At 71.9% G+C, this 57671-nt stretch carries 41 protein-coding genes (2 of these 41 cut by a window edge); 14 read left to right on the top strand and 27 right to left on the bottom strand.

Translation table 11 applies throughout. The features are described 5' to 3' along the window. From G011_RS0110535 to G011_RS0110520, 4 genes are all read right to left on the bottom strand, one after another. Positions 1–1215, bottom strand: partial view of a type I restriction endonuclease subunit R gene (locus G011_RS0110535; protein WP_019608434.1) — the start only. Its footprint begins 1935 nt before the window's first position; only the first 1215 of its 3150 coding nucleotides appear in the window; it begins with the start codon at positions 1213–1215; the stop codon falls past the left edge of the window. Further along, a complete protein-coding gene (locus G011_RS31060) occupies positions 1212–2537 on the bottom strand; it encodes a restriction endonuclease subunit S (protein ID WP_081642948.1) in 1326 nt (441 codons plus the stop codon). Before G011_RS31060 ends, G011_RS0110535 begins: the two co-directional genes overlap by 4 nt. Next, positions 2534–4543, bottom strand: a complete 2010-nt coding sequence (locus tag G011_RS0110525; protein ID WP_019608432.1) for a class I SAM-dependent DNA methyltransferase — start codon at positions 4541–4543, stop codon at positions 2534–2536. The genes G011_RS31060 and G011_RS0110525 overlap by 4 nt, the downstream gene beginning before the upstream one ends. A gap of 68 nt (positions 4544–4611) precedes the next feature. Beyond that, positions 4612–6699 (bottom strand): N-6 DNA methylase, encoded by a 2088-nt coding sequence (locus G011_RS0110520; protein WP_019608431.1) that lies wholly within the window; start codon positions 6697–6699, stop codon positions 4612–4614. 106 nt (positions 6700–6805) lie between these two features. Here G011_RS0110520 and G011_RS0110515 point away from each other — a divergent pair, with 106 nt between their 5' ends. Both G011_RS0110515 and G011_RS0110510 read left to right on the top strand, forming a co-directional pair. Beyond that, positions 6806–10234: a hypothetical protein gene (locus G011_RS0110515; protein WP_231391415.1), complete on the top strand. Its 3429-nt coding sequence runs from the start codon at positions 6806–6808 to the stop codon at positions 10232–10234. Then, complete coding sequence (locus G011_RS0110510) at positions 10231–14928, top strand: DEAD/DEAH box helicase (protein ID WP_019608429.1); 4698 nt, start codon at positions 10231–10233, stop codon at positions 14926–14928. Before G011_RS0110515 ends, G011_RS0110510 begins: the two co-directional genes overlap by 4 nt. 58 nt (positions 14929–14986) lie before the next feature. Here the strand turns inward: G011_RS0110510 and G011_RS0110505 are convergent, their stop codons facing one another. After that, positions 14987–15397 (bottom strand): hypothetical protein, encoded by a 411-nt coding sequence (locus G011_RS0110505; protein WP_019608428.1) that lies wholly within the window; start codon positions 15395–15397, stop codon positions 14987–14989. 614 nt (positions 15398–16011) lie between these two features. Here G011_RS0110505 and G011_RS0110500 point away from each other — a divergent pair. Continuing rightward, positions 16012–16980 carry a hypothetical protein gene (locus G011_RS0110500; protein WP_019608427.1) on the top strand — a complete coding sequence of 323 codons (969 nt, stop codon included), beginning with the start codon at positions 16012–16014 and terminating at the stop codon, positions 16978–16980. On the opposite strand, the gene G011_RS0110495 is transcribed toward G011_RS0110500, so the two are convergent. The 3 genes from G011_RS0110495 to G011_RS0110485 all read right to left on the bottom strand — a co-directional run bounded on the left by G011_RS0110495 (position 16929) and on the right by G011_RS0110485 (position 19554). Then, positions 16929–17549, bottom strand: coding sequence for a hypothetical protein (locus tag G011_RS0110495; protein ID WP_019608426.1), 621 nt, complete (start codon positions 17547–17549; stop codon positions 16929–16931). The two genes, G011_RS0110500 and G011_RS0110495, sit on opposite strands and share 52 nt — an antisense overlap. Before the next feature lie 213 nt (positions 17550–17762). Continuing rightward, positions 17763–18779, bottom strand: coding sequence for an SEC-C metal-binding domain-containing protein (locus G011_RS0110490; RefSeq protein WP_019608425.1), 1017 nt, complete (start codon positions 18777–18779; stop codon positions 17763–17765). 67 nt (positions 18780–18846) lie between these two features. After that, positions 18847–19554: an MgtC/SapB family protein gene (locus G011_RS0110485; RefSeq protein WP_019608424.1), complete on the bottom strand. Its 708-nt coding sequence runs from the start codon at positions 19552–19554 to the stop codon at positions 18847–18849. Between the two features lie 264 nt (positions 19555–19818). Between G011_RS0110485 and G011_RS0110480 the strand changes: the two genes are divergently transcribed. After that, a complete protein-coding gene (locus G011_RS0110480) occupies positions 19819–22107 on the top strand; it encodes an N-6 DNA methylase (protein ID WP_019608423.1) in 2289 nt (762 codons plus the stop codon). Positions 22108–22278: 171 nt separating this feature from the next. Here the strand turns inward: G011_RS0110480 and G011_RS0110475 are convergent, their stop codons facing one another. From G011_RS0110475 to G011_RS0110440, 8 genes are all read right to left on the bottom strand, one after another. Beyond that, entirely contained in the window at positions 22279–23682 is a 1404-nt protein-coding gene (locus G011_RS0110475) for a metallophosphoesterase family protein (protein WP_019608422.1), read from the bottom strand. Between the two features lie 97 nt (positions 23683–23779). Then, complete coding sequence (locus tag G011_RS0110470) at positions 23780–25429, bottom strand: hypothetical protein (protein ID WP_019608421.1); 1650 nt, start codon at positions 25427–25429, stop codon at positions 23780–23782. A 141-nt stretch (positions 25430–25570) separates the two neighbouring features. Next, complete coding sequence (locus G011_RS0110465; protein WP_019608420.1) at positions 25571–26014, bottom strand: YchJ family metal-binding protein; 444 nt, start codon at positions 26012–26014, stop codon at positions 25571–25573. A gap of 190 nt (positions 26015–26204) precedes the next feature. Further along, positions 26205–27167, bottom strand: coding sequence for a serine hydrolase (locus G011_RS0110460; protein ID WP_019608419.1), 963 nt, complete (start codon positions 27165–27167; stop codon positions 26205–26207). Between the two features lie 282 nt (positions 27168–27449). Next, positions 27450–29312 carry a protein kinase family protein gene (locus G011_RS0110455; RefSeq protein WP_026338197.1) on the bottom strand — a complete coding sequence of 621 codons (1863 nt, stop codon included), beginning with the start codon at positions 29310–29312 and terminating at the stop codon, positions 27450–27452. A 15-nt stretch (positions 29313–29327) separates the two neighbouring features. Further along, positions 29328–31418, bottom strand: a complete 2091-nt coding sequence (locus G011_RS0110450; protein WP_026338196.1) for a serine/threonine-protein kinase — start codon at positions 31416–31418, stop codon at positions 29328–29330. 22 nt (positions 31419–31440) lie between these two features. Beyond that, entirely contained in the window at positions 31441–33555 is a 2115-nt protein-coding gene (locus G011_RS0110445; protein WP_019608418.1) for a WD40 repeat domain-containing serine/threonine protein kinase, read from the bottom strand. Between the two features lie 360 nt (positions 33556–33915). Further along, positions 33916–34761, bottom strand: coding sequence for an alpha/beta hydrolase (locus G011_RS0110440; RefSeq protein ID WP_019608417.1), 846 nt, complete (start codon positions 34759–34761; stop codon positions 33916–33918). A gap of 437 nt (positions 34762–35198) precedes the next feature. On the opposite strand from G011_RS0110440, the gene G011_RS0110435 reads away from it, so the two are divergent. Both G011_RS0110435 and G011_RS0110430 read left to right on the top strand, forming a co-directional pair. After that, a complete protein-coding gene (locus G011_RS0110435; RefSeq protein WP_019608416.1) occupies positions 35199–35867 on the top strand; it encodes a hypothetical protein in 669 nt (222 codons plus the stop codon). 65 nt (positions 35868–35932) lie between these two features. Further along, entirely contained in the window at positions 35933–37033 is a 1101-nt protein-coding gene (locus G011_RS0110430) for an ImmA/IrrE family metallo-endopeptidase (RefSeq protein WP_019608415.1), read from the top strand. Positions 37034–37062: 29 nt separating this feature from the next. Here G011_RS0110430 and G011_RS0110425 read toward each other — a convergent pair whose 3' ends face one another. Next, entirely contained in the window at positions 37063–38109 is a 1047-nt protein-coding gene (locus G011_RS0110425) for a glucose 1-dehydrogenase (protein ID WP_019608414.1), read from the bottom strand. A 346-nt stretch (positions 38110–38455) separates the two neighbouring features. On the opposite strand from G011_RS0110425, the gene G011_RS0110420 reads away from it, so the two are divergent. The 3 genes from G011_RS0110420 (at position 38456) to G011_RS0110410 (ending at position 42155) form a co-directional block, all read left to right on the top strand. After that, on the top strand, positions 38456–39856 hold the full coding sequence (locus G011_RS0110420; RefSeq protein ID WP_019608413.1) for an acyl-CoA synthetase: 1401 nt from the start codon (positions 38456–38458) through the stop codon (positions 39854–39856). A gap of 320 nt (positions 39857–40176) precedes the next feature. Further along, positions 40177–40596, top strand: a complete 420-nt coding sequence (locus G011_RS0110415) for a Fur family transcriptional regulator (RefSeq protein WP_013153727.1) — start codon at positions 40177–40179, stop codon at positions 40594–40596. Positions 40597–40655: 59 nt separating this feature from the next. Then, positions 40656–42155, top strand: coding sequence for a catalase (locus tag G011_RS0110410; protein ID WP_013153728.1), 1500 nt, complete (start codon positions 40656–40658; stop codon positions 42153–42155). Between the two features lie 184 nt (positions 42156–42339). On the opposite strand, the gene G011_RS0110405 is transcribed toward G011_RS0110410, so the two are convergent. Further along, the gene (locus tag G011_RS0110405) at positions 42340–42717 is read right to left on the bottom strand and encodes an ankyrin repeat domain-containing protein (protein WP_019608412.1); all 378 of its coding nucleotides are present in this window, start codon (positions 42715–42717) and stop codon (positions 42340–42342) included. A 230-nt stretch (positions 42718–42947) separates the two neighbouring features. Between G011_RS0110405 and G011_RS0110395 the strand changes: the two genes are divergently transcribed. Continuing rightward, a complete protein-coding gene (locus tag G011_RS0110395) occupies positions 42948–43736 on the top strand; it encodes an SAM-dependent methyltransferase (RefSeq protein WP_019608411.1) in 789 nt (262 codons plus the stop codon). A 386-nt stretch (positions 43737–44122) separates the two neighbouring features. After that, positions 44123–44557: a hypothetical protein gene (locus G011_RS0110390; protein WP_019608410.1), complete on the top strand. Its 435-nt coding sequence runs from the start codon at positions 44123–44125 to the stop codon at positions 44555–44557. Between the two features lie 103 nt (positions 44558–44660). On the opposite strand, the gene G011_RS0110385 is transcribed toward G011_RS0110390, so the two are convergent. Continuing rightward, the gene (locus G011_RS0110385; protein WP_019608409.1) at positions 44661–45662 is read right to left on the bottom strand and encodes a glycoside hydrolase family 11 protein; all 1002 of its coding nucleotides are present in this window, start codon (positions 45660–45662) and stop codon (positions 44661–44663) included. A 392-nt stretch (positions 45663–46054) separates the two neighbouring features. Between G011_RS0110385 and G011_RS0110380 the strand changes: the two genes are divergently transcribed. After that, complete coding sequence (locus G011_RS0110380) at positions 46055–46348, top strand: SelT/SelW/SelH family protein (RefSeq protein ID WP_019608408.1); 294 nt, start codon at positions 46055–46057, stop codon at positions 46346–46348. 99 nt (positions 46349–46447) lie between these two features. Here the strand turns inward: G011_RS0110380 and G011_RS0110375 are convergent, their stop codons facing one another. After that, positions 46448–47623 (bottom strand): FUSC family protein, encoded by a 1176-nt coding sequence (locus G011_RS0110375; protein WP_019608407.1) that lies wholly within the window; start codon positions 47621–47623, stop codon positions 46448–46450. A gap of 232 nt (positions 47624–47855) precedes the next feature. On the opposite strand from G011_RS0110375, the gene G011_RS0110370 reads away from it, so the two are divergent. Next, on the top strand, positions 47856–48452 hold the full coding sequence (locus tag G011_RS0110370; protein WP_019608406.1) for an HD domain-containing protein: 597 nt from the start codon (positions 47856–47858) through the stop codon (positions 48450–48452). 229 nt (positions 48453–48681) lie between these two features. Next, the gene (locus G011_RS0110365; RefSeq protein WP_019608405.1) at positions 48682–49623 is read left to right on the top strand and encodes a VOC family protein; all 942 of its coding nucleotides are present in this window, start codon (positions 48682–48684) and stop codon (positions 49621–49623) included. Between the two features lie 49 nt (positions 49624–49672). Here G011_RS0110365 and G011_RS0110360 read toward each other — a convergent pair whose 3' ends face one another. From G011_RS0110360 to G011_RS32380, 7 genes are all read right to left on the bottom strand, one after another. Then, positions 49673–50032, bottom strand: a complete 360-nt coding sequence (locus tag G011_RS0110360) for an MmcQ/YjbR family DNA-binding protein (protein ID WP_019608404.1) — start codon at positions 50030–50032, stop codon at positions 49673–49675. Between the two features lie 113 nt (positions 50033–50145). Further along, entirely contained in the window at positions 50146–50694 is a 549-nt protein-coding gene (locus G011_RS0110355; RefSeq protein ID WP_019608403.1) for a CG0192-related protein, read from the bottom strand. A gap of 288 nt (positions 50695–50982) precedes the next feature. Continuing rightward, positions 50983–52956: a caspase, EACC1-associated type gene (locus G011_RS0110350; RefSeq protein WP_019608402.1), complete on the bottom strand. Its 1974-nt coding sequence runs from the start codon at positions 52954–52956 to the stop codon at positions 50983–50985. Next, entirely contained in the window at positions 52953–53333 is a 381-nt protein-coding gene (locus G011_RS0110345; protein WP_019608401.1) for an effector-associated constant component EACC1, read from the bottom strand. The genes G011_RS0110350 and G011_RS0110345 overlap by 4 nt, the downstream gene beginning before the upstream one ends. Before the next feature lie 320 nt (positions 53334–53653). Then, the gene (locus G011_RS0110340; RefSeq protein WP_019608400.1) at positions 53654–54478 is read right to left on the bottom strand and encodes a peptidoglycan recognition family protein; all 825 of its coding nucleotides are present in this window, start codon (positions 54476–54478) and stop codon (positions 53654–53656) included. Positions 54479–54790: 312 nt separating this feature from the next. Then, positions 54791–55837 carry a zinc-binding dehydrogenase gene (locus G011_RS0110335; protein WP_019608399.1) on the bottom strand — a complete coding sequence of 349 codons (1047 nt, stop codon included), beginning with the start codon at positions 55835–55837 and terminating at the stop codon, positions 54791–54793. A 91-nt stretch (positions 55838–55928) separates the two neighbouring features. Then, positions 55929–57671 carry the 3' portion of a hypothetical protein gene (locus G011_RS32380; RefSeq protein ID WP_019608398.1) on the bottom strand. Its footprint extends 888 nt past the window's final position, so only the last 1743 of its 2631 coding nucleotides appear in the window; its start codon lies beyond the right edge, outside the window; its stop codon occupies positions 55929–55931.

Genomic DNA, 57671 nt, shown 5'->3' with positions numbered 1-57671 from the left:
CAGCGCATCGGCGAGCTGGGCGGACTTGGACCCGCCCTTGCCCCCGATGGGGCGGACCAGGCCCTTGACCTGGGAGAATCCTCCGACGACGTCCTGCAACTGCTGGTCCAGGACGGAGCGGTCGGTGATGACGATGGTCTTGTCGAAGACCGGGGTGTCGGGCTCCACCCCCTTGGCCACCGCGGCCGGATCCATCAGGGCCGGGTCGGCGGGGGTGTGCAGTGACGACAACCGGTGCACGAGCCAGGCGATGGTGTTGGACTTGCCGGAACCGGCCGAGTGCATGACCAGGTAGTTGTGTCCGGCACCGTGCCGGGCGGCGTGGTCGACCAGGCTGCGCACGGCGTGCCACTGGTGGAATCGGGGGAAGATGACGTTCTCGCGCCTGCGGCCCCGCTCGTCCTTGTCGCGGGTGACGTGGACGAAGCGCTCCAGGAGGTCGAGCCAATTGTCGACGTCCCAGACCGTCTCCCAGAGGTAGGCGGTCCGGTATCCGGGCCCGTCGGCGGCCGGTAGGGGGTTACCGGCTCCGCCGCTGCTTCCAGGACCTTCGGAGCCGGTGTTGAACGGTAGGAACCAGGTGTCCTCGCCCGCGAGCCTGGTGGTGAGGAAGACCAAGTCGGGGTCGACCGCGAAGTGGACGAGGGCACGTTCGGCGAAGAGGAGTTCGCGGGGGTCGCGGTCGTGGACGTACTGTCGCTTGGCGTGCTCGACGTTCTGCCCGGTGAGCGGGTTCTTGAGTTCGGCGGTGGCGACGGGGAGGCCGTTGACGAACAACGCCAGGTCGAGGGACTTGCCCGCGCTACCGGGCTTCGTGCCATAGCGCAGCTGCCGGGTGACGCTGAGGCGGTTCTTGCGGTAGTTCGTGAGGGCGTGCTCGGCGAGGGTGAGCGAGGGCTTGAAGTAGGCGAGTTTGAAGTTCAGCCCCTCCACCCTGACGTGCTTACGCAGGATCTGGAGGGTGCCCTCGTCGTGGATCCGCTTGGCGAGGGTCTGGAGGAACGTCTGCTGCGCCCGCTCCTGGCTTCCCCCGCAGCGGGTGACCAGTTGGTTCCACTCCTTGATCTGGGTGGCCCCGAGGAAGGTGAAGAGCTGGGCGGTGTCCAGGCCGAGCTCTGGACGGTAGCCGTCGTTGTCGCCCCGCACCCAACCGTTCGCCAGCATCGAGGCGACGATGTTGTCCTCGAAGGTTCTCTCGTCGTAGACGGGGCTCATGACACATCAGCTCCTCGCGCGGTGGTGACGTCGATCTGACCGGTGACGGCAGCGGTGATGAGGGCCCGCTTGCGTTCTTCGAGAAGGGTGATCTGGGACTCCAGTGCGGCTCGAAGGCGTGAGGCTCCCTCCAAATCTCTGTTCACATCAATGACCGCTGACCTCTGCTCTCCCAAAGCGGGTAGGGGAATGGGGAACGACTTCACTTTGCTACTGCTCGTCGAGGCCAGGTTGGTGCTCTTGACCCCTGTCGCCTCGAAATAGCATCGCCCATGCACCGAACGAGTCAGCAAGGCCAGGTACTCGGCATCCAACCGGCTCGGATCCGGCCTCAGAGCGAATACGTGGTTCTGGTGCAGCGCCCCGGGAATCTCCCCCCGCCAGACCGTCCCTCGACCCAGCTTGTCGATGTCTCCTCCCTCGGTCATGAGCACGTCACCGGGGAGCAACGTGGAACGGTCCGCCACCGACTTCGGGACGGTAATACTTGTAACGGATTCCAAATCCAGGCGATCCGCCTTCACGTTCGCCACACGGAGATAGGGCCTAGTGACATCGCCTTCGGAAGGCTTACGTGACGCATCGACCGTGACGCCACCCTGAACCTGGCACACATATCCGAGCCGCACCAGGGGCACTTCCTCGCGCGGCAATGGGAGCCAAGGCCACGGAAACTCACCGGTCGCATCGCTGACGATCCCAGAAATTAGGCGTTCTGACAGCAGGCTTGACGCACGCTCTTCGAATAGCTCTAGCTGACGGCGTCGCGTCGCAATAATGCGAACAATGCGCCGCACTTCAATATCGAGAAAGTCAGCAATGCGTCGCTGCTCCTCCACCGAGGGAAGGGGAACAGGAATCCTCTTAATATCCCACTGGAAGAGATGAGGCACACCCATCCCATCCTTCATGGAGCCAATATATCCTTGAACCAAGCTAGAATTTATGACATGCCGCAGGAACCTCCCATCAACTCCAAATGGTCGAATTACTGCAATTGACCCGTTCACTGTTGCCGCCCGCGGAAGATGGCGAACAACATTGCAAATACCCAGGGTATTCCCATCTTTAGCCAGAAGCACATCCCCCACCGCGAGCTTAAGCGCCGGAGATTCCTCGTAGCGAAACTCCGAGATGTAATTGACTTTATCGAAGTCAATATCTTCCGTCTTGATGTTTGGAGTCGCCAGGAATGCATAACCTTCAGGTTGATACTCTCTGGCAGTGAGCGCCTTCCATCCGATTCTCGCATTTACGGTAGCCACACGATCAATCCTGGACAGAGTCCATGAATCAGGGATCTGCCAAATTTCATGGGTCATTCCGTCACCTCTCCCAGGAGTCGCTGAATCTCGCCCTCAAACCCCTTAAGCTCAGCGTCGATCTCCTCCAACGGACGAGGAGGCGTGTATACGTAGAAGTGCCGGGTGAAGGGAATCTCGTATCCCTTCCTCGTCTTGCTCTCGTCCACCCATGCATCGGGAACGTGCGGCAGGACCTCACGCTTCATGTAAGCGTCGATGTCCTCGTCCAGCGGGATGTTCTCGAAGTCGCGCAGCTCCGGATCCGGCTCGGTCTCGCCCTTTTTGACCTGAACCTCGCCCTCGGGATCGCGCACCGACACCACCGACCACACCGCCTTGTCCACCGGCGCTGGCGGCTTGGAGACCCCGCCCTCGGCCAGAGCCTTCCGGATCCGGTCGGCGAACTCGGTCCTGACGAACCCGGGTTCGGTGCCCACCAGTGTCCGCAGGGCGTCGAGGAGCGCCTCCTTCTGCCCGTACTCGGCGGTGGCCTTGCCCTTGTCCAAAATGGCGGACAACTCGCCGAGCGCCTCCTCAGTGACTTCGAAGCGCAGCTTCAACGGCCGTTCCACGGTGATGCGCTGATAGCCGAAGTCCTCGTTCCGGAACACCTTGATCTTGCCGTGCAGCGGGTGTTCCGAGTCGCTCGCGATGCTCAGTCCGTCGGTGTACAGCTGGGTCAACTCGGCGATCTGCTCGTCGCTGATCTGCTTGCGCTTGTCTCCGAGCGACTTGCGCATCTTCACCCAGTGCTCCCGGGCGTCGACGAGCATGACCTTGCCCTCGTGGGCCCGGTCCTTGCGGTTGCTCAGGATCCAGAAGTAGGTGGAGATCCCGGTGTTGTAGAAGAGCTGGTCCGGGAGTGCCACGATGGCCTCCAACCAGTCGTTCTCCAGGATCCACCGGCGGATCTCGGACTCACCGGATCCGGCGCCGCCGCTGAACAGCGGGGATCCGTTGAAGACGATCGCGATACGGCTGCCCTCGGTCTTCTCCCCGTCGGAGCCGACCTCGACCGGTTTCATCTTGGAGATCATGTGCTGGAGGAACAGCAGGGAACCGTCGTTGATGCGGGGAAGCCCTGCCTCGAATCGTCCGGCCCTGCCGAGGTTGTGCTCGGCCTCGACCTCCTTCTTGACCTTCTTCCACTCCACACCGAACGGCGGGTTGGCCAGCATGTAGTCGAACTTGCGGTACCGGTGCTTGTCGTCGCTGAAGGAGTTCCCGAACTTGATGTTGTCCGGCTTCTGGCCCTTGATCATCAGGTCCGATCGGCAGATCGCCCACGACTCGGCGTTCAGTTCCTGCCCGAACACGACGACGGTGGCGTCCGGATTGAGCTTCGTGATGTGGTCGTGTGCCTCGGTGAGCATGCCGCCCGTGCCGCAGGCGGGGTCCAGGATCTGCCTGATCGCACCGGGGACCCTGAGCGCTGCCTCGTCCGGGACCAACAGCAGGTTGGACATGAGCTTGATGACCTCGCGCGGCGTGAAGTGCTCACCGGCCGTCTCGTTCGAGGCCTCGGAGAACTTGCGGATGAGCTCCTCGAACACGTAGCCCATCTGCATGTTGGACACCCGGTTCGGGCTCAGGTCCAGGTCCGCGAACCTGCCCACCACCTGGTAGAGCAGTTCGGCCTCGTGCAGGCGCTGGATCTGGCGGGGGAACTCGTACTTGTCCAGGACCTCGTAGGCGTTGCTGGAGAACGCGTTGATGAAGTGCGTGAGGTTGTTCGCGGCCTGCGAGGGGTCCCCTGCGATGCTCTCCAGTGTCAGGGGGCTGGTGTTGTAGAAGCTGTGTTTGGCGGCCCGCAGGACGAACTCGTGGTGGACGGGCTTATCCTTCCACTTCTCATGCGCGGCCAGCACGTCCTTCTTGGTCGGCTCCAAGACGCAGTCCAGGCGGCGCAACACGACGAACGGCAGGATCGCCTTGCCGTACTCGGACTGCTTGTAGTCGCCGCGTAGCAGGTCCGCGACCGACCAGATGAAGCCGACCAGCTCCTGGTGCGTACTGTCGTTCACCGATGTCCTTCCAAAGGTTACCGAGGGGCGAGGGGTGTAACAGGGGTCGTTCGTCAAGTCTGGCTGATTCAGCGCGTACCCGTGCCGTCCTCCGGGAGAGCGGGGTGAGACGGCGCCAGCAGTCCCGCGCGCAGCCCGCTGGAGAGCCGCTCCCCCAGCTCTCCGGCGGCCTCGCGGGCGCGGTCGAGCTGGGTGTGGAACTCGTGGAGCTCACGGAACGCGGCGCCGTAGCGCCGCTGCTCCTCCAGGGACAGCAGCGGCACGCCCAACCTCCTCAGGTCCACACGGACGATGGTGGACCCGAACCCGGCCCTGCGCAGGTTGTCCTCGTCCTCCAGGAAACCGGCCAGGAACCAGGGGTCGAGGTGCGCCGGGTCGGGTCTGAGCAGGTGCAGGTTATCCCCTAGGAGCGCTCCCGCGTCCCCGTCCGCGGCCACCCGGGCCCGGGACGATCCGCGCCTGGCCAACGCCGCGGGGACGACCACGTCCCCGGGGCGGATCTCCACCCGCTCCCGCGCGGTCTCCCCCGCACCGGACACGGCCAGGCTCCCGCTCGGCCCTCCTCCGCCGAGTACGTCGGACAGGGTCAGCATCCGGGCCGGGGTCCCACTGTTCACCGTCTCAGCCGAGGCCGGGCCCGTCCCGGCCGAGGGCACCCGGTACACGACCAGCGCGCCGGAACGCGCGAGGTCGGCGACGGTGGTCATCCGCCACTCCCCCGCCTCCCGCGCGGACCACTTCTCCCCGGGCACGGAGGAGCTCGTGTCCTCCAGTGCCCGCAGGAGTCTTCGGCGCTCCCTGCCCGTCCACATGAGCACCTCCCGTGCGCTCACCTCGGGGGCCGCCACGGGCAGGTGGCGCTGTGGCGTCAGGTCCACGCTGTCGTCCAGCAGTTCGATCGCCGGGACCACACGGCAGAACCCGGGCACGTCCTCGACCTCGTCCGGCGCGTCGAGGAAGCCCCGCCAGGCGTCCACGACACCGCGGCTCAGCTTCTCCCACTCGACGGGGCGGCGCTCCGTCTCGTCAGGGTCCCGGCCGTCCTCCCCGTCCTCGCCACCGGCCGCGGAGTCGACGAACAGCACGCGGGGTTCAGCGGCAGCCGCCGGATCGATCTGCCGCAATACCCACAGGTGCAGTCCCACGTGCACGGGAGCCGCGGCGCCCACAGGCAGGCCGATGACGGCCCGCAGCGCGCCCCGCCGCAGCAGTTCCCGGCGGATGCGCCGTCCCGAGGGCCTGGAGGCCGCGGCCGGGGGCATGAGCACCACGGTCCGGCCGCCGGGGAGGGTGTGGGCCAGGCAGTGCTGGATCCAGGCCAGCTCGGACTCGGCGCGGGGCGGCACCCCGTAGGCCCAGCGCTCGTCGTAGGCGAGCTGCCCGACGCTCCAGTCCTTCTGGTTGAAGGGCGGGTTGCACAGCACCGCCTCGAAGAGGCGCCCCGTGTAGGCGTCGCCGGTCAGGGAATCGCCCTCGACGACCTCGCCGGGCACGTCTCCGGCCAGCAGCCCCAGCCTCGCGCGGGCCAGGTGCGCCATGGCGGTCACGACCTCTTGGCCGTGGACTCCGGCCGCACCCTCCTCCGCCGCCGCGCGGAGCAGGGTTCCGCTGCCACAGGCGGGGTCGAAGACCTCGGCTCCGCGTACACCGGCGAGTTCGGCCATGAGGCGGGACAGTGACCCAGGTGTGATGTGCGCCTTGCCACCCAGGGCGCGCAAGTAGGCGTCATGCAGGTAATCGGAGAGTTCTCGGGCTCCTTCCGGGGTCGCGGCCTCCTCGCGCAGCGTGCGAATGAGGTCGGCGCCGCCGGGCTGCGCGGCCAGCCGTTCCTCCGCCGTTCCGACGGCAGCGCCGCCGTCCCGAGACAGATGGAGCAGGGCCTCCTGGACACCGGCGACAACCTCCCCCAGGGCGCCTACGCCTCCGGCGGTCGCGCGCACCTGTTCCCAGACGCGCTCGTGGGGCGCCCGCTCGGGCAGGCGCCCGCCGCGATCGAGCCACTCCTCCACTTGGAGCCGGTCGAACAGGGCGCGGCTTCCCACGCCGCCGACCGGCTGGGGGAAGTCTCGGTGGCGTCGGCGCCAGTTGCTGACCGTGGTCCGACTCACCTGTGCGATCCGGGCGATGTCAGCCGAGGTCACGTTCTGGGTCTCCACCGCTGGGGCCCTCCTTTCCGAGGATGGGAACAGTACACCACAACAGAATGCGGGTTGACAATGTTTTCACTCATTCTCTAAGTTGACAGCATCGGCGACGCCCGCCGTGACCTCGTACCCCCTGGAGTCGGCCATGTCCATGCCCATGCCGCTGCCCTTCGAGCAGGACGAGCCTCAGGCTGGTCCGCGCAGGGTCACGTCCTCCGAGTTGCTCGACATCCGCGAAGCCGAGTGGCGCCCGCTCCTGGACGGCGTCTCCCTCGTCTCCGAGGCTCCCATCAGCCAGAGAGAGCTGAAGCAGGCCGCCAAGGCCCTGGGAACGGTCTTCACCAGCTGGCTCAACGCCGACATGCAGCCCCGGCTGCACCACTGGCCCGCGTGCACGGCGGCCGTCACGGTCGGTATCGCCACGGCCCACTACTCCGGCGGCAGACTGTGGCCCGACCTGTGGCAGCACACCGGCGTACCCCCCGCCCGGCAGGTCAACACCGTCTGGGGCAACGGGTTCCTGCGCTCCCTGGATGTGCTGGGGCTGGAACCGTTCACCGCGGACACCCAGTACAGGTACGTCGGCCCCATCGTCATGCACTCGGGCATCCCCACCTACTGCCTGCGCGACGTGTTCACCCTCATCCTGCGGCGGGTCCACGCCGACCCCGGCCTGGACGCCCACGGACTGCACCAGTGGGCCCTGGGCGGGCAGTTCCGGCTCAGGGACCTGGACAAGCCCGCGCAGCGGTTCCTGGCCTCCGGGCGCGACTACGCCCTGGAGACCATCGAACGCTGTATGCACCTGCTCGAACTCCTCCAGGACGACGCCACCGCGACCTGTCGGGAGGCCGGTCTTCCCGAGCGCTTCCACGGACCCGCCGCACAGGCCCTGGAACTCGCCGGTGTCGAGGGCACGCTGCCCGCGTGGGACCGTTCCTCCCCCACCCGGAGGCGGGCCCTTCGCCCCAGCCTTCGCCTGGACCCCTACGTGCACGGCGTCCACGTCCAACTTCCCGTTGACGAGCACGGGGAGGACGTGCGCTGGAACATCGTCACCGACGAGGAGAGCCACAGCGTCCGGCAGCGCTGGGCGGGCGGGGAACAGACCGTGTTCACCCTCTCCCGGCCGACGCGCGGCGTGTCAGTGTCCCCGCACGGCACGGACGCCTGGCAGAAGCTGACCCTGATCGACCCCGACGATCCGCTCCTGCTCTTCACCGAGGACGGCGCGCTGGTCAGCACCGGTCTGGCCCTGCCTCCCGGATCGGTCTGGGCCCTGTACCCCGGGGACCGCACGTTGGAACGCTCCTCGGGCGTCGGGGTCGACGAGATCGGGGACGCCCCCTACGGATGGCAGGGGTGGGAACTGGTCCGGCTGCACACGGAGCGCGGTTCCTGGATCGGTCTGGACGCGAGCCCTCCGCACCGGGTCCAGGGGCGCCCCCGCCCTGAGGTGGAGCTGGCCGTACCCGTCGCCGGGGTCACCACCGTGCACGGAGCCCCGGGGTACGCGGCCCCGCCCACGGTCCTGCTGCCCGAGGACGCCGGCTCGGCGACGGCCTGGGACGTGGACGTCCTGTCCGCCGACACCGGCCGCACACTGGCCCGGACCCCTGCAACCGGAGGCGGACGCGTGCGGCCCTTCGCGCAGCTCGCCTCTCCGGTCGTCGGTTCCTTCACTGTTCGGGTGCGCGGCCCGCTGGGCCGGGGCACACAGCTCCAGGTAGCCGTGGCGGAAGGGCTGGCGGTCACGCACGGTCCTCGCGTCCGGGTACTGGAACCGCGAGGGTTGGCCCCGGCTCGTTCGGAGCTGACCGCTCCGGAGGGTGTACGGGCCGAACCGGCCGTGCACGAGTTCGCTCCGGAGCAGACCTCCCATACGGCCACCGTCAGCGCGGGCACCTCCCAGCTGCCCGTCACGATCCGCCCTCCGCACCTGCGCGTCCTGGCCACCGGTGGGCACACCCCGCACTGGAGCGCCGAACCGCTGCGGCTGGACACCGAGACGCTGTCCGAGGCCGGGGACCTGCTGGTCCGGCTCCCCGAGGGTGAGAGTCCCGAGCTCCTGGGCGAACTGTGCGTGCGTGACGGCACGAAGGTGCTGCAGTGGGTACGGGCCCGCCAGGACGCCTCGGGGCGCACCGCGCGCTACCCGCTCGCCCAGATCACCGACACCGCCGCCGGACACGCGAGTCTGAACCTGGCGGTGGGTTACGCCGCCCGGGTCGTGCCCGTGGCCGCCGTCCGTCCGCGCCGTCTGGCCTCCGGCGCCCGCCACCAGGACGGGGACATCCGTTTGGAGGCCTTCCTGGGGGTGCCGGACGTGAGCGCGGCGGTGTACACACTGCACGCTCCCTGGCGTCTCCCGGAGGTGCTCTCGGTCTCCCCCGAGGGCCGGATCGCGCTGCCGGAGGACGGGCGCGTCGCGGGACCGCTGCTCGTGCTCCTGGACGTGGACGACCCCTGGGCGGTCTCCGACTGGCCCAGGTGGCCCGAGCCCGGCACCGCGAACCTGCTGCCCTGTACCGTCCCCGGACGCCCGCACGGCACGGACCCGCAGGAGGAGGTCCTGTGCCAGGCCTTCGCGAGCGGAGACCTGATCGGGGCCGTCGGTCAGGACAGCGCCGCCAACACCGCCCGGCTCTGGCGGCTCCTGGGCACGGCGGACCTGCTGCACCGCTCGGGGCTGCCGGAGGAGGCGGTGCTCGGGGCCCGCAAGGCCCTGGCAGCGCGTCCCCTGGACGCGCTGCTGACTCACCCGGACGCGGACCTGTCGCCCCAGCAGAGCGTGCACGCCCTGGTCCTCTCCGGACTCGCCGCCGCACCGCTCGGCGCGGGAGGCGATCCGGAGTGGGCGGCCGGTCTGTGGAGCCGCCTGCCCGTGGCGGCCTGTCTCGCGGGCGGTGGTGTCCTGGCCCGGTGCGACCTCGACGCCCCGGAGCCCGGGCACGCCGAGTTCCTGGAACAGATGGAGCAGCGCTGCGGGCGCGGTGCCAGGGAGATCCTGGAGCACGGCACCGATCCCTACGGCGGCACGGGGCGGTTCGACGCGGCCACCCAGAGCATGACCGCACTGTCACAGGAGCAGTTCGAGGCGCTGTGGCGGGCCGCACGAGTGGTCCCCCGGGCCCTGCTGGACGGAGACTCGCGCACCAACGCGGCCCTGGGCCTGTTCACCGTCCGCGACACGCCGGACCTTCGCCTGGTCCGCAAGCACGGCGCCGATATCGTCCACCCCGTCCTGCGCGGCCTCTCCCGGTTGGAGCAGCACTACCAGAGCACCGCGACGGCACTGGTCCGGTCGCGCTACACCCCCGCCGCCCGACCGTGGCTCAACCTGCCCGCCGTCTCCCTGGCCATGGCCGTCACCGCGCGTCTGTGCGCCCGCGGCTTCCCCCTGTTCACCTCCCTCGCCCGAGCCCAGCGCAGGACCTGGGAGTGCCTGGCCAAGGCCGCGCCCGACCTGGTGGCCACCGACATCGTCCTGGCCGAACTCACCCTCTCCGGTGCCGAGCGCACCCCCAACCGCGAGGAGCAGCCGTGACCCGGCGACTCGACCCGATCGACGTCAGCGCACAGATCAGCACCACTTACCGGCGCTACCTGCGATCGCTGCTGCCGGTGCGCGACCCCGTGCTCGCCTCGGCGTTGGACGAGCGGATCGCCTCCAGCGAGCTGCTGGCCAAGGGTCCGCTGCTGGAGGCCACCCCGCCCTACGAGACCGGCCGCACCCCCGCGGAGCTCGTTCGCGAAGGGGTTCTCTCACGCGGGTTCCTCTCGCGGAGCGGGCCCGACATCGACCTGGAACGGCCTCTGTACGTGCACCAGGAGGAGGCGATCCGCAAGGCTCGGGCGGGGCGCAACCTGGTCGTGGCCACCGGTACGGGTTCGGGCAAGACCGAGAGCTTCCTGGTCCCGATCCTCAACGAGCTGGAGCGCCAGCACGAGAGAGGCGAACTGGGCCCGGGAGTGCGGGCCGTGCTGCTCTACCCGATGAACGCGCTGGCCAACGACCAGCTCAAGCGACTGCGGAAACTACTGGCCGTCAGCCCCCACATCACCTTCGGCCGTTACACGGGTGAGACGAAGGAGAGTGAGGCCAAGGCGCTGGAGGCCTACCAGGCCCTGCACCACGGTGAGAGGGTCCTGCCCAACGAGCTGCTGAGTCGGGAGCGGATGCGCCAGAGTCCACCGCACCTGCTGCTGACCAACTACGCGATGCTCGAGTACCTGCTGCTGCGTCCAGCCGACCTGGACCTGTTCGAGGGAGCGCACGCCGGGCACTGGAAGTTCATCGCTCTGGACGAGGCGCACGTCTACGACGGTGCCAAGGCCGCCGAGATCGCCATGCTGTTGCGGCGCCTGCGCGACCGGGTCGCCCCCGACCGTCAGCTCCAGTGCATCGCCACCAGCGCCACCGTGGGCGATGACCCGCACAAGGTCATGGACTTCGCCACGAAACTGTTCCACGCGCCCTTCGAGTGGGACGATGCCGACCCCGACCGGCAGGACCTCGTGACCGCCACCCGGCGCGACACCGTCACCGAGAACACGTGGGGGCCTCTCCCCGTCCTGGAGTACCAGGCTCTGGCCGAGGCCGAGGATCCGGCCAGGGCCCTGGCCGCCGTGGCCAGACGCCACGTGATCGGCGGCGCGGACGCCTCCGCCCTCCTGGCCGGCGAACGCAGGATCCAGTACCTGCGGGTGCTCATGGCCAAGGACGGACCGCGCCCCCTGGAGGAACTGGCCGAGGAGCTCTTCACCGCGGTCCCCGGCGTCGAGGATGGCCAGGGGACACGAACCCCTGTCGAACGGACGCGGGCTCTGGCCTCGCTGGTGGCACTGGGCAGCAGGGTGTGCGACGACCGCGGGAACCCGTTGCTGTCGGCCCGTTACCACCTGTTCACCCGGGCCACGGACGGGGCCTTCACCTGCCTGGGCGAGCAGGGACCGCACGTGTCGCTGGCCCGGCACGAGGAGTGCGAGACCTGCGCGGCGCCCGCGTTCGAGCTGGGCGCCTGCAAACGCTGCGGCGACGTCTACGTGATGGGCACCCAGGTCCCCGACGGCCAGGGGCGGCGTCTGGTGCCCCAGCGCTCTCCCAGAGAGGCCGCCGAGTGGTTCTACCTGGGCACCGCACCCACCACCGTGGACGATGACGACGACACCCTGGAGGCGCCCGGCGATCACAAGGCCGAACCGCGCTTCCTGTGCACCGGCTGCGGCACGGTCTGCATCGAGGCGAACGGCCCCTGCGCGGTGTCGTGTCCGGCCCGCGCGATGCGCCCGGTGCGGGTGATCAAGAGCAAGAGCCGCAACCCCGACACCGCCCCATGCCTGCGCTGCGGTGCCCGGGGTTCCGAGACCCTGCGCCGCTTCCAGAGCGGTAATGACGCGGCCGCCGCGGTCGTGGCCACCGCGCTCTACCAGGCTCTGCCAGAGGACCCCGATGAGAAGGTGGCCGATCGGCCCGGCGGCGGGCGCAAACTCCTCACCTTCAGCGACAGCCGGCAGTCCGCGGCGTTCTTCGCCCCCTACCTGCGGAGTACCTACGAGGTGTTCCAGCGGCGCAGGCTCATCCTGGAGGCGATGGCCGACATCCACGACTCCGATCCCGACGAGCACATCGGGGTGGAGGATCTCGTCGACGCCACCGCGAAGGCGGCCAAGCGCGCCGGGTTCTTCGACCGCAAGGCCTCCAGGTACGAGCGGATCAACACCGTGTCCCCCTGGGTGCTGAGCGAGATGGTCACCACTGACGACCGCCAGTCCCTGGAGGGACGTGGACTGCTGCGCGTGGGCCTGCTGCGGCCCGAAGGCGTGCGAATCCCGCCTGCTTTCACCCAGCGCCTGGGGCTCGGCGAGGACGAGGTGTGGAACCTGTTCGGTGAGCTCGTACGGACCCTGCGCCAGCAGGGAGCGCTGACCATGCCCGAGGAGGTGGCCCCCGACGACGAGGTGTTCGCTCCCCGGCGCGGTCCCATCTTCGCGCGTCTAGAGGGTAGTGACCGCCCCCGCAAGGTCCTGAGCTGGCTGCCCACCAAGGGAGTCAACCGCAGGCTCGACTACATGCGTCGCCTTCTGGAACGGCTGGACGTGGACGAGGACCCCGCCAAGGTCCTGGAAGCGGTGTGGAAGACCCTGGCCAAAGCCGAGGACGGCTGGCTGGTCACCTCCCAGGAGCGGGGACTGGGCTCAGTCCTCCAGGTCAGCCACCGGGACCTGACAGTCGAGCTGGTCGAGCCCGGCAACGCCCCCTACCAGTGCGACGGCTGCCTGCGTCTGCACCCGGTGTCGGTGCGCGATGTGTGCCCCACCCTCAACTGCACGGGAAGCCTGGTGCTCTACGAGGTCCCCGAACCCGACAAGGACGAGGACCACTACCGGCAGCTGTACCGCACCCTCAACCCGGTCGCGCTGACCGCGCAGGAGCACACCGCCCAGTGGTCGAGCGAGAGGGCCGCCGAGATCCAACAGGACTTCGTCAAGGGCCGGGTCAACGCCCTGTCCTGCTCCACCACCTTCGAGCTGGGGGTGGACGTGGGCGAACTCCAGTCGGTGTTCATGCGCAACATGCCGCCGACCACCGCCAACTACGTGCAGCGGGCCGGACGGGCCGGACGGCGGGCCGACTCCGCCGCGCTGGTGGTCACCTACGCCCAGCGCCGCTCCCACGACATGTTCCGCTACCAGGAGCCGGAGAGGATGATCGCCGGGGAGGTGCGGGCTCCCTACGTGCCACTGGCCAACGAGCGCATCGACCGCAGGCACGCCCACTCGGTGGCGCTGGCGGCGTTCTTCCGGGAATGGCACCGGGAGACCGGCGAGTCCTGGAACACCGTCGGTGAGTTCTTCCGTCCGGAGAGAGAGGGCTCCCCCGCCCCCTACACCAGGGTCGCGGACTTCCTTTCCCCCGTCCCGGGCCACGTGACCTCCGCGCTGGAGCGCATCCTGCCTGAGGAGGTCGCCCGAAAACTGGATCTGGAGGGCGGAGCGTGGGTGTCCCACCTGCGCGAGATGCTGCGGATCCTGGGCGAGGAGGTCACAGCCGACGTCGCCGACTTCGAACAGCGGCGGCTGGAGGCGTTCGAGGCCCGCAACAGCTCCCTGGCAGCACGTTTCGAGCGCACCATCAACACCGTGACCGGGCGTTCGCTGTTGGGGTTCCTGGCCACACGCAACGTGCTGCCCAAGTACGGGTTCCCCATCGACACCGTGGAGTTGCGTACCCACCACTCCGGTGAGCCGGTCGGCCGCAGCCTGGAGCTGGCCCGCGACCTGTCCTCGGCGATCTACGAGTACGCCCCCGGCAGCTCGGTGGTCGCGGGCGGCAAGCGGTGGACGTCGGCGGGGGTGTACCGACTGCCCGGGAAGGAGCTGTTGGTCAACTACTACCGGGTGTGTGAGGGGTGCGGGCACTACGCGGAGTCCCGGGACGAGTTGGACCAGGTGTGCCCGTCGTGTTCAACCGCGTACAAGGGCGCGCCCACCAAGTACTGCGTCCCCCAGTTCGGGTTCGTCGCCAGTGCGAAGGTCGAACCCGCGGGATCGGTGCCACCCAGGATCTCCTGGCACGGGTTCACCCACGTCGTGAACCTGGCCGCCGAGCCAGAGGACCACCCCTGGAGCCTTACCGGTGGCGAGGTGCTGTGCCGGGCGGGGAGCCGAGGGGAACTGGTTGCCGTCGCCGACGGACCGAGCGGGCTCGGGTTCCTCATCTGCGACCGGTGCGGCTGGGGACAGGGGGTGGCCAGTGGTCGAAAGCCCAAGAAGCACCCCCACCCGCTCAAGGGCACTGACTGCGACGGTCCGACCCGTCGCCTGTCCCTGGCCCACCGCTACGAGACCGACATCATGGAGGTCTCCTTCGGAGGCGCCCTGGACATGGGCCGCGCGAACGACCCGGTTCGCTATTCGCTGCTGTTCGCACTGTTGGAGGGGGCTTCGTCGGCCCTGGACATCAGCCGCGACGACATCGGCGGCACGCTGTTCCGGCGTGTGGGCGGGACCATGAACCCGGTGCTGTTCGACACGGTGCCCGGCGGGGCGGGAGGCCCGGTCAGGATCGCCGCCAACTTCCCGCAGGTACTGGAGGCCGCCCACGACCGGGTGGCCGGGTGTGACTGCGGTGTGGAGACGTCCTGCTACAGCTGCCTGCGCAACTACCGTAACCAGCACTTCCACGACCGGCTGCGACGTGACGCGGCGCTGCGGGCGCTGGAGAGACTACTGGGATGACCGGTATGGCCCCGGGGTCGAGGAGACCCCCGACCCCGGGCGCGTCACGTCCGCGTTCTCAGGCGACGGCCACGGCGACGGCGAGCTGAGCGACCGCGGCGACCCCGGACACGATCGTGGCGGCGGAGACGACGGCGGGAAGGGCCCTCTTCCAGCTGGCGAAGACCTTGGCTCGGAGCTCTCCCCAACCGCCCGTGCGCACCATGAGTTTCGCCGTCTGCCACCGGTGCTGCTCGATGTGGCACCCCGGCAGCAGTCCCGGTGAGTTGTTACGGCACCGCGTCTTCTCGCCCCGGTTCCAGGCACCGCACGGCAACGGCATCTGGAAGAAGACGTAGAGGACCGAGACCGCGGAGGCGACCGCGATCCACATCGGCCCCACTTCAGGGAGAAACCATCCGAAAAGTGCGAAAAGGATGACCGCCACACCCCAGTAGCGCCAGGGGCTGCGCGTTTTCTTCTTGGCCATACCGACAATCCTTGACCGGCCGCACCGACACCATCAAGAGGCGCACATCCCAGAAATTGGCCGACACAGGACGCGAACACGGCGCGTGAAACAAACGAGGAGAGGGAAAGGCATGGCGACACATCGGTACATTATTTCCCAATATGAAAATCCTGAATTTTCGTCTATGTGTTGGATGTACCGCTCCGCCCCGTCCCTCGGCAACCCTGGCTGAAGAGCGGACCGGAGGTCCCGGCACCTGCCCGGACCGCAGCTCCGGTTTCCACCACACGAACACCTCACGAAAAACACCAGCCGCAGCACGCACACGCCCAGTGGCCTCAACCGGCCATGTGGGATTCGGCGAACAGGCACCGGGCAGAAACCCCGCGAACGCCGACGCGTAACCACGAGGTGAAGCGGTGCCCCGTTCCCCAGGGCCGTCCCCGTCCGCCAGTCGCGCCCCGTCCGATCCCCTCGCCGCCGTACGCGGCCGCGTCCTGCTGCATGTCAAGGGCACGGCCAGCGCACCGTTGGACAGGGTTTCCGCCGAATCCGCAGGTGTGGTCTTCTCCGGAAAGAACGCACAGGACAAGGCGAAGGAATTCGTCAGGGAAAAGGGCCCTGGCTGCCCCGTGGTCCTGGACCCCTCGGCGTACGAGGACTTTCACGCGACCCCCGAGGAACCCTTCACGCTCGAACGACAGCTCCGCGTCGACACACGGCGGACGGGCGTCGGAGCGACCCTCGAACACCTGGCGTCGAACCCCGTCGACCTGGTCCTGTCCCCCACCCGGTACCTACGGTGTGACGACGCGGGAGGACGGGCGCTGGACGAGGCCGTCAGGCAGATCAACGAGGCGGACGTGTGGGGCGTGGTCTTCTCGGTACCCGTCGACGCGCGGTGGCTCACCGACCGCCGAGAGCACCTGGTCGCCTCCCTGCGACGTGCGCGTGTGCCCAAGGCGCTGATCCTCGGGGACCGGGGGAACCCGGTGGGATCGGGGGCCAGGGCGAGGGCGTTGCGGGAGGTCCTCCGCGCCTGTCCGGAGACCGCACTGCTCAGAACCGATCTGGCCGCACTGGACGCGATGGCGCACGGGGCGGCGTTCGCCTCCATCGGGGACACCGCTTCGGTCCGTCACGCGGTCCCTCCGGGGAAGCAGGGCGGCGGACCGGGGTCGAAGTACAGTCCCGACGTCATCATGCCCGCCCTGATGGGCTACTTCCACGGTTCCACCCTCGCCGAACGGCTGCGGGACTCCCGAAGGTGCGACTGTCTGCCCTGCGTCGAATGGGGCGAGGCACGCGACAACGGTGAGGTGGGCAGGCCCCTCACCGACTTCCAGGACACCTCCGACACGGGAGGGGCCCACGCCCACAACATGGCGCTCTGGTCCCGGTGGTGGAGGGAACTGCGCTCCGAGCACTCCTATGAGGACATGAGGGCGCGGTGGCGGGGAATGTGTCAACGTGCCCATCTCGAATACGAGTGGCACAACAGAGCGATCTCCCCCAGGCAGGACACGTTCAGGGCCTCGGACGCGTTGCGCTACTGGGCGGGAGCCGGGGACGTGGGCTCTCCTTCCTCCACGGTCCGGTGAACGCGCTCGGCGAGGCGCCAGTGGAGCGCCGCGGCGGATTCGGGAACCCCGGTGCGGGGCCCCACCAGAACCCTCACCCCGCCGCCGCCGTGCTCAGCGAGTCCCACCCCGTAGTAGTCCGCCTCCCAGCACGCTCGCTGTCGGTCCTCACCGAGCGGTGGGCACACGACCGTGCGGGGCGCGACGGGGCCGAGCGCACAGGCCCGGTCGAGCACGTCGAGCCACCCCTTTCCCCGGATGACGAGCAGGTCCAGCCGGACGGGGGCGTCCGCGATCCGGCGAACCCGCCGGTTCCTTCGTGAACGCGTCCACGTGGGAAGCGCGGGGAGGATGCGTCGCTCGCGTTCGGTCAGTGCGTCGACCGGCACCCACTCCCCCAGGGGAAGCGCCTGAAGGACCTGGTAGAGCCCCAGGCGCGGGCCGAGCACCCTGCCGCCCGCACGCAGCCTGCCCTGTTCCTCGACGGGGCGGTACACGGCCGTGACCGCGCTGCCGCCCACGCACAGGTCCACGGTCCGCGCGTCCGCGGAGCCGACGAACGTACGAACGTGGTGAGACCGGAGTTCCATCCCACCGATGGTGGCAGAGAACCCGTGCCCTGTCCGTGGTTCTCCACAGGCGTGGTCGTGGGGTACAGCGGGGGCGCGTGCCGATCAGCCGCCGAAGCAGCCGAACCGTGACGATCCGAGAGGCAGCGTGTGCCACTGCGTGTCCGCGCCACCGCTGGCAAGGATCACCGCCATCCGGGCCCGGATCGGTATCGGCGTCGAAGGCGGTGTGGGTCACCGGTTGGACGGTGACCCGCAGCACTTCTTGTACTTGCGCCCCGAAGCGCACCAGCAGGGCTCGTTGCGGCCGGGCGGCCACGAGCGCAGCCTCGGGTCGTCCGCGGTGAGCTCCCGCTCCGCCCAGGTCAGGGCGGTGTCCTCGTCCGCCGGGTCCAGGCCGGAGCGTTCGGCGAACTCGACGATGTCCTCCACCCCGTGCAGCACCACGCCCCGCCGCGTCCCGGGGTGTTCGCGGTCGCGCTCGCGCAGGCTCCGTTCGGCGGCGCGGTAGTAGACGTCGGCGCCGTGCCCGGCGGTCTCCCCGCTGAGCAGTCCCCGATCGCGGGCCCCGTCGAAGGCCGCACGGGAGTAGAGTGCCTCCACCTCCCGGTCCGGGCCGTTCTCCGCCGGCCGGCCCTGCTCCTCGTAGGACGGTCCCAGCGCGTCCTCCGCCTGCCGTTGGGCCACGGCCAGGGCCACCTCGTCGTGGTCGTCGTACGGCAGGCCCAGCTTCATCCGCGCCAGCAGGCGGTTGACGAGCGGGGACAGGGAGAGGTCGTCCTCCTCCGCGAGTTCCTCCGGCGGCTCGGCGAGCAGGTGTCGGGCGGCGATGTTGAAGCAGAGCAGCGCCTCGTCCCAGCGCTCCAGCTCCCGCATGTACTCACCGAGCAGGTCGGCGGGCCCCTGGCCCAGGCGGCCGGGGCGCAGCAGCTCGGAGGTGATCCGCTCCGCCTCGGCCGTGTCCCGCGGGTCCTGGCTCTTGCGTAGGAGGTCGGCCAGCTCGACGGAGGCGTACTGGCCGCCCTCCGAGGTGGGAGGGTGCTCGCGCACGGTCTCCAGCAGGCGGCGGGCCTGGGTGGCACGTCCCGCACGGCGCAGTTCCGCGGCGGAATCCACGAGGACCTCGCCGGTGTCGTCGGGGTAGGCGGCCAGGTCATTCAGGAGTCGGCTGGGAAGGTCCAGTTCCCGGAGCGCGGCCGTCAGGGGCGTGTCATCACCGGCCGTGGCGGTGGAGGAGACGTGCTCGTTCATGTCCACCAGGCTAGGAGCAGCCGCAACGGCGGGCGGCCCGTTCACCGCAACCGGGAGGCCGAGGCGCTCACTCGGCGTCCTCGTCCAGCTGCTGCCAGCGCACGGACGAGACCTCCGGCTCCAGGCTGAGCCTCCTGACCAGCTGTTCCACTGCCTCGTCCTGGCGTGCGCCCGCGAAGATGTCGGCGTACACGGACACCAGCTCCTCGTCCTCCTCCAGGTGGCGGCAGTCCAGGGAGCGCAGTGTGAACTCGGTTTCGGACAGCGCATGGAGCAGCAGGGCCCGTACGTGGGGGTCCTGGGCGTTCGTGCACACGATCCGGATCCGGTAGACGGTCTCCTCGTCCTTGGAGTTGACGGGCGAACTCTTCTGCAGCCGCCGGGCCACCGGGCGCAGCAGGACGTTGGCGGCCACCACCGCCACCGCGCCCATCGCCGCGACCAGGTAGACGCCGCTTCCGGCCAGGACGCCCACGGCGGCGGCGCACCAGATCGTCGCGGCCGTGTTGATGCCGCGGATGTTGATGCCGTCGCGCAGGATGACGCCCGCGCCGAGGAAGCCGATGCCCGACACCACCTGGGCCGCGATACGCGTGGGGCTGACCTCGTCGACGGAGTAGGCGGCCAGCAGGACGAACAGCGCCGACCCCACGGCGACGAGCGCGTTGGTGCGAAGGCCCGCCATGCGCGCCCGCCACTGGCGTTCGACGCCGACCAGCGCGCCCAGTCCGAACGCGCAGCCGAGCCGGAGTGCGGCCTCCCACCATTCCAACATCCGCCCGCTCCTCCACAGGTCGCCCGTCCGGTCCGCTTCGAAGGGGCCCGCGGTGCCGGAACGCCGATACGTTCGCGACATTGCACCCATCTCACCGGATACTGGACACGGCTACCCGGTCCTCCCCCGCGTACACCCGTACTCCTGTGAAGCCGCCCAACCACCACGATCTCGCAGTTCAGAAGCTCGCGAACAGGGTTTTCACGTAACGCGTGTGTATAGTCGTGACCGGTCTGCTGTCGTCCCGAACGGGTGGGGAAAGCCATGGGCGCCGGTGAGGTGGAGGTGAGCTCGGCCGACATCGCCAGGATCGCGGGCGTGAAGCCGACGGCGGTGAGCAACTGGCGGCGCCGCCACAAGGACTTCCCCAGACCGGTGGGGGGCACCGACCGCAGCCCCCGGTTCGACCTGGGGCAGGTGGAGGAGTGGCTGTCCACCCACCGCCGGGCACCGAGCATCGACCCCGACCAGCGCCTGTGGCAGGCGCTGGACTCCCTGCGCGGCTCCGTCCCCGTCGACGCGGCGCTCGTCCAGGCCGGGGTACTGCTGTGGCACCTGAGCCGCGACCCCGGCACCGGGGGACACAGCGCCGGTGGACCCGGGAAGCAGGACGGGTCGGCGCTGGCGGGGCGCGCGTGGCGGGACTTCGAGGGCCTCCTGGAGAACGCGGGCCTGGCCGGTCTGGCCGAGCGCCGCCCCGAACCCGTTCCGGACGCCCGACTGGCGCCGCTGGCCGACGCGGCGGTGCGCGCCGCGCGGGAGAGCGATCCGCGGACGGCCTTCGAACACCTGCTCAGTCGCCTGGACCAGCGCTCCCCCTCAGGCTCGCACACGGTCCCGCCCGAGTTGGCCGACCTCATGGTGGCTCTGACCGGAATCGCGGACGCCGGATCCGGCCCCGAGGGCAGCGGGGGCAGGAGCACCGGGGCCGGAAACGCCAGGGCCGGGAACCCCGTGTCCGCGGAGGGGAACGGCAACGGGAACACCGGGGCCGGAGGCACCACCACCGGCAACGGCAGCGGCGGCACCGTGACCGGAGGCACCACCGGGAACGGGGACGGTCCCGCCGGCACCGTGGCCGACCCCGCCTGCGGGCGGGGAGGTCTGCTGCTCGCCGCCGCGCGCGGCGGACGGCGCGCCCTGCTGGGGCAGGACCGGGACGCCGCCTCGGTGTGGCTGGCCGCCCTGCGCCTGGCCTTCGCCGGGGCCCTGACCGGGGAGACGGACCTGCGGGTGGCCGACGCGCTGCGCCTGCCCGCGTTCACTCCGAACACACCGGACGGCGCGGACGGCGCCGACGCGGTCGTGTGCGCCCCGCCCTTCGGCGAGCGCGACTGGGGCGTCGAGGAGCTCGTGGAGGACCCCCGGTGGACGTACGGGGTCCCCCCGCGCCTGGAGTCCGACCTGGCCTGGGTCCAGCACTGCCTGTCCCTGGTCCGGCCGGGCGGCTCGGCGGTCGTGCTGATGCCCCCGGGCGCCGCCCAGCGCCCCTCGGGGCGGCGCATCCGCCGGTCGCTGCTGCGCGCGGGCGCCTTCTGCGCGGTGGTCTCGCTCCCGCCCGGGTTCGCGGCCCACTACGCCGTTCCCCTCCAGCTGTGGGTGCTGCGCCGACCGGAGCGAGACGCGGTCCCCGCTCCCGTGCTGCTCGTGGACACCGCCCCGCACGAGCCCGGGCAGACCTGCCCGCCGGGCGGGGTCCTCGGCCGGATCGACCGGCTCTGGAGGGAGTACCTGTCCGGCCCGGAGGGGTTCGACGAGCGTCCGGGGGTGGCGCGGACGCTGGAGGTGGCCGACCTGCTGGACGAGGACGTCGACCTGACCCCCCGCACGCGCCTTCCGGTTCCGCGCGCCGCGGCGGACGACCTGGACCTGTTCGCCGAGCGGCGCACGCGCCTGGAGGGCGCGCTGCGCACACTGCGCACGCTCCTGCCCGAGGCGCCGCGGGTCGGGCCCGGCGGCGAGGCGGTCGGGGTGGTCACGCTCGGCGAGCTGGCCCGGGCCGGGTCGGTGACGATCCGGCGGCCCCTTCCCCGGCGTTCGGCGGAGGATGCGGGCCCGCGCACCAGCGCCAGGGTGGTCACCGGTGAGGACGTGGCCCGCGGGGCGGGGGCCTCGCGCACGGAGGAGGTGGACGCCGACCCGATGCGCAACCCCCCGATCCAGGAGGGCGACGTCCTCATCCCCGCGGTGGCTCCGAGGCCCGCCGCGCGGGTGGCGACGGGGGACGACGCGGGCGCCTTCCCGGGGGGCGGCCTGTACGTGGTGCGCACGAACCCGGGCGCGGTGGACCCGTGGTTCCTGGCGGGGTTCGTCACCAGCTCCGGGGAGAGCCGGAACATCACCCGGTTGAGCAGCAGCATGCGGGGCCGTCTGAGGATCGACCCGTCCCGGATGCGGCTTCCGGTGCTGCCGGTGGAGGAGCAGAGGCGGTACGGGGAGCTCTTCCGGAGGGTGGCGCGCTTCCGGGAGGCCCTGTTGGAGTTCCAGGGGTGGGGCGAGGAGCTGGCCGACCAGGCCGCCGATCTGGTCGCCGGGCGCTGGGAGACCTTCTGAGGACTGGGGAGCACCGGCCCGCCGCGCGCGCCGCGGTTCCGCGCGCACGGCGGTTCCGGAACGTCGGACCGCTCTGGGAGCCGTCCGCGGCCCAACCGTCTTGGGCGCTCGCCCGGCCGTAACCGGGGAGCGCCGACCGCCCGGAAGAAGCGTGCGACGGGGGACGGTGCCTCAGGAGCCGTCGGTGACGCGCTTGCCGTCCCCGTCCTGGACGATGGTGAAGGAGTCCACGACCCGGCCGTCGGCGGTCCGGGACCGGTACTCCAGGGTGTCGCCGTCCACCGAGACCGTCTGGAAGGTCTGGGTGTCGGTGCGCTGCACGCGCACCTCGGCGCCGTGGTCGGTCCAGTTGCCCTCGGCCGCGTCGTAGGTCTTGGGGCCGGTCACCGCGACCACGTAGACCGGGCCGGTGTGCGTGCCGGGGTCGGCGGTCCGGTGCTCGGCCATGTTGCCGCGGGTGTAGGAGTGGTCGTGTCCCTGGAGGACCAGGTCCACGTCGTACTCCTCCAGCACCGGCAGCCACGCCTCGCGCAGCGGTTCGTTGTCGCGGTCGGGGTCGGCGGAGAAGACCGGGTGGTGGAAGGTGACCACGGTCCATTCGTGGGGGTTGTCGGCCAGTACCCGCTCCAGCCACCGCCGCTGCGTGTCCAGCCACCGCTCGGTCCCGTCCGAGGGCACCTCGCGGTAGTTGGAGTTGAGCACCACGAACCGCACGCCCTGGTAGTCGGTGTGGTAGACCGTCCCGGCCAGGTCCGCGCCCTGGTCGGGGCCGTTGCCCGCGCCGCGGAACTGCGGAACCCAGTGTTCGCTCAGCCCGTCGTCGTACTCGTGGTTGCCGGGCGTGGCCACGTGGTTCATGCTCCCGGTGGCCGGGCCGAAGGCGTCGAACCACTCGTCCCACTCCGAGCCGCTGTCGGCCGAGTCGACCAGGTCGCCGGAGTGCACGGCCAGTTCGGCCTCGGGCGCGGCCTCCAGCCCGGCCCTGACCACGGGGGCGGCCTCGTCGGTGATGTCGTTCTGGATGTCGCCGAAGTACAGGAAGCTGAAGGGTTGGGCCCCCTCGGCGGCGGTGGTGAAGGTGCGCCAGTCGCTCACCGCTCCGCCCGCGTCGCCGCCCCCGCCGCCCCCTCCGGCGACTTCGCCGCCTTCGCCACCGGTACCGATCCGGTAGCGGTAGGCGGTGTCCGGTTCCAGGCCGGTGGCCGTGGCCGTGAAGGTGGAACCGGGCTCCTCTCCTCCGGTGGCCCGCCCCCGGACCCGGGCGGGTTCCGCGGATTCGTCCTCGGGACCGATCTCCAGGAAGGCCTCCCGCGCGCCGTAGGCACGCCAGGTCACGGTCTGGGAGGTGCTGGGTTCGGCGGTGGGTGAGAGCAGGACCCGGTCGACGGGCCGCTCGGGCGGGGCCTCGGGGGCGCAGGCGCCCAGCCCGATCGTGAGGACCGCGCCGCCGAGGGCCGCGAGCGCGCGGAAGGCGACGGAACGGGGCCGGACCGGAGCGGACGCGGCCGAGCGGTCCCGCGGAGACCGGGGCGGCACCGGGCGGGGCCGCGGAGCGCGGGACGAAGCGTCGGGCATGAGGGACCTGTCCTTTCTGACGGCGAACCGGTGCCGCGGGCGCGAAGGGGCGGCGGGGAGCCGCCCACGCGACGGCTCCCCCGGTCTACCCGGCCAGCTACCCGACCAGGGAGTCGAGCATGGGCCCGAACTCCTCGTCGGAGGTCAGCAGCTCCACCGACCTGTTCTCGTGGTCGATCCTGGCCCCCACGGGACGCAGGTCGGGCGGCGTGCCCTGATCGCGCGAGCGCGAACCGGGGTGCCACCAGTAGAGCTGGGCGCTCACGGGCTTGTCGCCGTCGGCGGCGAACCGCTCGGCGACCTGCTGCATGTGGTCCAGGGCGGCGATCGGGTGGCCCTTCCCCAGAGGGTGGGCCAGGAGCACCTCGGGAACGGGGAAGGCCACGAGCGCGCCGTGCGGCAGGCCGCCGAGGTGGCGGTCCAGGTCGTGCGCGTGCGCCGCCACGTAGGGGTGCTGGCCGCCGATGTGCACGATGTGCGCCCCGTTGACCTCGTGCTCGCTGACCTCGACGGTCTCGGCCACGGAGGCGGCCACCGCCTCGGCGAAGACCTCGCCGTCGGGGCGGCCGGAGCGCTCGTGCACCTGGCGGGGCAGCGGCCGCAGCGAGTCGGAGGCGTCCACGACCACGGTCTGCCACAGCCCGGGGGCGATCTCGCGGGTCAGGAGGGAGTCCAGCACGCCCTCGGGGAAGGCGGAGGCGGGGTACAGGCGCACCCGGAGCCGCCCGTCCGTGTCACCGCCGCCCTGTCCGGTGGCCTGGCTCAGCTGTTCGACGGACGTGCGCGCGAACTGGGCGGTGTTGTGCGCGATCTGCTCGGGGGTGGCCTCGCTCAGTGCGGCGCGCAGTCCGCTGATGTCGGCGCTGGCGTGGTTGCCGTCGGGCAGCGTCACGACGAGCGTGTCGGCGCCCTGGAAGGCGGCGCCCACCCCGGCCTCGGCGAAGGCCGCCGCCAGGGAGACGGCCACCGTGTCGTCGGGGTCCGGCGGGGAGGGGGCGCCGGCCGGGTCCGCGTCCCGCGTACCGGTGGAGGACGCCTCGGCGGAGGACCCGTCGGCGGCCTGCTCCCGCTCCCTCGCGGCACCGGCCATGAAGTCCGCGAAGCGGGCGGCCAGGTCGGTCCGCTGGTCCTCCGCGGCGATGACCGCCTGGTCGAAGGTGTCCCTCATGTCGGCCTCCATGAGGATCGCGCCCCCGAAGTCGAACACGCGCAGGCGGGTCGGCGGCAGGAAGTCGGCGCGCAGCCCCTCCCGCTCGCAGGCCCGCACCAGGGCCGCTCCGACCTCCTCGCGCATCCGCTCGGGATCCAGTTCACGCGCCTGCTCCAGCCGGGCGCCGAGCCAGTCGGGGATCCGGTCGTGCGCGCGCGGAAAGCGCTCCAGTTCCTGGGCGTAGACGAGCGGGCTCGTCCCGGACGGCAGGTCGGGCTCGGTGTCGTGGTTGTACTCGACGTTGAACCGGTGCGAGTGGTGGACCGAGAGGACCATGGAGAGCCAGGTGCCCGCACCCTCCTGGAACCCGGACCGCTTGAGCGCGTCGACCAGGCCGCCGACGCCGCCAGGCACCTCCAGCTGCCGGACCCGGCCGTCCGCCTCCTGGACGGCGAGCATGTCGGCGCGGTACGCGCCGATCACCCTGGCCAGGTAGGTGAGCTGCTGCCAGCCCTCCGGGACGACCGCGACCAGTCGCCCGGCGAGGTCCTGGAGGACCTCGCCCTGTTCGAGGGGGCCGGGAGGTTGGGGAGTCATGTGGGGCTCCGTGTCCGTGTGGGTGCGTTCGGTCGGTTGCGCCCTCCCTTCCTATCGTGCCGGGGGGACGGAGCGTGACCTCGCCCGCACCTCACGCTGTTCGCCGCGTACCGCCGCCCGTTCACGCGGCCCGGCGGGCCTTCAGTCCGCGAGCGCGTCGAGGTAGACCCAGGCGCCCTCGTGGCGCACGAAGCGGCTGTTCTCGACGAGCGCCTCGTCGCGGGCGCCCTCGCGGTAGGAGGCGCGGAAGGCGACCGTGCCCTCGTTGTGGAACGGGGTGCCCCCGGTGGTGGACAGGATCTCCAGGCGCACCCACTCGGTGCCGGGGTCCAGGTCCAGGCGTCGCGGCCTGCTGCTCGGGTGCCAGGTCCGCAGGAGGTGGTCGCGGTCGCCGACCGCGAAGGCGCTGTAGCGGGAACGCATGAGCTGTTCGGCGGTGGACGCCGTGGCCCGCCCGCTGTGCAGGCGGCCGCAGCAGTCCCGGTAGGCCGACGGGCCGCCGCAGGGGCAGGGCGCCTCGGGATCGGCCGCGGGCCGGGGCGGGGACGTGCGGTGACGGGGTTTGCGCTGCGACATGCCCTCCATTGTGGCGTCCCGTCCCCGCTGGCGGTGACAGGTCCGAAGCCGAGGCGGCCGCGGAGCCGGGGTGGCTGCGGAACCGGGCCGGTCGCGGAGCCAGGGCCGTTGTGGAGCAGGGGTGGCCGCGGAGCCGGGCCGGGGCCTGGCCGGGGTCGGCCGCCCCCGGAGCCCGCACGCGGGGAAACGGCTCCCGCGTTCAGGCGCGGCCCGAACCGTCGGAGCCGTCGGACAGGGGCTCCGACATCCGTTCGGTCGGCGGCGTCACGCTCCGGACGTCCTGTCCGGTGAGGCCGGAGTGCACCTCGGCCGCCACGGACTCGACGGTGTCCACCCCGTACCGCATTCCGTCGTTGTCGTCGGTCAGGACGACGATGTCGTAGTCGCCGACCGGGGTTCCGCGGAAGCCGCCGATGCTGTGCACCCGCCAGAGGTCGGTGCCGGTGTGGGGCAGCCAGCCGTTCTTGAGGTGGACCTCGGCGTCGGCGGGCGCTCCCGAGGGCACGCCCCAGCGCTGTTCCCCGATGACGTCGCCCATGAGGCCGCGCGCGAACTCGCGCTCCTCCCGGCCGAGCACGTCGTTGTCGGTGCGCAGCAGGCGGAGCAGGGTGAGCTGGTCGGAGACGGTGATCCGCATCAGCCCGACGTAGCCCTCGGGGTCCGGTTTCGTGGCGTCCATGCCCGCCAGGTCCAGGAACCGCTGGATGCGCTCGGCGCCGACGCTGTTGCGCAGCTCCGTGGCGGCGTCGTTGTCCGAGACGGTGATCATGGCGGTCGCCAGGTCCCTCTCCTCGGCGGTGAGCTCCCGGTCCTCGTCCATGGCGGTGCGCAGCAGCGCGCCGAGGACGACGACCTTGCCGACGCTGGCGGCGTCGAACTCCGCGTCGGGGTCGAGTCCGCAGGTGAGGTCGCCGCCGTGCGCGAAGACCCCCACGGCGATCGTCCCCTCCCGCTCGTCCGCCCGCTCGCGGATCCCCTCGTCGAGCCGTCGCGCGAGGTCGGGGTGCGACTCGGAGGTGCAGATCGGCTCCTGCGCGGAGGCTTCCGTCGCGGCGGTGCCCGGTGCGGCGGCGGCCGCCCCGGCGGTGAGCGCGGCGGCGAGGACCACGGCGGCGGACCGTGCCGCGCGTCGGCACCGGGCGGGTGTGCGGTCGGCGGACATGGAAGGGGCCCTCCCTCGTTCGGCGGATCGGGGCGGCGCGGCAGGCCGCGGACAGACCGGCGAACACCCTGGGACACGTAGGAGCACACAGGGTGACCGACCGGCGCCCTTCGATTCTCGGGGTCCGCGCTCCGCCACGCGTGAGCGACACGGGGCCTTCCGCTCCCGCGAAGCGGTGGCGCGGGGAGGGTGGTACGGGGTCTGCGCGGTGGGGCCGCTCCTCTTCCTGAGCGCCCCGGTGGAGGTGTGGGCACCGCGCGGCCCGGAACCGCGCCGACGCCCTCACAGCGTCCCGACGGTCTCCCAGGTCTCGGGGTCGAGGAATTGCACGCCCGCCTCCTCCGTCTTCACCGCGACGACCTCTCCGTCCGGGTGCGGAGCCACGTACCAGGGGGCCAACCCGTCCGGGAGGAGGCTCTCCCCGCTCTCCAGGTCCCACGCCCCGCCGTACTTCTCCACTTCCGCACCGTAGTCCTCGGGATCGGAGTCCCACCACGTGACGTACACCCGACCGAGCCACGGGTCCACGACGACCTCCTGGATCCAGGGCTCCTGGAGTTCGGCCACCTCCTCCATGTCGAACGCGTCGACCCGGCGCCCGGCGACGAAGTCCCACACGATGACCTCGCCCCCGTGGACGTAGACGACCTGGTCCGTCCCCCGGACCGGCGCGAAGGCCCCGTCCGCCACCGGACGGACCGTGTGCAGCCGTTCGCCCGTGTGGACGTCCCAGACCGTGACGCTCCAGTCCGAGGAGTCCACGGAGTCCACGGAGTTCCTCAGGGCCAACCGCCGCTCGTCGAGGAAGACGGGGTCTCCCCCGTCGCTGTCGATGGTGTTCACGGTCTTCCCCGACGCGCTGTCGACGATCTGCACACCCGCACCCGGGACGGCACTCGATCCGGAGAGGGCGATCAGCCCGTCGGGGGAGACCGCGATCCCGCCCACGACCGGAGGCGGCTCCGAGGGGGTACCACCGGTCGATCCCCCGTTCCCGTACCCGGTGACCGTGCCCGAGACCAGGTCGAACCCCTGCCCCACCGGCGCCGGGTACTCGTTCCCGGGTCGCGGTTCCGCTTCCATGACCACGGCGGCGATACCGCACCCCTCGGGCAGGAAACCGAAGCCCGCCAGCCTGTCGAGGGCCGTGCTGGGACGGGCGACCTCCCGGCCCTCCCTCCAGTCCCACACGCTCATCTCGTTCTGGAGGGTGTGCATCACCAGCAGGTCACCGTCGGGGGAGAACACCATGTCGGAGAAGATCTCCAGGTCGTCGGCGTCCCGTTCCCGGGCTGGGGCGAACCCCTCCGCCTCGGTGCAGTCGGCGACCGCCGGCTCCGGCACGTCCGCGGGGTCCGCCGACCCGTCCCGTGCCACCACGAGTGCCGTGGCGGCGACCGCCGCCACGGCCAGGGCCCCGGCGGCCGACGGCACGAGCACACGCCTCCGGGGCCGCCGCCCGGTGGTGGACGTCGCGCTCTCCCGCCCCGCCCCGGTCCCCGCGAGCATCCGCACGAGTTCACGCGGAGTGGGCCGCAGGTCCGGATCGGGGTGCAGGCAGCCGTCGATCACCTTCCGGAACCGGAGCGGGGGTCCGGCGTCCCCCGCGGCGGCGGACACCAGGACCGCCCAGTGGCGCACGTCCTCGGCCGCCGCACCGGACGGCGCCGCCGAGAACGCCCCCGCGAGCCTGGCGCCGTCGGAGGAGAGCAGGACGTCCTCCGCGCGCAGCGGCCCGGCGGACACCCCCGCCTCGTGCAGGTCGGCCAGGCCGGCGGCGAGCGCCGTCGCCACGGACGGGAACTCCTCCGGGAGCAGGCCGCCCCCGTTCCGCTCGACGCGGTCGGCGAGGGTCTCCTCGTCCCCGCGCGCGAACGCGGCCCAGGGCACCGCGCCCCGGGTGTCGGCGCCGACCATCCGGCACACGTACGGGCTCCTCAGCTTCCGCAGGGCCTCGACCCGGCGCGCGAACTCGCCGCGGAACAACGGGTCGGTGGCACGCCCGGGACGCAGGAGCACGACCATGGCGGACACACGGCCGCCGGTCCCGCCCGCGTAGCGGTGGGCCGTGTCGTCCGAGCCGAGCCTGCCGAGCAGCCGGTGGGGTCCGATGGCGGGCGGGTCGTGCGGGTGCAGGGGGAGCATCCCGGTCCTCTCCGATCAGCCGAGTTCGGCCAGGACTTCAGAGGTCGCGGCGTCGACGACGAGGATGGTGGCCGCCTCCTGGGGCAGCACGGCCAGCACCTCTCCCGCCGGGTGCGCCGCCAGGGTCCGGTTGTCCGCCTCACCCGCCCCGTCCGTTCCGGACGTCACCTCCTCACCGGTGGAGAGATCCCAGGTGGTGCGCCGTCCGCTGGACCCGGTGATGAAGTTGGCGCCGTGCACCAGGTGGAACCGGTCCGTGCCGGGCGCCACGACGAGTTCCTCGGACAGGTAGGGCGACTCGCCCTCCGGGCTGAAGAGCCGTGGTTCGGTTCCCGTCAGGTAGTTGATGTGCACGACCGCCTCCGGATTGGCGGACAGGTAGAGCAGGTCGCCCTCGTCGTTGGGCAGCGCCACCGAGCCCGGTTCGGCCCCCAGGACTCCCTCCCGGCGGAACACCTCGCGGCCGGTCGAGGTCTCCAGCACCGCGACGAAGTCGCCCCGGTTCAGGGCGAGGTGCTCGCCGTCCGGCGAGTAGGCGGCCCAGCCGACCATCTCCTCCCAGATGTCGGTGACCACTCCCGTCTCCAGGTCGATCCTGCGGGTCCCCCCGGGACCGATCGTGACCTCCCCGCCGTCGGGGGAGAACACCACGGGCTCGTAGGCGAAGAGGTTGACCAGGTCCGGGAAGTACGTGGTCCGCTCCCCGTCGCGCAGGTCGAAGACGTGCAGGCCGCCCTCGGTGGACAGGTAGGCGAAGCGGCAGCCGTCCGGGCTCACCGTCGGCAGGCCGCCGAAGTCGGGCAGGGATTCACCGACGAAGGCGACCTCCGTTTCCGCCTCCCAGTCCCACAGGGCGACCCCGGTGGGATGCGAGACGGCCAGCAGTTCGCCCCCGGCCACGAACGCGAGACGGGGGAAAGAGCCCATGTCGAGGTCGTAGCTGTCCTCTCCGGGTATCTCCAGCCTCTCCCGGGCGGCCTCCGCGTACTCCGCCGCGAAGTGCTCCGGCCGCGAACACGGGCCCGTTCTACCGTCCGTCCCGGCCTCCTGCACGCCCTCCGCGGCCCACGGCGGCCAGGCCGCCCCCGGTCCCCGCTCCGAAACCGCCCACACACCCGCGCCCGCGGCCAGGACCAGCGCGGCCGCGCCGGCGCCGACCGCCCACGGCCCCCGGCGGCGCAGGAGAGCCGCCGGGCGTCGCGGGTTCGGGGAGGTGTACTCCCGGTGCGCCTGCGCGACCTCCTCCACCCTCCGCGCGGCCTCCACCGGGAGCCAGTCCGGCGCCGCCTCGACGGGATCGACCGGGCCGCCCAGTTCCTCCAGTACCCCGGCCGCCGACGGCCGGTCGCCGGGAACCTTCGCCAGACACCGGGAGAGCAGTCCGCGCAGGTCCTCGGGGACGGAGGCCAGGTCCGGTTCCAGGCGGGTGATGCGGTAGGCCACGGCGGAGGGGTGCCCTTCGCCGAACGGGCCGGTACCGGTGAGCGCGTACACGGCGGTGCCCGCCAGCGCGAAGACGTCCGTGGCGGGGGAGGCCGCCGCACCCTCGTACTGCTCGGGGGCGGTGTAGCCGGGGGTTCCGGCGGTCAGCGTCTCCTCAGCGTCGGCGTTCTCGGCCTCCTCCATGGCCCGGGAGACCCCGAAGTCGATCACCTGCGGCCCGGCCGCCGAGACCATGACGTTGCCGGGTTTGAGGTCGCGGTGCACCAGCCCGTTCCCGTGCATGTCCTCCAGCACCGAGGCGACCGCCCGCAGCAGGAACCGCACCGACTCCTCGGGGAGCGGACCGGTCTCCCGGACCAGGTCGTGCAGGGTGGGCCCGGCCACGTACTCGGTCGCCATCCACGGCAGCCGGGCGGCGGAGTCGTGGTCCAGCACACGGGGGATGAAAGGCCCGTGCGCGCGGCCCGCCAGGGCGAGTTCCCGGGCGAACCTCGCGCGGAAGCCGGAGTCGTAGGCGAACTCCGCCCGCACCGACTTGACCGCGGCGAGGGCGCCGTCGGCGCCGGTGCCCAGGTAGACACGGCCCATGCCGCCCGCACCGAGAACGGCGCGGAGGCGGTAGGGGCCGATGTCGCGGGGGTCGTCCGGGGAGAGTGCGCGCATGGGGGCTTTCGTTTCAGTCCGGTTACTCAAGCTCGTTGACGACGGTCAGGTTCTCGCCGTCCAGTACCAGCACCTGGCCCGCCTCCAGATCGATGACGGCCAGGAACTCGTCGCGGGGGTGCGGGTCCAGTGGTCCGGGGAGCAGGGCGTCACCGTCGCGCAGGACCTCGCCCGTTCCGGTGTCCCACACCGTCCCGAACAGTTCGGTGACGCCGTACGGGTCCCCGACACCGGCGTACAGCCGTTCACCGTCGGAGGAGAACGCGAGGGAGAATTCGACGTCGGGGTCGTCCTCGCCGATGCGGCCCAGGTCCCGCAGGGTGGTGCCCGTGTCCAGATCCACCAGACGGACCCGGTCGGTGTCCTCCAGCAGCGCCATCACCGACGGATCGGTCGGGTGCGGGACGAATCCCAGGTTCCCGGGCCCCTCGAAGTAGTGGACCCAGTCCCCGGTGTCCGCGTCCCACACGGCGACCCCCAGCACCCGCTCGGTGCCGTCGCTGACGCTGCCGACGAGCCTCTCCCCGTCGGCGGTGAACTCCAGGTCGAACACGTAGCTGAACGTGCCCGGCCCCAGCAGGGGGATGGTGAGGGCGCGTTCGCCCGCCGCGACGTCCCACACGTGGATGACGTGCTCGATACCGTCCCGGCCCAGTTCGTTGGCCACGACCGCCACACGGGTCCCGTCGGAGGACAGCGCGGGGTTGCGGGGGTTGGTGCGCTGCTCCTCGTACACCAGGACGGTCTCCTCGGTCAGCGTCCCGTCGGTGTCCCGCAGGAGTTCGATCCTGTCCTGGTGGTGGGGCCCCACCCCGTCCGCGTGGACCATCGCCATCACGCCGTCGGCGTTGACGTCGGTCTCGGAGGGCGAGGGGTCGAGGAAGGCCGTGATCTCGCCCGCCCGCCAGTCCCACACGGAGAAGTAGAGCGAACCGGTGGCGTAGACCCGTTCCCCGTCGGGGGAGAAGGCCACCCCGTCGGCGGACGACAGGCTCTGCTGGTACCCCTGCGGAGCGAAGGCGGGGTCGGCGGTCCCCTCCCCGGCCGCCTCTCCTGCGGCCGGGCCGTCACCGGTGCCGTTCGCCGTGGCGTCGGCACCGGCCGCCGCGGGGTCCGTGCCCTCCGCGGGCTCACCGCCGCCGGGCAGCGCGGTGAGCGCGTACCCGCCCCCGGCCGCCAGGACCAGGGCGGCGGCCGCGGCCCCCGCGATCAGCGCGTGCCGCCGCCACCGGGCCCGGCCCGCGCGGGCGCGCTCCCCGGCCTGCCGCTCCCCCAGCCGGTGAACGTCGCCGGTCACCCCGTCGGGCAGCCAGGCGTGCGCGGTCCGCGGCACGGGCACGTCGGCCAACGCGTCCAAGACCGCGGCCGTGTTCGGGCGGTGCTCGGGGCTCTTGGCCAGGCAGCGGGCCAGCAGGTCGCGCAGCGGCCCCTCCGGGACCGCCGACAGGTTCGGGGGTTCCGACAGGACGCGCCGCAGGGTCTCCTTGGCCGACGCGGGCCCGAACGGCGGTTCCCCTGAGGCGGCGAACAGCACCGTCCCGGCCAGGGAGAACACGTCGCTCGCCGGGGACACGTCACGACCCCTGATCTGTTCGGGCGAGGTGTAGGCGGGGGTGCCGAAGGTCTGCCCGGTGCGGGTCAGCACCGTGCCCTCCACCGCCCGCGCCAGCCCGAAGTCGATCACCTGCGGGCCGCGCGGGGACAGCAGCACGTTGCCGGGTTTGAGGTCGCGGTGCATCAGCCCGGCCCCGTGCACCGCCTCCAGGGCCCGGGCCAGACCGGACACCAGCACGGGCAGGGACTCGGGCGGCAGCGGCCCGTGCTCGCGCACCGCCTCCTTGAGCGTCGGGGCGGGCACGTACTCGGTGGCCATCCACGGCACCTCGGCGCCGGTGTCGTCGTCGACCACCGCCGGGGTGAAGGGCCCCCGGACCCGGCGTGCGGCGCGGACCTCGCGGGCGAACCGGACCCGGAACTCGGGGTCGTGGGCCAGGTCGTCCTTGACGAGCTTGACGGCGACCAGATCGCCGCCCGGGGCGCGGGCCAGGTAGACCTCGCCCATGCCGCCGGCCCCCAGGCGGGCCAGCAGCCGGTGGGGCCCGACGGTGCGGGGGTCGTCAGGGGTGAGGGGGTGCACGGGGGTCCTCACGGTGTCGCGGTTCCGGTGGCGCCGAACCCGGTTCAGGGGGCGGGGCAGGGACAAGTTACCGCCCGGAACACCCTGTGCACAGGACCGTGTCCACATGCGGTCTCCGCACGGTGCCGGGCCGTGCGCGTCCGGTACGGGAACCGGGTGCGCGTGCCGCTCCGGCCGGTGTGTCCACCCGGTCAGACCACCGGCCGGACCGCACGGAGCCGCCGGAACCCCGCTGTTCGCCCGAGGGAGGACGAGGGCCCGAAGACCCGGGCCGGGCGGAACCCGGCCCGGGTGGCCCCCGCGCCCCCGGCGGCGCCCCCGGACGGCGGTCGCCCGTCCGGGAGCGCGGGGGCCGGTGGCCTACCCGAGGTTCTTGCTGTCGGTGTCCCACTCGGTGGAGCACAGACCGCAGTCGTCGCCGACGAACTCCTGGCGGGCCCGCTGGTCGCCCTTGAGCCGCCACTCCAGCCAGGCGACGCCGACGCGTCCGTACTCCCCGCCGTCGGGCTCGGCGAAGGTGCCGTAGTGGCCGACGTCGAGGTGGCCGATGAAGGCGGGCAGCCCCTGCGGCAGCCGTGCGTAGTCGTCCAGGGCGTTCTCGTAGGCGATGTCGCCGGGGCCGCCGGTGAAGTAGGCGACGGGGGCGTGCAGGTCCTCCAGCAGGTCGTTGTCGCGGTCGGTCAGCAGGCCGCTGTTCCACAGCACGGTGGTGTCCACGCGCGGGTCGTCGGCGACCTCGTAGGTCTCCAGGCCGCCGCAGGACTGGCCCATGATCGCGACGCTGTCGGTGTCGATGTGGCCCCGGTACTCGCTGAACAGGCGGTCGTTCTCCTCGATCGCCCAGTCGACCGCCTCGGTGAGCATCTCGGGGTCGGTGCTGCCGAAGCCGCCGGGGCGGCCGCTGGCGATGACCAGGAAACCGTGCGAGGCGAACTCGGTGAGGATGTTCTCGAACCACGTCCCGTCGGCGCGGCAGGCGCCGTTGCCCCAGGCCACGATCGGCAACCGCTCACCCTCGGGCAGGTCCACGGGCCGGTAGACGGTGTGGTCGCGCAGGCGCGGGGTGGTGACGTACTCGGCGTCGTAGGGCCCCGTCCCGCCCAGGACCCGCACGGGGTCGGCTGCGGCCGTCCCGGGGGCGAGGGCGGCGACCGTCGCCAGGCCGAGGAGGACCGACGCCGTTCGGCGTGCCAGTGGTGATCCCATCTCATTCTCCTTGGGGGGTGCGCGAAATGCGGGGTTTGTCTTCCAGCGCGCTGGACACCGAATATCGGGCGCCCCGCAGGGGCTGTCAACACACCCTCGCGCACGACACGTGGTTCCACCGATACGCCCTCCGGGCCTGCGTCTTCTCCGCTCGGTGACGGCGTGCGCACCTGACCAGGAAAGGAACGGGACAGAGAAAGGGAAAAACGATCCCGCGCGAGAAGACGACGCTTTCCGCGGCCCCTCCCGGAACACGGACGGGGTTTTCCGGGGCCGGAACAGCGCAGGGCCGACCGACCGCGCCCCGAGGCCCGCGCGGACTGTCGGCGGTCGTCCGCACACTGGGGGAAGCCCCCTGCGCCACGACCCGAACCCGAAGATCTCCGACCACGATCGCGGTAGTGTTTCTTCACGTTGAGACTCCCGGAGGGTGCTCTGTGCTCATCGACCCCCACCATCGAGACGACCGGCTGGCCCGGATCGGAACGTCCTGGACGATCCTGGAGAAGGCCCTGCGCCGGGGCGAGCAGGGCTGGCGCAGCGCCACCCCGAGCCACGGAGTGGACGCCCCCTCCCAGTACGCCCACCGCTGGCGGCTCGCCGCGCTGCGGGACGAGCAGAAGCTCCACCACGGCTGGGACAACGCCCGTCTCCTCCAGATCGAGCTCACGGTCGACGCCGAACGCACCACCGCCATCCAGACCCTGAGCGGCGACCACCGCACCGGCAGCCCGAACCCGGCAGCCATGCCCCGCAACCGGCACCCGCGCGGCCCCAAGGGCCAGCGCCTGCTCACCGGGCGCGGCGGGCACGAACAGCTCGCCCTGTTCCCCGAGACACCCCCGACCAGGCACAACGAGGTGTCCCTCGAGGGCTGCGAGGAGCTGGAGGTGTGGGTGCTCCTGGTGCACCGTGTGGACGACTCCGGGGACGGCCGCGTCTTCTGGCATAGTGAGTTGTCCCGGCCCCACCCGCCCAACGCACGGGGCTACATCACCGGGTGGCACGAGCGCGTCCCGCTCCCCGCCCTGGAGATCGGGGCCGTGGTCCTCCCGGAGGGCGACGAGGAGCCGGAGGGACTCGACGTCCCCGTCAACTTCCGCTAACGACGACCGTGCCCGGCGGGTCCGCGCCCGCCGGGCCGTGGACAACGACAAGGCAGCCGCACACCATGGTCACGCCGTCACGCATCCGGCTCGCCCGGGAGCGCAGGGGACTCACCCTCGCCCGGTTGGCGCGGATGAGCGGGATCTCGCAGCAGAGCCTGTCGGGTTACGAGAACGCGCACGCCGTCCCCACGGCGGACACGCTCGCCGCCATCGCGGGCGCGCTCGGGTTCCCCGCGGCGTTCTTCACCGCCGACGAGGTCGAGGAGGTCCCCTCCGAGGCCGTGGCCTTCCGGGCCAGGACCAAGACCTCGATGCGCAAACAGAAGGCCGTGCGCTCCCAGGCCGCCCTGGCGATCGAGCTCAACGACTGGATCGGCCGACACCTCGCCCTACCCGAGCCCTCGGTCCCCACCTACGGCAGGCCCTCCCCCGAGGCCGCCGCGGAGATGGTCCGCTCGCTCTGGGAACTGGGCGACACCGCGGCCCCCAACATGGTGCACCTGCTGGAGGCGCACGGGATCCGGGTCTTCTCCCTGGACACCGAGCACCAGGAGGTGGACGCCTTCAGCTTCTGGCGCGACGCGGTGCCCTACGTCTTCCTCAACACCGGCAAGAGCGGCGAGCGGGGCCGCTTCGACGCCGCGCACGAACTCGGCCACCTGGTCATGCACGGCCACGAACGCCCCTCCAGCGGCCCCGGGGCCGAACGCGAGGCCAACCAGTTCGCCAGCGCCTTCCTCATGCCCCGCGCCGACGTCGTGGCCCGGATGCCCGCGGGCGCCCAGATCGACCAGGTCATCAAGGCCAAGGCGATCTGGCGGGTGTCGGCGATGGCCCTGGCCCACCGGCTCCACGACGTGGGGCTGCTCACGGACTGGCAGTACCGCTCCACCTGCCGCCAGCTCGCCGAACTGGGCTACCGCTCGGCCGAACCGGACGGCATCGCCCGCGAGACCTCACAGGTGCTGCCCAAGGTCTTCGCCCTGCTGCGGAGCAGCGGCCGCACCCCGGCCTCGGTGGCCGCCGCGCTGCACATCCCCCTCTCCGAACTGCACGCGCTGATGTTCGGGCTCTCCATCACCGCCCGCACCGGCGCGGGGTCGGGAACGGCGGCCCCCGCCGACAGGCCCGTGCTCCGGGTCGTCCCCGACACGCGGCGGTAGGCGCACGGGAGTCCGCCGGACGCGGCCGCTCACAGCTCGATGACGGTCTTGACGTCGTCACCGCCGGGTTCGAACGCCTCGTGCGCGCGCTCCAGCGGCAGCCGCCGGGTGATCATCCGCTCCAGCCAGGAGTGGTCGGCCCACGCCAGCGCCCGCGCGGCCATCTCGTAGTGGCGCAGGTTGGCGTTGACCGACCCGAAGAGCACGTCGTTCTCCAGGACCAGCTGACGGTTGATCGCCCCGGCGTCGACGTCGATCGTGTGCCCGCCCGACGAGATGCCGGTGAGGCACACGATCCCGTAGGCCGCGTTGTGGGCCAACGCGTCGAGGATGACACCGGAGGCTCCGGTGGCCTCGATGACCACGTCCGGCGCGCCCGTGGCCGCGACCTCGGCGACGCCGCCGGTGTGGTAGGTCGCCCCGAGGGCGGCCACCAGTTCGGGCTTGACCCCGTGCTCCACCCGGTCCAGCACGTGCACGTCCAGACCGCGCTGGACACCGATCATGGCGGCGAGCAGGCCGATCGGCCCGGCGCCGGTGACGAGCAGGCGGCGCGGCTCGAACCAGGCGCGGCCGCCGATCCGGTCGATCTGGTCCCACGCCTTGGCCACGACCGTGGTCGGCTCCATCAGCACGCCCACGCGCTCCAGCGACGGGTCGAGCCGGACCGCGTAGTCGGCCTCCACCGTCCACTGCTGGGAGCCGTAGCCGTGGATCTGCTTGATGCCGCGCTCGGTGAACCCGCCGTTGCGGCACATGTCGAACTCCCCGTGCGCACAGGCCCCGCACGGCACGGGGTCGGGCCTGCGCACCACCCCCACCACCAGGTCGCCCGCGGAGAAGCCGCTGTCGTCGGGGGCCTCGCGGACCCGGCCCAGCGACTCGTGCCCCAGGACCAGGCGCTCGTGACCGGGCGGCGCCTCACCGTACTCGGCGTCCGCGATCTCTCGGTCGGTGCCGCAGATCCCCAGCGCGATGCCGTCGACGAGCAGCTCCCCCGCTCCCGGCACGGGCGCCTCGACCTCGCTGACCCGCACCGAACCGGCCTGCGACGGCACCACCGTCAGAGCACGCATGGCCCTCCCCCTCACCTGACGCACGTGTTCGGCCCCGGTACCGGGTGCCGAGGCCCCCGGGACGCGGGACCGGGGGTCGGGAACGCTCCCCGGCGCCCGCCCCGTCCCCGGGGATTCTGCCAAGCGGGTACCCGGGCGCCGCTCCCGACACACGAGGCGGGGCGCGAACGGGACGAGGCGCAGCCCGAACGAGGCGCGACCGGGCCGGGGTGCGAACAGGGCCGAGCAGGACAGGAGCGGAGCGCGAACGGGACCGGACCGGGGCGTGAACGGGCCGAGGCCGCTCCCGCGCCGCTCCTGTGGTGTACTGGCCGACTGGACAGGACACGACCGGAAGGGGCGCGAGGTGCTGCTGGGTTCGGGCGCGGGCGAGGGGACCGCGGTGAGCGTCGGCGGGGCGGGGCTGGACCGCGAGGGACTGTGGTCAGCCGCGGCCGCCGTGGCCGAGCGGGTGGCGGGGGCGGACGCCGTCGCCGTGCACGGCGAGGCCTCGCTGTCCACGGTCGTCGCGGTGGTCGGCGGGCTGCTGGCCGGGGTGCCCGTGGTCCCGGTCCCGGCGGACTCGGGGACCGCCGAGCGCCGCCACATCGTGCGCGACTCCGGCGCCTCACTGTGGCTGGGCGCCCCGAGGGAGGACGTCGACCTCCCCGTCGTCCCGGTGGACCCGGCCGAGCGCTCCTCGTTCACGCTCCCCGAACCGCCGCCCGAGTCCACCGCGCTGGTCATGTACACCTCCGGGACCACCGGACCGCCCAAGGGCGCCCTCATCCCGCGCCGGGCCGTGGCCTCCGACCTGGACGCGCTCGCCGACGCCTGGGACTGGACGCCCGACGACGTGCTGGTGCACGGTCTGCCGCTGTTCCACGTGCACGGCCTGATCCTGGGCGTGCTGGGGGCCCTGCGCGTGGGCAGTCCGCTGCTGCACACCGTCCGCCCCACCCCCGCCGCCTACGCCGAGGCGGCCCGCGGGGCTCGGCGCGGAACCCTGTTCTTCGGCGTGCCGACGGTGTGGTCGCGGATCGCCCGCGACCCCGACAGCGCACGCGCCCTGTCCGGGGCGCGGCTGCTGGTCTCGGGCAGCGCCCCGCTGCCCGACACGGTGGCCGACGGCCTGCGGGAGGCGTGCGGCCACAGCCCCGTGGAGCGGTACGGGATGACCGAGACGCTGATCACCGTGGCGGCGCGCGCCGACGCGCCCCGGCGCACCGGCTGGGTCGGGACAGCGCTGCCGGGTCTGGAGACGCGGCTGCGCGGCGAGCACCGGGAGCCCGTCGCCTCCGACGGTGAGAGCGTCGGTGAGCTCCAGGTCCGCGGCGCCACCCTGTTCGGCGGTTACCTCGGGCTGCCGGAGGCCACGGCCGCGGCGTGGACCGGGGACGGTTGGTTCCGCACCGGCGACGCGGCGGTCCGCGACGGGGACGGCTGGCACCGGATCGTGGGCCGGATGTCGGTGGACATGATCAAGACCGGCGGCTACCGGGTCGGCGCGGGCGAGGTCGAGGCGGTGCTGCTCGGCCATCCCGGGGTGATGGAGGCCGCCGTGGTGGGGGAGGCCGACGACGACCTGGGCCAGCGGATCGTGGCCTACCTGGTGGGCGAGGGCATCTCCCCCGAGGCGGTGATCGACTTCGTGGCCGAGCGCCTGTCGGTGCACAAGCGCCCGCGCGAGGTGCGTGTGGTGGACACGCTGCCGCGCAACGCGATGGGCAAGATCCAGAAGAAGCTGCTGGGCAACGCGTCCGCCTGAGTGTCGGCGGGGCGGCGGCCCGCCCGTCGGGGCGGGGTCGGCGAACGCGTGCGCGCGGATGGCCGCGGGCCCGTCGTCCGGACGGGTGCGGGGCCACGCGCGCGTGTGGTCGCGGGCTACCTGGGCGGGGGTCCTCTCCCCTTGGGGCATCTGACCAAGCAGCACTTTTACGTCGTAGATCACAAAAGGGACATTCCGCTCCCCGCTGGCGCGCGGTGAGACGGCTCTCCCGGGTGCCGCCAGGGCCCGCAGTGCGGGGGCGGAGCGGGGTTAGGCGCCCCTTTGTTGGAATCATTCCAGAAAAGTGGTTCAATGGGCGCATGCACCAGACGGAGACCGAGGCCCTCCTCCGGGGGGCTTCGCTACGCGTGACCCGACCCCGGGTAGCGGTCCTGGAGGCGGTCGGGGCTCATCCGCACGCCGACGCCAGCACCGTGCTCCAGGCGGTCCGCGGCCAGCTCGGTGCGGTGTCCACACAAGCGGTGTACGACGTGCTCAAGGCTCTGACGGACGTCGGACTCGTCAGGCGGATCGAACCGGAGGGGTCGCCCGCGCGCTACGAGCGCAGGGTGGGCGACAACCACCACCACGTGGTCTGCCGCAGCTGCGGCACGATCGCGGACGTGGACTGCGCCACCGGAGCCGCGCCCTGCATGACGGGTTCACAGGACCACGGTTTCGCCATAGACGAGGTCGAGGTCACCTACTGGGGCATCTGCCCCGACTGCCAGAAGGCCTGACACACGCCCGGTGCCCTGACCGCGGCACCGAAAGATCCCACCTTAGGACCGAGGAATTCATGTCTCAGGACAACACGAAGCCGCTGACCACGGCCAACGGCGCCCCGGTAGCCAACAACCAGAACAGCCTCACCGCCGGACCGCGCGGCCCGATGCTGCTCCAGGACCTGTGGTTCCTGGAGAAGCTCGCGCACTTCGACCGCGAGGTCATCCCCGAGCGTCGGATGCACGCCAAGGGCTCCGGAGCCTTCGGTACCTTCACGGTCACCCAGGACATCACCCGGTACAGCAAGGCCGCGATCTTCTCCGAGGTCGGCAAGCAGACCGAGATGTTCGCCCGCTTCTCCACCGTCGCCGGTGAGCGCGGCGCCGCCGACGCCGAGCGCGACATCCGCGGTTTCGCCCTGCGCTTCTACACCGAGGAGGGCAACTGGGACGTCGTCGGCAACAACACGCCGGTCTTCTTCTTCCGTGACCCGCTGAAGTTCCCCGACCTCAACCGCGCCGTCAAGCGCGACCCGCGCACCAACATGCGCTCGGCCGAGAACAACTGGGACTTCTGGACCAACCTCCCTGAGGCCCTGCACCAGGTCACCATCGTGATGTCGGACCGCGGCATCCCCGACGGCTACCGCCACATGCACGGCTTCGGCTCGCACACCTTCTCGTTCATCAACGAGGCGGGCGAGCGCTTCTGGGCCAAGTTCCACTTCCGGACCCAGCAGGGCATCAAGAACCTCACGGACCAGGAGGCCGCCCAGGTCGTGGCCGGGGACCGCGAGTCCGCGCAGCGTGACCTGTTCGAGGCCATCGAGCGGGGCGACAACCCCAAGTGGACCTTCTACGTCCAGATCATGCCCGAGGCCGAGGCGGCGGACTACCGCTTCCACCCCTTCGACCTGACCAAGGTCTGGTCCAAGAAGGACTACCCGCTCATCGAGGTCGGCGAGTTCGAGCTCAACCGCAACCCGGAGAACTACTTCGCGGACGTGGAGCAGGCCGCCTTCACCCCGGCCAACCTGGTCCCGGGCATCAGCTTCTCGCCCGACCGCATGCTCCAGGGCCGCCTGTTCTCCTACGGTGACGCCGCCCGCTACCGCCTGGGCGTCAACCACCACCAGATCCCGGTGAACTACCCGCGCGGCGCCAAGCTGGTCAACACCTACCACCGCGACGGCACGATGCGCGTGGACGGCAACCAGGGCGGCGTGCCCGGCATCGAGCCCAACTCCTACGGCCGCTGGCAGGAGCAGCCCTCCTACGCCGAGCCGTCGCAGGCCATCGGCTCGACCGCGGACCGGTTCGACTACCGCGAGGACGACGACAACTACTTCGAGCAGCCGGGCAACCTGTTCCGCCTGATGAACGCGGACGAGCAGCAGCGCCTGTTCGAGAACACCGCGCGCGCGATCGACGGCGCCTCCCAGGCCACCATCGAGCGCCACATCGGCAACTGCACCAAGGCCGACCCGGCCTACGGTGAGGGCGTGCGCAAGGCGATCGAGGCCCTCCAGGCGGGCAAGGTCTCCGCGACCGACCCCAACTCGGACGCCGTCTGAGCAACGCCCGAAGCCCTGATCGGGGCGAGGGCGTGAGGACCCCGGATCCGGGTCCGATCCACCGAGCCGACGCGGCCCCGACCGCGTCGGCTCGGCCCGTTCCGGGGCCCGGGCCCCGGAGGGCGCCGGGCACCGTCGGGCCCGGGGGCCGCGGCGGCGCGGCCCCCGGGTCGGGATCAGCGGATCAGGGCAGCAGGTGGGAGCGGCCGAACATCTCGGCCGCGGCGCGGGCGCTCGGCGTGCCCGCGTCGAGGTCGGCGCCCGCGGCGACGAGCAGCGCCACGATGCCCTCCTCCCCCTTGAACAGCGCACCGGCCACGGGAGTCTGGTCCCGGTCGTTGCGCAGGTCCACGTCGGCGCCGCGGTCCACGAGGGCGCGGACCGTAGCCTCCCGGCCGTGGTAGGCGGCGAGCATCACCAGGGTGTTGCCCTGCTCGTCGCGGGCGTCCACGGGAAGGCCGTGGTCGAGGAACTCCAGCAGCTCCTCCGTGCGCCCCTCCCGGGCCAGGTCCATGGCCAGGGCGATGACCCGGCCCGTCTGCTCTGCGGAGAGTTCGTTCATGGGTTCCATGCTAGACATCTCCACCTGGCCGAACGCGCGCACGCGGCCCCGGCGGAACCCGGAAGGCGCCGGGGCGGAGCGGGACGGGGCCGGTCCGGGGCCGCGCGGGGACGGCGGAGGGCACGGATCGTTGCCCGGAAACCCCTGTGGCGCAAGGGTTTCGTGGTTGCGGTGTTGCCCACCGGGCCAGGACAATTGCAGCGCGACACCCACTTCCCCGAGAGGACGCCATGACCGCCACTCCCCCCATCGACACGTCGGTCCCCCACTCCGCACGCGTGTGGAACTACTGGCTGGAGGGCAAGGACAACTACCCCGTCGACCGGGAGCTGGGCCAGCAGATCGCGCGGGCCTTCCCCGAGATCGTGGAGGTCGCCCGCGCCGACCGGCAGTTCCTCGTCCGCTCGGTCACGCACCTGGTCGAGGAGGAGGGCGTCCGCCAGTTCCTGGACATCGGCACCGGCCTGCCCACCGCCAACAACACCCATGAGGCGGCCCAGGCCGCCGCGCCCGAGTGCAAGGTCGTCTACGTCGACAACGACCCCCTGGTGCTGACCCACGCCCGCGCCCTGCTCACCAGCAGCCCCGAGGGCTCGACCGAGTACGTCGACGCCGACCTGACCGACCCCGGTCCCCTCCTGGAGCAGGCCCGCCGGTACCTGGACTTCTCCCAGCCGATCGGGCTGACGTTCATGGGCACCCTGGGCCACTTCCCCGCGGACGAGAACACCTACGCCCTGGCCCGCGCCTACGTGGACGCGCTGCCGTCGGGCAGTTTCCTGGCCCTGTGCGACAGCACGAGCACGAGTCCGCAGATCATCGAGGCGTCCAAGGCGTGGAACGAGGGCGCGAGCCAGCCCATCCACCTGCGCACCGCCGAGGAGATCGAGCGCTTCTTCGACGGCCTGGAACTGCTGGAGCCCGGCGTGGTCTCGGCGTCCCTGTGGCGCCCGCTGCCCACCGAGCTGGGCGAGCCCAAGGAGGTCGCCCAGTACGGCGGCGTGGCGCGCAAGCCCTGACCGCGGACGCGTGCGCGGGGGCGCCGGGCCGGAGAAACCCCGATCGGGGAACGGGGGCCGGGCGGTCCCGCGCTCACCGGAAGACGGGAGAGCCGGACGGACGGCAGCGGGGCCGGGCGGGCGGGCCCATGGCCACCGGCTGAGAGGACCGGGGTCCGAGGGCCGGGGTTCGAGGGCCGGGGCCGAACGGGCGGTCCCGTACTCGGCGGACAGGACCAGGGAGTGGGCGGTACGCGGCACGGACCGCCTCCCTCCGGAGGCCGACCGGCGCACCGCGCGCCCTGCGGACGGCCTCCGACCGGCCTCCCTCGAAAAATCCGGGATCCGCCCCGATCAGGCCTGTGGACAACCCGATCCGGCCGTGTCCGCGCGCGCATACTCAGAGCATGCTCTCCTCACACGCCTCCGCCCTGCTGTCCGCCCTCCTCGACGACCTTCCCGGCACCAAGCACCTCCTGACCCTGCACACCCGGCACGCGCTGGCCACGTCCGTCGAACGCCGGGAGGAGGGCTTCGACGTCGAGCATCCGGCGGTGGTGGAGCGGCTGTGCGCCGCCCTCACCGGCGGCGCCCCCGCGGCGGTGGTGCTGCGCAGCCCCACCGACCGGATCTCCCACACGCTTCCCGACGGGGTGGACGTCCCCGTGACGCTGGTGCGCGGCTGGACGGTCACCGACCGGACCCTGGTGCCCCTCGACGAGGCGCGGATGTTCGACGCCCACTGCACCGACTCCGCGTCGGGCGAGCCCGTCCCGCCGGAACCGGGCGTGGTGTACACGGACGCGCCCGCGGTCGACCTCACCCTCTTCCACGGCACGTGAGGGTCCCCGGCGCCGTTCGGCGCCGGGGACCCTCACGTGCCGCTCCGGGTGGCGCGGCGGGGGCGGCCGCCGCGCCGCGGGTGGAGGTCGGCCGCGTCCTGGATCAGTTCGCGTTGCAGGAGACCGTCGGCCAGGTCCAGTTGCCGTTGTGGTCGATCGTCACGCCCCAGTTGTTGCCGTTGCCGTTGGGCCTGGCGGTCAGCACCTGGGAGCTGGGGTAGTCGGCGCCGACGTTCCACGTGGCGCTGATCCTGGCCGGGGACGGCACGTTCATCGTCACGGTCCAGTCGTTCGAACCGCTGACCGAGACGTTGAGGTTGTACCGGTCGCTCCACTGCTGGCCCGCGGACAGGGTCGCGGTGCAGCCGCCGCCACCGGGGTTGCCGGGGTTGCCGGGGTTGCCGCCGCCGCTGGAGCCCACGGTGATGTTGGAGCTCCCGCTGCTCTGGTAGCCCTCGGTGGCCATGATCATGTAGTCGTGGTTGCCCAGGTTCATTCCGGCCCGGGCCCACGCGTCGAAGTGGTTTCCGGAGGTGATGGTTCCGCCCGTGCGCCTGGACTGGCGCACGCTCCAGTACTGGGGGAAGGTCTGGATGCCGTCGATGGAGGGGGCGTCGTAGCGCATCGTCCGGTAGATGTCGTAGGTGCCGCCGTCGCTGGTGACCGTGCCCATGTGCGTTCCGGTGGGCCGGTAGGTGCCCCAGTTGTCGACGATGTAGTACTCCACGAGCGGGCTCCTTGTCCACCCGTAGAGCGTCAGGTAGGAGTTTCCGGACGGGTTGAAGCTGCCCGAGTAGGTCACCGCCCTGCGCCCGCCGGTGGGCCAGCCCTTGCCGGCGACGAAGTTGCCGGTGTTGCGCCATGAGGTGGTGTAGTTGCCGCCGGAGCCCAGCTCCATGGAGACGGTCCCCTGGCTGTCGGTCCAGAAGGAGTAGAAGTAGCCGTTGTGGGTGCCGGTCTGGTTGGTGGTGATGGCCGCGCTGGCGGTGCCGGGCAGCAGCGCCAGGGTCGTGACCAGCGCGACCGCGACGGCGCAGACCCGGCCGGCGAGCGTTCTGGCGCGGCCTCGTCCGCGGCTGCGCGGGGGTGCGGGGGGATGGTTCATGGGTGCTTCCTCCTCGGGGATCGGGGGGTCAGGAGGCGTGCGGAGGACCGGATCGGGGGTGATCCGACCCGACGGGGACCGTGAGCCCCGTCACAGGGCCAGTGTCCGTCCGGCTCCGCTGTGTTGTCAATAAATTCCGGAATATTCCGGATAACTTGCCGAGCGCTTCCCCTTCCGCACGGCATCTGCCCTGTTCGGTGACCTGTAGCCGTGACGCGTCCGCGACCGAACGCCCTTACTTCCGGAAGGGTTCCGGATCATGGTGGGCGGTGAGCCGCCGTCCCACGGGAGCGCCAAAGGCCCGGCACGCGCGGGCAACCCCTTCGCGCTCCGGCCACGACAATGCACTCCGGCCTCCCTCTCGGGCCCGTCCCCGTGCCATGCTGGGAGTCATGGAGGTCAAGGAACCGCGGCTGGAGATCGAGTACTGCACCCGGTGCCGGTGGCTCCCGCGGGCCACCTGGATGGCACAGGAGTTGCTGACCACGTTCGAGGCCGAACTCGGCGAGGTCGCGCTCGTCCCGGGCACCAACGGCGTGTTCGAGGTGCGCCTGGACGGGGAGAGCGTGTGGTCGCGCCGGACCGACGCGGCCTTCACCGACGCCGCCGAGCTCAAGCGCCTCATCCGGGACCGGATCGCCCCCGAACACCACCTGGGGCACTCCGAGCTGCCCTCGGACGGCTAGGGGCCGGGGTCGGGCCTGTTCGCGCCCGGCGCGAACGGGCCCCTTCGGCGGTGTCGGCTGCCCGGAGGCGGGCGACGGCCGCCGCCGGACCCGGACGGTTCAGGAGCGCCGGAACGGCCGACGGCGTCGGCTCCGGTCCCCGCCCCGGGGCGCCCACGGCAGCCACGGCTCGCGCGGCGGGTGGGCGACCCGCGTCTGTTCGTCCTCTCCGGCCAGTGCCCGTTCGGCTCCCTCGGGTTCGAGACCGGCGAACAGCATGATGTCGGTGGCGACCATCCGCACGTACAGGTGGGCCGCCCCGGTCACGGGGTCGTCCACCGCGTCCTCGTCGAAGGGCCCGACCAGGCCGAGCACCCGGTCGACCGCGCGCTGGCGCGCCGCGCGGTCTCCGAGGCCCTCGGCCAGCACGTCGAGCACGGAGGCCATCTCGCACACCACCGGCGCCAGGCGTCGGCGCTCGCCGCTCTCCGTGGCGGCGGTGGTCCGTGCGAGCGACAGACAGCTCTCCCCGAGGATGATGAGCCGGTCGATCCGCTCGTCCTCGTACCGCAGCGGCTCGGGGTCGGTCCACCGCGCCCTGGACCAGCGCACCGCGCGGTGGCTGTTCTCGCGTGCGCGGCTGAGGTCGGCCATGGGCCTGCTCAGAGCGCCCAGGCGGTCCACCGTCCACAGGGAGGGGTCCTCGTCCTCCTCCAGCGCGCGGCCGGTCGCGCCGAGCAGGCGGACCATCTCCGCCAGCGCGGCGGCCTCGGCCCGGCGCAGCCGCGAGACCACGCGCGCGGGGAACAGGAGCTGGCTCACCAGGAGCGCCACGCCCGCTCCGATGAGGGCGTCGGTGAGTCTGCCGGTCCCGGCGAAGGCCACGGTGAGGATCGCACTGGCCGCCGCCTGGGCTATCACGAGCCGGGCGGCGCCGACGGCCACGGTGATCGCCATCGCCACGCCGGTGGCGGCGGCCAGGGCCCCGTAACCCCCGCCGGTGACGACCAGGGCCAGTTCGCCGACGACGATGCCGATGACCACGCCGATCAGCATCCGTACGGCGTTGGTCCCCCGCTCCCCGCCCGTGGCGTTGAGCGCGATGACCGCGGCGATCGGCGCGAAGAAGGGGGAGTGGTCGCTGACGAGGCCGCCCGCGATGATCCACGCCGCGGTCGCGGCGACCGTGGCCTGTACCACCGATCCCCCGTCCGCGGACAGGCGGTCCAGCGCCGCCGAGCCCGCGCGGGTCGCCGACCGCAGTCCGGCGCGGACGAGGCCGCTCAGAGACCGCATGCCCCTCCCGACGCCTCCGGGTCCGGCGGGCTCCGCACGCCCGCGTGGACACAGTCACTGCCGCCACAGCTACCCAAGAGGATCACATGATCACCCTCCGAAAACAAAAGCCCCGCGCCACTTGGACAGAAGCCGCCCGCACCGCCCTTCCTCCGGGGCACGGCCTCCCCCACCAGGGTGGGGAGGAGGCCGTGTGGAAGGCGCGACCGCCGTTGCGGTTACCGTCGGGGACATGGTGATCCCGAGTGACGAAGAGATCCGAGCGCTGCACGAGAGGTACGCGCCCACACGCGAGGCGTTCGACCTCGTCCACACCCACTGCGAGATCGTGTGCGCGGTCGCCGAGCAGCTGCTCGACCGCTCCGGCCCGGCGCTGGACCGAGCCCTGGTCCGGGCGGGGTGCCTGCTGCACGACATCGGGGTCTACCGGCTGTACGACTCCTCCGGGCGGCTCGACCACGCGCGTTACGTGAGCCACGGGGTGCTCGGCCACGAGATCCTCGCCGGGGAGGGGCTGCCCGAGGCGCTGTGCCGGTTCTGCTCGCACCACACCGGGGTGGGGCTGACCCGGCAGGACATCCGCGACCAGGGGCTTCCCGTTCCGGAGGGGGACTACGTGGCCGAGTCCGCCGAGGAGGAGCTGGTGATGTACGCCGACAAGTTCCACAGCAAGCGCAACCCGCCGGTGTTCTTCTCCGCCGACTCCTACGCCGCCTCCGTCGCCCGCTTCGGCGAGGACAAGGTGACCCGCTTCAAGGAGCTGCGCACGCGCTTCGGGGTCCCCGACCTGGCCCCGCTCGTGGCCGCCCACGGCCACGCCCTGGTCTGAGCCGGGCCCTGTCGGCCGCCGGACCGGACGAGGCGCCCGTTCACGGGGTGGTGACCGTGGACGGGCGCTCCCCTTTCCGGCACCCCCCTTTCCCGGGGACCGGCGGGGAGAGCCGCACAACATTTATTTGACAAGGAAGAAACTTCCCTAGGATGGTGTTATCCGGGCAAAGCAGCCCCGAACTCCGAGGCCCGGCGAACCCCTCGGACCTACTGACTGGGAGACCACCATGTCCGATACGACCGAGACGACACCGCGGGCGTCGTCCCCGGACGAGCGCAACCTGAGCGACGACACGGGCATGGACGCCGTGACCCTGCGCGTGGGCGACCTGGAGTCGATGACCTCCTACTACGCGAACGCCCTCGCCCTGGAGCCGGTCGAGGAACGGGCGCACGGCCGCGAGGTGCATCGCGTGCTCGGCCGCGGCCGGACCCCCATGGTCCGGCTGGTCTCCACCCCGGGGCTGCCCGCCGTCGACCCGCGCCAGGCCGGGCTGTTCCACACCGCGTTCCTGTTCGAGGACCCGGCGTCACTCGCCGCGACCGTCTACCGCGCGGCGCAGGAGCCGCGCAGCCGGTTCGTGGGCTCCTCCGACCACCTGGTCAGCGAGGCCTTCTACTTCACCGACCCCGAGGGCAACGGCATCGAGCTCTACACCGACCGGGACCGGTCGGCCTGGAGGTACGACCAGGGGCGGCTTCGGATGGGCACGCTGTACCTGGACCCCAACGACTACCTGCGCACGCACCTCGACGAGGCGGTCGTCGCCGAGGGGCCGCAGCGGGCGGGCAAGGTCGGACACGTCCACCTGCAGGTCGGCGACATCGAGACCGCCAGGGCCTTCTACGTCGACGCCATCGGGTTCGAGACCACGGTCGACACCTACCCGGGCGCGCTGTTCGCGTCGGCGGGCGGCTACCACCACCACGTCGCGATGAACACCTGGCAGAGCGCGGGCGCGGGTCCGCGCGCCGCGAGCCTGGGGCTGGGCGACGTGGCGATCACCGTGCCCGCGCGCCAGGACCTCGACGCGCTCGTCGCGCGCCTGAGGGAGCACAAGCTGGCCCACGCCGACACCGGCAGGTCAGTGGTGCTCCGCGACCCGTGGGACACACAGGTCACGGTCGCCCTTCCCGGCACCAGCGCCGAGGAGCTCCTGGACCGCTGACCGCGGCCGCCGTCCGGGCCGGACGAAGGACCCCTGCCCGGGGTCCGGGTCAGGCCCGGACCAGGGACGCCGGGGTCGGCGGGGCGGCGGTCAGCTCCTCCGGAGCGGTCAGGTACCAGGCCTCCAGGGTGAGTTCGCTGAGCTCGTCCAGGTCGATCCCGTCGAGGTGGACGACCACCCAGCCGAACCCGCCCGCGGTGAACTGCACCTCGAACACCTCGGGCCGCTCGGCCACCAGCGCGGTCTGCTCCAGAAGGGTCTGCTTGAGCCCCACGGTGGCGGTGCGCGGCCACAGGTAGCCGAAGGGCCTGCCGCGCACGCGGAACGTCGTGTACTGGTCCGAGTCCCTGGACTCGCACTCCGGCAGCGCGCTCACCAACCGCACGAACCGCTCGATCTCCACACCCATGGGAGGAGCCAACCACACACCGCCGACAGGTCGGCACGCGGCGGCCGCCGACCGTCGGCACCGAGCCCGGTCCCGCGTGTGGCGGGCCCCGCTCGGGCCGGACGGACCGCAGGTCAGACCAGTGCCGCGACCACCGCCCGCTCGTCGCCCCACCGGGCGAGAAGCCGCACGCTCCCCTCGGGCCCACCGTCCAGGACCCGCTGGACCAGCACCCGCCCGCCCCGGGGGGCGCCGGTGCCGGGCTCCCTGGAGACCACGACCTGCTGGGACCTGTTCTCCAGGCGGCGGCCCTCCTCCCAGACCTCCAGCTCCGCCTGCTCCTGCTCGCCCTCCAGCGCCCGCCGGAAACAGGCGAGGGCCACCTCGTCCTCGGTGCCGTCGTAGACCCAGCGCGTTCCCAGGACGGAGTGCTCCAGGGTGCCGACGAGGTGGTCCTCGTGGCCGGGCAGGGGCGCGCCCCGGTAGGTCAGCGGCAGGTGGAGCAGACGGTCCCCGCGCCGGACCAGGAACACCTCCACCCCGACCTCGCCCTCCGGGTCGTCGAACCGGTACGCGCCGAGGATCTCGCCGGGCCCCCGGCCCGCCCACGGCTGAGCGTCCAGCCAGGCGCCGATCAGCTCGGGTTTGCTCGGGGTGAGATCGGCCTTGTAGATGATCGCCATGGGAGCCAGTATCCGGCACCCGCGTTCGGGCGGGAAGCCGACCGACCGCGAACCCCTCCCCCGGCCGTCCGGGCGGGGGAACGCACCCGAGGGCGGCACCCGGGGACACACCGGCGGGACCGCGAACCGTCACCCCGTTCCCCCGGGGTCATGGCGACCAGCGGACGCGGTGGGCACCCGGCGCATGTGGACCGCTGTGTCCGCCCTCCGGTGGGGGACCGACACGCCTCCGGCTCCTTCGGGCCGTGTACGCCCCTCCGGTGGCGTCGGCGCCCCGCCGCTCCCGGATCAGCCCAGGTCGACCGCGAGCGAGTAGAGCCGGGTCGCCTGGGTGTGGCGCCCGTTGTCGTCGGAGACCAGGTACAGCACGCGGCGGCCCTCGTAGGGGGCCTCACTCATCACGGGACCGAGGGCCATGCCCTCGACGTTGGCCAGGATCTGGTTCTGCTGGGTCTCGTCGGAGACGATGTCGCCCTCAGGGCAGTCCGCCATGTCGAACAGGAGTTCCTTGTGGGCCAGGAGGTCACCGGCGTTCCTGCTGAGCGTCCTGCCGGTCACGTCCTGGGCGGCGCCGAGGTTCACCTCGTACACGCGGATGGCGTTGCCGAGCCCGCCGAGGTAACCGCGTTCGAGGGCGAGCAGGTGGTTCTCGTCGATCGCCGCCAGCTCCGCGAGGTAGAGGCCCACCTCCGTCTGGTACCCGTACTGGCGGTCGAGTGCGTAGGCGCCTCCGGGTTCGCCCCGGTAGCGCTGGATACGCAGCTGGTGGCGGCCGTGCACGTCCGCGTCGCCGAAGAGCGGGCCCTCCATACCCGCGAACAGGTGGGCGCCGTCCGGGGTGGCGGTCAGGGATTCGAGGTTGCGTCCGGGCTGCGCCTCGCCGAGCGGGGCCGGGAGGAAGGCCTCCGGCAGCGGTAGGGGGTCCCCGATCTGCCCGCCGTCGGCGGTCCCGAAACGGCGGATGGACGGTTCGTGCTCGGCCGCGACCAGGATGCTCTCACCGCCGTTCTCCACGACCAGCCCCTCGCCGTCGAACGCGTCGAAGGACTCACCGTCCGGAGCGTAGAGGACCTGCATTCCCGTGACGGTGGGGGCCAGGGAATCGGGGGCGCCGAGCCCGAGGGTGAAGAACTGCGCGGGCTCGTTGTCGCGGATCACGAGGGCCTCGGAGCCGTTGCCGGTGAGGGCGGACAGGCCCTCGACCGGGCTCCCCAGGTGTTCGTTCTCGGGCGGCTGGTCGAGCTGGTCGGAGACGTCGAGGAGCCGCGCCCGGCCGTGCGTGTCGCAGGGGCCGGGAAACGGTGCGGTGCCGAAGCGCGGGTCCGTCCACTCGCGGAGCTGGTAGCCGCCCAGCCCTCCGAGGAGGAGGCCGGGGACCAGGGTCGCGGTGGCCAGGGAGGCCATCGTGCGGCGCGGCAGCGCCGCGGGGACCGGCGCGGGGGGACGCGGACCCTGCCGGTTGCGTACGAAGAGCAGGTCGCCGACGCCGTTCCGGTCCATCCGCTGCGGTTCCGGGAGGCCCTTGTCGGCGAGCCTCGTCCTCAGCAGGCGGTAGATCTGGTTGAGGGTGAGCAGTTCCTGCTGCTTGTTCCCTGGGTCGCCGCTGGTCAGGATATCGATGAGCTCACCGGTGAAGGCGGTGTGCCTCGCCTCCGGAGGGGCCTTGGCCTGGCCGCTCCCGGTGGTGGAGGTCAGGACGTAGGAGCCCTCGATCTCGATCTGCTGCTTGTCCGGGACCGTCGCCCCGTTCCCGGTCATCACTCCGTCGAGCGCCCTGCCGCTGTAACAGCAGTCGAGGATCACGATCTGCCGCTTGACGCTCTTCCTGGACTCCCTGAGGATGTCGCGCAGCACACCGTAGGCGAGCGAGGTCTCGCTGCGGTCGCGCACCGAACTGGAGAGCGTCAGGTAGAGCTGGTCGTCGCGGATCTCCAGGAGGCCGTGCCCGGCGTAGTAGACGAGCAGGGTGTCCTCGGCCTTGTCCGCGGCGTCGTAGATCGGCCCGGTCAACTCGCCCGGCAGGGAGGGGTTGCGCACCACCCAGCGCCGGTCCTCGGGAACGCCCCAGAGGTCGGTGTCCGCCAGTGCCCGGTCCAGATCCTTCAGGTTCCGCGGCACCGAACGCAGGTCCGGCAGGTTCTGGTAGGCGTCGACCCCGATCAGGACACAGGCCGAGCGGGCGGGGTCCAACCGGCCCCGCCCACCGCCCGCGGTGTCCGTCCGCACCCCGTCGGACGGCCTCGACGCGGCCTGCTCCGTCACTCCCCGTCCTCCGGCTCGTCCGCGTCCCGGAGTTCCTCCAGGGCGCGCAGCACCGTGGGCAGGTCGTCGAGTTCGGCTTCGGTGAGGGTGATCTTGACACCGTCGCGCTCGAAGGTGAACGAGGAACGGGCCGGGTGCGCGCGCCGCCAGGACGCGATGGCCACGGCGAGCGCGCCGTACTGGGCTCCGAAGTCGCAGACGAACTGGACGACCTCGAAGGCGCCGCCCATGACGTCGGGCTCGTCGAGAGATCCGCCCGTGTGCTCCATGGTGACGCCCGCGGCGCGCAGGTGCCCGGCCTCGCCCCTCAGCCACCGGTACAGGGACCTGAACTCGGCGTCACTGGTGGGTCCGTGCACCGACAGTTGAACGTTCATCTCGCAACCTCATGACATCGAAGGCCCGCATCGCCGCCTGGAGCCGGCTCGCACCCGGGGGCGGGTGCGCAGCCCCGGAACCGGGGGCCGACGCCACCCACAAGGATGCCGGTTCCCCGCTCCCGGTGTCCGGGATTCGTCAGGATTCCCGGCGCTCCGGGCGGTGGCGCTCCGGGCGCCGCGGGCAGCGGCCGGGCGCGCGTGTCCGGGCTCGCCGCCCGGGGCTCCCCGCTCCTGCGGGGACGAGCGGACACGGGGGCTCGGTGTCCGCCGGACAGGAGTGGCGGCCGGTTCCACGGAACTCGGCGGGCCGTGTGCGCCTAGCGGGAGAAGTCGTCCGGGCCCCGGGCGGGACCGTGGTAGAACAGGCGGTCCGGCTCGTCGTCGGGCACGGGCGGGTAGGTGGGGCCGTCCTCGCCCGGCTCCTGGCGGGCGGCGATGGCGATGCCCTGGGCCCGCATCGTCTGGGCGGCCCTGTCGCGCAGCTCGGGAAGCCTGGAGTACAGCACGTCGCCGGGGCAGGCGGTGGCGTTGAAGTCGCGGTGGCCCAGGATGGCGCCGTGGGGGTTGAGCCCGTAGGCGCCGCACAGCCACGCCAGAGTCTGCACCAGCGCGTCGGTCAGGGCCGCGGTCGGGCCCACGCTCGTGTACAGGCCCTCGTTCTCGATGCCGATGCAGGTGTTGTTGTGGTTGGCCACGTGGGCGCCCACGACGTGGTCGCCCGCCGCGATGGCCTCCGGGGTGCGGTCGCGGCCCTCCATGACGTAGCCGCCGCGGCTGATGGTGAGCTGCTGGCCGGTGTCGCTCCACCCGTTGGTGTCCATGTGGTGGTTCTGGATCGACCTGGACAGGTTCAGGGCGTGGTCGAGCGAGTAGTTCGTGCTGTTGGGCGTCGCGGTGTGGTGGACCACGATGTAGCGGGGCGCGGCGGCCAGGACCTGGATGGGGCTGCTCGGCGGGCGTGCGCCCCAGGCGCCCCGCCAGTACAGGTAGGGCTGGGCCGCCTGGACGGCGGCGCTCGTGTCGACCGGTCGGGCGAAGGCGCTTGTGGCGCCGACCGCACCGAGGACGGCGGTGGCTGAGGCGATGGTGGCCGCGCGCAGGATGTCGCGCCTGTCCGGACCTGACCTGTGGGTGTTGGTCATGGGGATCCTCAGGGGGTAGCGGGGGTTACTTGCCCGTTCATGAAAAAACATGGACCCCACGGTGCGCAAAGGGTCACATCGGGTATTTCTGTGACCGCTTCCGGCCAGAAAGGCAACCCACAGACCCGGTGGCCGGATTCCGTTCGATGTTGTATGAGCGACGGGAAAGGCGGGAGGGGGATTCCCGCCTTTCTTCTTTCCCGCCCGGCGCGGCCAGGAGGCGTCGGCATTTCGACGAACGGGAGACCGGAGCAGCCGACAGCCGCTACGGGGGCGGGCTGGCGAGGACGTCCGGCTTCGACACCCTCGGGCTCAGTCGATCGTGACGACGATCTTTCCGACGTGCTGGTGGCGCGTGAACTGCTCCTGGGCCGTGGCCAGGTCGTCCAGCGCGTACCGGGCCGCGATCACGGGCTGGACCGTGCCGCCTCGCGCCGCGCGCAACAGCGCGGCGAAGTGCTCGCGGGTGTGCATCGACGAGCCGATGAGGCTGATGTTGTGCAGGTACAGCCGACGCAGGTCGAACTCGACGACCGGTCCGGCGACCGCCCCGGCCACGACCCACCGCCCGTCGTCACGGACCAGCGGCATGAGCTGGGAGACCAGCGGACCGCCGACCACGTCGGCGACCGCGTCAACGCCTCCGGGAGCGCACCGGTCGATCTGCTCGGCGAGGTCGCCGCCTCGGTCGACGGTGTGCGAGGCCCCGGCGGCGAGCACCTCGGCGGCCTTGTCTCCGCTGGTGACCGCGATGACGTTCGCGCCCCGCGCCCCGGCGAGCTGTACCAGGGCCAGGCCGACACCGCCGGAGGCGCCGGTGACCACGACGGTCTCACCGGCGGTGACGTGCGCGCGTTCCAGCATGCCCATGGCGGTGCCGTAGGCCACCGGGAGGGCGGCCAGCTGTTCGTCGGACAGCGGCGAACCGGTCACGTCGTGGGCCTGCTCGGCGGCCACGGCCACGAACTCGGCGAAGCCGCCGTCGGCCTCGCTGCCGAGCAGTCCCACCGGCGGCGCGTCGCGCGTGTGGTCGCGGTACAGGGCCGGGTCCACCAGGACGCGCTGGCCCACCCGGTCGGCGTCGACGCCCGCGCCCACCTCGGCGATCACACCGCAGACGTCACCGCCCTGCACGCGCGGGAAACGGAGGGGGCCGCGCCAACCGGCCCGTGCGTCGGGGTCGCCGGGCAGGCCGTAGGCCCCCTCCCGTGTCCAGACGTCGGTGTTGTTGACCGCCGCCGCCAGGACCCGGACCAGCACCTCGCCGACACGGGGTACGGGTCGGGGCCAGTCACTCCGTGCGTGCAGTACCTCCGGTCCGCCGTGCGCGGTGAGCACGACCGCTCTCATCTGTCCCATGCGTCCATCGTGGCATCCTCACACAACACCGTTCCAACACGGACCGTGCTTGGTGGCGTTCGGGTGCGGCAGCACGCAGCCCCGCTTCGGTTCAGAGCGGTTCGTGGAGGAAGCCCACCTTCTCCAGCAGGGCGATGTGATCGGTGCCGAGGCCCTCCAGAAAGGCGCTCACGTCCGGGTGCGGAGCCCGGTGCAGCGGCGCGCTGGTGCGCAGGAGACCCACCCGCGACAGGCCCTCGCCGCCCAGGCGGGAGGAGGGAGTGGCGGGCTGGTCGACACGGTACAGCCGCCAGGCGCTCCCCCTCGGGCGGGAGGCGAGCAGCATCCTCGGCCTGCTCCACACCAGCAGGGCCCACGCCTTGGGGCCTTTGGCGTGCACGATCACCGGCCCGACGTGCTCCTCCAGGATCTCGGCGACCCGGGCCGCCACCGGAACCGGGTTGGTGAAGTCCCCGTGGACCCGGTGCACCCCGGAGTCGGTCTCCAGGGTCCAGCCCGACGTCTCCAGCAGTTCCTCGCGCACGTGGACCAGGGGGTCGTCCTCCCGAGCCAGCCGTATGACCCGTTCGAGCCCGGCCGGACCGAGCACACGGGCATGGGGCGCATCGGGGGCGAGGAACAGCCCCGAGTCGAGTTCGGAGTCTGCCAGGGCGACCCGCTCGCGCAACCGGGACCAGGTGGTGCGGGCATCCTGGGATTTCGAGGTGTCCGCATTGAGCGGGACGTCCTCCAACAGCAGCCCGGCACACACGGCGGTCACCAGACAGGCCTGTTCGAGGGCCTGGTCGGGGATCGCCTCCTCCTCGCGGACCAGGCCGAGGGCCAGCCGGGCCAGCTCGGGACGCCAGGACTCGTCCCTGCCGTTCCAGACACCCGCGCCGAGCAGACGGACCACCACACGGGTCACCAGGAGCCGCACAGGAAGGGGCGGCACGGGAGCACCCCCATCGGGGGCACAGGCGTTCACCGCGCGCCCGGTCCATCCGCGCCAGCTCCGCTTCTCCTGCTCCGTCAGGCCTTTCCCGCGCGCCCGCTCCTCCTGTACGGCCAGCGGGGCCTCCTCCTGGACGCCCTCCTCGTCCTCCTCCCCGGCCCCGGCCAGGTTCCAGCGCTCCTCCCCCGCCTTCGAGCCGTCCGGGCTCGCGGCAGGGGTCCGGCGGCCGAACATACTCACCGTCAGCGGGACACCGAAGGTCCTCTCGCAGTCTTCGAGGTACTCCGTCCACCGGTCTACGGCCGAGGCCCCAACGGTGCCGGAACGGTCCTCGGCGGCCGCCGTTTCCCGGGTCGCCGTGTCGGCCAGGCCGTGCGCGGCCAACTCCTCCGCCAGGCGCAGGACGTCCCGCTGGAACTCCCGCTCCGATTCGCCGTCGAGGAGCGACTCCTCGGTGTGGGCACGGCGCATCCGCGGCCCGGTGTCCGTCCCGGTCGGCCGTGCGCACGCCCTCGGATCGACGGTGAACACCGGTGCGGAGGTTCTGCCGTCGGGTACACGCACCCGTACCACCAGCCCGCCCCCGCCCCAGGTGGCGAAGGTTCCCTCCACCTCACCGGCCCGGATCGTGCCCACGTCCTCCCAGGTCCCGGGGGAACCGTGCCGGGAGGACTCGACCACGACGTCCACGGAGTGGGCGTCGGCCAGGGTCACCACCAGGCCCTTCCCCTTCAGGAGGGCGCCCAGCGGCACGGGCACGCCGGGAGCGTGTCCACGCTCGAACCGCCCGATGGTGTTGACCCCCGCCAGCCGGGAGACGGGAAGAGCCGTGGCCTCGGGCATCAGGGAGGCGCCGACCGGGACGATCGTGCCCAGCTCACAGTTGCCGCCCGCGCGGGC

This window comes from Nocardiopsis sp. CNS-639 (genome assembly GCF_000381685.1).
GTDB classification, from domain to species: Bacteria; Actinomycetota; Actinomycetes; order Streptosporangiales; family Streptosporangiaceae; genus Nocardiopsis; species Nocardiopsis dassonvillei.
This window is presented reverse-complemented; position numbering and strand designations above follow the sequence as displayed.

Bases quoted from the DNA above. Each gene is read 5' to 3' on its own strand.
- G011_RS0110455 (WP_026338197.1), bottom strand. From the start codon at position 29,312: ATGCTCCCCCTGCACCCGCACGACCCGCCCGCCATCGGACCCCACCGG.
- G011_RS0110505 (WP_019608428.1), bottom strand. From the start codon at position 15,397: ATGGCCAAGAAGAAAACGCGCAGCCCCTGGCGCTACTGGGGTGTGGCG.
- G011_RS0110355 (WP_019608403.1), bottom strand. From the start codon at position 50,694: ATGGCGATCATCTACAAGGCCGATCTCACCCCGAGCAAACCCGAGCTG.
- G011_RS0110395 (WP_019608411.1), top strand. From the start codon at position 42,948: ATGACCGCCACTCCCCCCATCGACACGTCGGTCCCCCACTCCGCACGC.
- G011_RS0110360 (WP_019608404.1), bottom strand. From the start codon at position 50,032: ATGGGTGTGGAGATCGAGCGGTTCGTGCGGTTGGTGAGCGCGCTGCCG.
- G011_RS0110415 (WP_013153727.1), top strand. From the start codon at position 40,177: ATGCACCAGACGGAGACCGAGGCCCTCCTCCGGGGGGCTTCGCTACGC.
- G011_RS0110340 (WP_019608400.1), bottom strand. From the start codon at position 54,478: ATGACCAACACCCACAGGTCAGGTCCGGACAGGCGCGACATCCTGCGC.
- G011_RS0110475 (WP_019608422.1), bottom strand. From the start codon at position 23,682: ATGCCCGACGCTTCGTCCCGCGCTCCGCGGCCCCGCCCGGTGCCGCCC.
- G011_RS0110380 (WP_019608408.1), top strand. From the start codon at position 46,055: ATGGAGGTCAAGGAACCGCGGCTGGAGATCGAGTACTGCACCCGGTGC.
- G011_RS0110465 (WP_019608420.1), bottom strand. From the start codon at position 26,014: ATGGAGGGCATGTCGCAGCGCAAACCCCGTCACCGCACGTCCCCGCCC.
- G011_RS0110425 (WP_019608414.1), bottom strand. From the start codon at position 38,109: ATGCGTGCTCTGACGGTGGTGCCGTCGCAGGCCGGTTCGGTGCGGGTC.
- G011_RS0110470 (WP_019608421.1), bottom strand. From the start codon at position 25,429: ATGACTCCCCAACCTCCCGGCCCCCTCGAACAGGGCGAGGTCCTCCAG.
- G011_RS0110430 (WP_019608415.1), top strand. From the start codon at position 35,933: ATGGTCACGCCGTCACGCATCCGGCTCGCCCGGGAGCGCAGGGGACTC.
- G011_RS0110485 (WP_019608424.1), bottom strand. From the start codon at position 19,554: ATGTTGGAATGGTGGGAGGCCGCACTCCGGCTCGGCTGCGCGTTCGGA.
- G011_RS0110480 (WP_019608423.1), top strand. From the start codon at position 19,819: ATGGGCGCCGGTGAGGTGGAGGTGAGCTCGGCCGACATCGCCAGGATC.
- G011_RS0110490 (WP_019608425.1), bottom strand. From the start codon at position 18,779: ATGAACGAGCACGTCTCCTCCACCGCCACGGCCGGTGATGACACGCCC.
- G011_RS0110460 (WP_019608419.1), bottom strand. From the start codon at position 27,167: ATGTCCGCCGACCGCACACCCGCCCGGTGCCGACGCGCGGCACGGTCC.
- G011_RS31060 (WP_081642948.1), bottom strand. From the start codon at position 2,537: ATGACCCATGAAATTTGGCAGATCCCTGATTCATGGACTCTGTCCAGG.
- G011_RS0110365 (WP_019608405.1), top strand. From the start codon at position 48,682: ATGTCCGATACGACCGAGACGACACCGCGGGCGTCGTCCCCGGACGAG.
- G011_RS0110405 (WP_019608412.1), bottom strand. From the start codon at position 42,717: ATGAACGAACTCTCCGCAGAGCAGACGGGCCGGGTCATCGCCCTGGCC.
- G011_RS0110440 (WP_019608417.1), bottom strand. From the start codon at position 34,761: ATGGGATCACCACTGGCACGCCGAACGGCGTCGGTCCTCCTCGGCCTG.
- G011_RS0110450 (WP_026338196.1), bottom strand. From the start codon at position 31,418: ATGCGCGCACTCTCCCCGGACGACCCCCGCGACATCGGCCCCTACCGC.
- G011_RS0110370 (WP_019608406.1), top strand. From the start codon at position 47,856: ATGGTGATCCCGAGTGACGAAGAGATCCGAGCGCTGCACGAGAGGTAC.
- G011_RS0110495 (WP_019608426.1), bottom strand. From the start codon at position 17,549: ATGGAACTCCGGTCTCACCACGTTCGTACGTTCGTCGGCTCCGCGGAC.
- G011_RS0110345 (WP_019608401.1), bottom strand. From the start codon at position 53,333: ATGAACGTTCAACTGTCGGTGCACGGACCCACCAGTGACGCCGAGTTC.
- G011_RS0110390 (WP_019608410.1), top strand. From the start codon at position 44,123: ATGCTCTCCTCACACGCCTCCGCCCTGCTGTCCGCCCTCCTCGACGAC.
- G011_RS0110375 (WP_019608407.1), bottom strand. From the start codon at position 47,623: ATGCGGTCTCTGAGCGGCCTCGTCCGCGCCGGACTGCGGTCGGCGACC.
- G011_RS0110410 (WP_013153728.1), top strand. From the start codon at position 40,656: ATGTCTCAGGACAACACGAAGCCGCTGACCACGGCCAACGGCGCCCCG.
- G011_RS0110335 (WP_019608399.1), bottom strand. From the start codon at position 55,837: ATGGGACAGATGAGAGCGGTCGTGCTCACCGCGCACGGCGGACCGGAG.
- G011_RS0110385 (WP_019608409.1), bottom strand. From the start codon at position 45,662: ATGAACCATCCCCCCGCACCCCCGCGCAGCCGCGGACGAGGCCGCGCC.